Genomic DNA, 57,671 nt, shown 5'->3' with positions numbered 1-57,671 from the left:
TTGAACAAGTAGTGTGGGCATCGGGAGCATCCCAAATGTGTAAATTGTTTTTTGTAGTGCTGGCTCTCTAGCCCGTTTCCTGGAGATTAGGAAGCTTTCCGGCTCCCACTACAAATTTTATTTTTGCAAAATTGGGATGCTCCCTGGACATCTTGCCCACCTTTGGGAAATAGCAAGCGAGACGCTTGCACTACTTATTTTTACATGATTCCTAAATTGATCTTTCCAATTTTTTTACTCGTATTTAAGTAGGAAGGTGCAATTAAATATAAAACCTCTGTAGGATGGGTTAGCCCAGCGTAACCCATGCAGAATAATACTTTGATGCGTTACGGCTACGCCTAACACATCCTAACTTTGATTAAACCTGGCTACTTATATTGCAATACGGTTCAGTTAAGGTTATTAGTCAATCGATTTGCTGAGAACCAAGATTTGGGGGATTCTCCCCCAAACCCCCGATTGGGGGACGGTTGCGTCCCCCAAGCCCCCTCCAAAAAAGTTGATCTGTTTTATTCGCAGTAATTGATTTTATTCTTAACTGAACTGTATTGACTTATATTGCAGATTAATATTGCAGACTTATATTAGTATCGTGTGACGGTAAAGAAAATATTTAGACATCTTCGAAAAATAATTAGTTTGTGGTAAAAGAAATTGCCAAAACTGTAAAATGTAGAACCCTGTACTTAACTCTGCGTTCAGGATATTTAAGTTCAGGATATTTAAATTTATCAAGAATTACACAACGCCAGCCAAAAATGACAAAAGAATTAACACGTCGTGAATTTATTGCAACTGCTACCTTAGCAACTGGTTTTGCTCTCGCAGTACAACCAATTTCCTCTGCAAAATTAATCACTACTAACACCAAAGGAATAGTCGCAGGTACAGTCAAAATTCCCGTTAAAGATGGCGAAATTCCTGCCTATAGAGCGCAACCCCAAAAGGGTAGTAACTTCCCCATTATCCTGGTAATTCAGGAAATTTTTGGTGTACACGAACACATTCAAGATGTTACCCGTCGCTTTGCTAAGTTGGGATATTTAGCGATCGCACCCGAATTATTTATCCGTCAAGGTGATGTTTCCAAGTTAACCAACATTGACGAAATTCGCCCGATTGTAGGGATAGTACCCGATGCTCAGGTATTTTCAGACTTGGATGCGACGGTGGATTGGGCAGTCAAATCATCCCAAGGTAATGCTAATAGAGTGGGAATTACGGGTTTTTGTTGGGGTGGTCGGATTACTTGGTTATATGCAGCACATAATCCGAAATTGAAAGCAGGTGTCGCATGGTATGGGCGTTTAGTAGGTGATTCTAATGACCTTCAGCCCAAGCATCCCATTGATGTTGTTTCTACACTAAAAGTCCCCGTTCTAGGACTGTACGGAGGTCAGGACACAGGTATTCCTCTGAACACAGTGCAACTGGTACGGGAAAAACTCAAATCCAGCCGCAGTCAATCAGAAATTATTGTTTACCCAAAAGCTCCCCACGCCTTTTTTGCTGATTATCGCCCCTCGTACCGTAAAGCAGATGCTCAAGATGGTTGGAAACGCCTTCAGAAATGGTTTAAACAGCATGGATTGTAGAAGCTAGAGAAAATTATTTTCTGTCAATTTTAGCTGATCAAACCACTAGATTTTTCCGTGCGATCGCCAAATAAGAAGCTACATTAATACAGTTTGAGCAAAAATCTGTACCTTTAAGTGCATCTACTTAGTCATCAATCTATGAAAAAGCGGAGAAAATCACTTTTCACCTTACTGTTTGCAGCAATTTTGGCAATCAGCATCATTACGAGTCAAAATCATCAGATACTTGCATCATCGATTGGTAAAGATACCTTAACGATGATTACTTCCCCTGATTATCCACCGTTCGAGTATTACGAAAATCAGGGAAGCACTCGCAAAATAGTTGGTTTTGATATTGATATTGCTAACTATATTGCCAAGGAATTGGGATTCAAGCTGGAAATCATGGAGACGGATTTTGGGGGTTTGATTCCTGCATTGCAAGCAAATCGGGCTGACTTTGCGATGGCAAGTATGAACCCTACCCCTGAAAGAAAGCAAAATGTTGATTTTTCCCTCATTTACTACCAAGGCAGAGATACAATTATTGCTGACAAAAACAGTAAAATTACCAAACTAGAGGATTTAGCAGGTAAACGCCTAGGGGTGCAATTAGGGACAACTCAAGAGCAAAGTGCTAAAAAAATGGCGGCGAAGTTACCAGGATTGGAAATTAAGCTGTTGAGTAAAGCTCCAGAAATGATTCAAGAGATAAAATCGGGGCGGATTGATGCTGTGATTTTAGGGGAAATTGTCGCCCAAGGTTTTACTCAATCAAACCCAGAATTAGGATTTTATGCGTTACCACCAGAGAACGAAGAGGCAGGAGGAAGCGCGATCGCATTTCCCAAAAATTCACCTTTGGTTGTACCCTTTAATAAGGTCTTGCAGAAAATGATTGATAATGGCGATTTAGATAAGTTGAAGAAACAGCGAATTGCCACTATCAAAGATACACTGACTCAGACTCCAGTGGTGACAAAAAAAGGTCTGAATGTTGATTTGAGGCGAATTATTCCTGATATTCCCTTTATTCTTCAGGGAATACCCATAAGCTTAATGTTTACTGTGTTATCGTTATTTTTTGGCTTAATTTGGGGTACGTTACTTTCCCTCTTCAAAATTACAGGCATTAAAGCATTAACTTGGTTTGCAAATGCTTACACTTCAGTGTTTCGTGGTACACCTATGCTTTTACAATTGGCGTTGGTTTATTATGCGACACCACAACTGACAGGTTACAATATTCCGGCATTGCAAGCTGGGGTGTTAACTTTTACCCTAAATTCTGGGGCTTATATGTCGGAAACGATTCGGGGAGGTATTCAATCGGTGGATAAAGGACAAACCGAAGCTGCTTTGTCAATGGGCGTTCCTTACCATTTGATGATGTGGGATATCATTATTCCCCAAGCGTTGAAGAATATTCTCCCGGCTTTGGTGAATGAGACAATTGGACTGTTAAAAGATTCAGCCTTAGTATCGACTTTGGGAATGGTAGAAATATTGCGGAGTGCCCAAATTGTCGGTGCTAATAAGTATATTTACTTTGAGCCGCTATTGTTTGCCGGATTAATCTACTACATTTTAGTAATGAGTTTGACTTTTAGTGCCTCAGCTTTAGAAAGGAGATTGCGGTTAAGTGAGTAAAACAGTCATTCGCACAGAACATCTGTGTAAGTCCTTCGGCAAGTTGAATGTACTCAAAGATATTTCCACGGAAATCTATCCAGGGGAAGTAGTTGGTATACTGGGACCAAGTGGTTCGGGAAAATCAACATTTCTGCGCTGCATGAACCTGCTCGAACATCCCACTAGTGGTAAAGTTTATTTTCGAGAAGCCGAAATTACCAACCCGAAGATGAATATCAGCAAAATTCGCCAAGAATTGGTGATGGTATTTCAGCACTTTAACTTGTTTCCCCACATGACAGTATTAGAAAATGTCACCTATGCACCAATTAAAGTCAAAGGTTTGAATAAAGAAGATGCAATCAACAAAGGATTGGAATTATTGGGCAAAGTCGGTTTAGCCGAAAAAGCCCATGTTTACCCTGCGAAGTTATCAGGAGGACAAAAGCAACGTGTGGCGATCGCGCGGGCTTTGGCAATGGAACCGGAGATGATATTATTTGATGAACCCACTTCAGCTTTAGACCCAGAAATGGTGAAAGATGTGTTGGAAGTGATGAAGGTTTTAGCCAAAATTGGTATGACGATGGCAATTGTTACCCATGAAATGGGATTTGCTAGGGAAGTTGCTAGTCGGATTATGTTTCTTGACCAAGGGAGTTTAGCAGAGGATACCACACCCGGAGATTTTTTTAATCAACCCAAGTGCGATCGGGCTAAACAATTTTTAGAAAAAATGCTATGAAATAGCCTGTTGTCTGTGTCTAGTAGTTTGCCAAGCGAAAATTCACGGGTGGAGACTTGGAGAATTGTATCCCTGCAAAGCTGCTTGGGCGGACTACTAGAGCTAATTTCAGAACAAGGATTATTTAGTGGGAAATTAAAGTTCTTATATCATGTTCGGAAATCACTTACATTTCTCCGCGTCCCCGCGTCTCTAAGTCTCCGTGTCGCTCTGAATGATAAGTATTCAACCGGACGTGATATTAGTTGTGAATTTAGGCACTTATTTTCCCCTTAACTCACTATGCGATCGCTGTTAACTCAAATTTATTAATAATATTATTGAGAGTATTTACTCAATAATTTTGCTAACAATCATTTATGTAGTCTGGAATTCTCAATAAAAAGAAATTTTGAGCAATAATTAGCAAAAGTTGATAAATTTACTCCTCACCCTTGAGTCCTTGAGAGGGTATTTATCAAATGGCTTCAAGCTGATGAGTAAATATGTTGAGTAATGCATAGGTATAAGTAGACAAGAACTTGAATAATCACAACTCGTAACTTTGATTAACTTAATTATTTTTCTAATTGTTCAAAATAAACTGCAACAAATCTAATTATTTTGTTACATATTTGTTAAGAATAGTTACATGTTTCTTAACAAAGGAAATATTATTTATGGTAGCTTCACTTGATAATCATCAACGACATCAGGTTGTAATCATTGGTGGTGGCTTTGGTGGACTTTATACAGCGAAAGCGCTGGCGAAAGCAAATGTGGATGTTACTCTCATTGATAAACGTAACTTTCACTTATTTCAACCGCTTTTATATCAAGTTGCCACAGGTACGCTATCACCTGGTGATATTTCCTCGCCATTGCGCTCCATACTTAGCAAAAGCAAGAACACAAAAGTATTGCTTGGAGAGGTAAGTGATATTGATCCCAAAACCCAAGAAGTGATCCTGAACGATCGCATAGTTCGGTATGATACATTAATTGTTGCCACAGGTGCGAATCACTCTTATTTTGGGAATGATGCTTGGAAAGAAGTTGCTCCTGGTTTAAAAACTGTTGAAGATGCGATCGAAATCCGTCGTCGGATATTTAGCGCCTTTGAGGCAGCAGAAAAAGAAACCGATCCCGTCAAACGTCGGGCTTTATTAACCTTTGTGATTGTCGGTGGTGGTCCAACTGGTGTAGAATTAGCAGGTGCGATCGCAGAGTTGGCTTACAAAACTCTCAAAGAGGATTTCCGCGACATCGACACCTCCGAAACGAAAGTTGTACTATTACAAGGTGCCGATCGTATCCTTCCGTCCCTCGCACCGCAGTTATCGAAAGCAGCAGCAGAATCATTAGAAAAGTTGGGTGCAAGCGTACAGACAAAAACCAGGGTGACAAATATTGAAAACAACGTAGTCACCTACAAGCAAGGCGATGAATTCCACGAAATTACGTCCAAGACGATATTATGGGCAGCAGGTATTCAAGCTTCACCAATGGCGAAAATTCTCGCATTACGTACAGGTGTAGAATGCGATCGCGCCGGACGAGTTATTGTCGAACCCAACTTGAGTATTAAGGGATACGAAAATATTTTCGCAGTCGGAGACTTAGCTAACTTCTCTCACCAAAAAGATCAACCCCTCCCAGGTGTTGCACCAGTGGCAATTCAAGAGGGTGAATATGTGGCTAAATTAATTCAAAAACGCTTGCGGGGTAAAACTATGCAAGCATTTAAATATAACGATTATGGCGCTCTAGCTATGATTGGACAAAATGCCGCCGTTGTAGATTTAGGTTCAATCAAGTTACAAGGGTTCTTTGCATGGATATTCTGGTTATTAATCCACATCTATTTCTTAATTGAGTTCGACAACAAATTATTAGTAATGATTCAGTGGGCATGGAACTACCTCACCCGCAAACGTGGTTCAAGATTGATTACTGGACAAGAATCTTTAGCATTGGCTAAAGTCATTACACACCAACCAACAATAGATAAGCCTGTAAACGTCTAGTCAACATTCCGCAGGTATTATAAATTGTTGGAATTTCACTACCACAAATATGATAGAGAGGTTATATGTAATACGAATTCTCCAAAAAAAGTAACATATGCAGACGGGATGACATGGAGATTTGTGTGTTGCCAGATTTTGGAGAAACGGTATAGCCTCTCTATCAATATCCAGTTGAACTAATAAATTGTCGTTAAAAGATTATAAACAAATTGCTAGTTCTGATTTAGAAGGTGCAGATTTAGCTTCAACAATTTCCACTGGATGATTTTGTGCATAAGCTAATAGCTCATAAGTCCATTCGGAGAAAATATTGAATATCTGTTCGATTACATGTAAAGCTTTTTGTCGCTGAGAATCAGTTAATTCAATTTCGGCAATGAGCTTTTCAGAATGGGAGTTTCCCATAGTATGTTCAGTTTCTTCATGTAAATGTAAATCACCAAAAAATAAATACTCCAAATTAGTATTTTTTCGCAGTTCTGAAGTTATTTTCAGAGATTGGCAAAAAAATACATCTGCTGTTGCTTCTAATACTTGAATTATCAGAATTTTTATTTCTGGTTCCGCCTCTAATGCATACCCAGCAACTCGATATGCAATCTGACGAGTAATTTTTGTCTCTTCTCCCCAAATAAATTTTAACGCATCAGTAAAACTTAATAGGTGATTAAAACCTAATTGTTCAATATCAGAAATAAACCAGGGCCAATGATTATCATCTTCGTATGTATATTGGTTCACTATTTTTTGAATGCTATGAGACGATTGAGGTGTCCTCAACACATACTTATTAATATCACTAAAGCTCATGATAAAATGAGCCATACAAGGAGCAAAAGCTAGTCTTTGAAGAGGATGAATATGCAGATTGTGCATGTAATGAAATAGGGGAAGACTAGCAAAATCTTGCTTTTTATTTTCAATTAATGACAATATATCTTTCATTATTTTGCGCTATCTATGATCAAGTTTAATTACAGTTTCATTACTTTTGATAGAGTCAAAAATTATTACCGTAAATGTTGTAATCGGTTAGATAGTGCAACCTGATAATTTAGCAGTATCCAATGTGAAATAAGTCTCACTTCAATACATACTGGGGAATTTAGGATATCTATTGAAAAGCCAGATGATTGTATTTTTGCGAAAATGCTGATTTTGTGTTTAGTCAAACAATAAATATAATTTAAAACATATAATTAATTTTGGCACTAGTAAAAACCCAGAATATTTAATTTTGATGGATGGGCTATATTTTGTTGGTGCAATTAAGTGTTCTCATTGAGAAAATGGGGAAAATAAATATCCAATTGTAAGAAATTTAAATTTCCGATAAGAAGATATTATAAAGACAAGTAGCATCAGAGACAATTTATAAAGTAAATATTAAGGATAGTCGCGCAGGGAGAAACCGGGTTTCTCATCAAAAAGTCAGATGATGCTCAATACTTAAATCCCAAAAACTGGGTTTCTTTGGTCTTAAGGTTTAATTTATACATAAGCTCTCAGCTATAGCTTTGCCTGCAATGTGAATCAATTTAAAAATATTGTAAACAACATTATATTTCGATAAATCTAAACCAAACTCTTGCCCAGCTAGGGAAGGGCTAAACATGAATTCAGTATCACTAAGTATCACCAAGCTGAGACATAGGAATTTCGATCGCAAACTCTGTCCCTTCACCTAACTGACTATGACAATGTAGTTCGCCACCATGTCTATCAACTACTATTTGATAACTAATGGAAAGTCCTAAACCGGTACCAACTCCCACAGGTTTTGTCGTAAAAAATGGGTCAAATAAGCGTTTTTGAACCTCTGGTTCTATTCCCATGCCATTATCGGCAATCCGAATGATAATACGATTATTATCCAAAATTTCCGTGGTGATTTTAATCAGAGGGGATGAAATCTTACCTTCTTCTATTCCCTCTTCTAAGGCATCAATCGCATTAGTCAGTAAATTCATAAATACTTGATTGAGTTGTCCGGCATAACAGACAACTTTAGGTAAGTTTGTGTAGTTCCGAATGATTTCAATGGCTGGCTCATCTTGTTTTGGTTTGAGGCGGTGCTGTAAAATCATTAGGGTGCTTTCAATCCCTTCATGAATATCAACTTTTTTCATCTCCGCTTCATCTAGTCGGGAGAAGGTTCGTAATGACTGGACGATGTCTCGAATTCTGTCGGAACCTATTTTCATTGAAGATAGAATTTTTGGTAAATCCGCAAAAATAAAATCTAAATCAATCGCATTTATTTCTGCTTGAATTTTGTCCGTTGGCTGCGGATACTCTTGCTGATAAAGATTGAGGAGATTAAGTAAATCCTCAGTGTATTGGCTGGCATAGGCTAAATTCCCATAGATAAAGTTGACGGGATTATTGATTTCGTGAGCAACTCCAGCTACAAGTTGCCCTAAACTGGACATTTTTTCACTTTGTACTAGTTGGGTTTGGGCACGCTTGAGTTCTGTCAGGGTATTTTCAATTTGTTGTGCTTGCTGAGTCGCAGTCATTACAGCTTGCTGACTTTGAGCATAAAGTTCTGCTTGGTTGATTGCGATCGCTAATTGATCTATAACTGCTTGGAGTAATTCCACTTCATCTGGAGTCCAAGGACGAGTTTCTGTCCAATGTCCACAGACGATAACACCAATTTGACCCGAACGAGTTTTAATTGGTAACACTATTTCTGATTTAATTCCTAAACGTTCCAAAAAACTTTTATGTATTGGTTCGTGAAACTCTGTGACATCATCTATTTTGAGAATTTCTTGCTTTACAAACATTTGGGTAACTGGCCCAATTTTATCAGCCCGATGACAACCCAATAAACTGGGAAAATTTTCCTCTTTTGCTTCTTTGAGAGTTTCCCAAACAGGTGGTTCACTATCGGGTTTGAACCAAGAAAAACTGCAACGTTCTATTTGTAATAAATCTCGAATTTCCACTATTGCAGTTTCTAATACTTGATCGAGATCAAGTGATTCGCGGATTTGGCTCGCTAAAACATTGATTAGTTGCTCTCGACGTGCAAATTCACGATATTTTGCTTCCGACTGACGTAAAGCTTCTTCGGCTTGTTTGCGTTCTCTAATATCTCGCGTAACCGTTGCTAGGTTTGTTGGTTGACCAGTTTTTTGGTCTTTGAGGACAAAAATATTGTACTCTATGGGAATAAGTTCTCCAGTCCTAAAATGACGAAAGCTGAGTTCTCCTTGCCAACATCCTTTTGACATAATCGTTGGCACAGCGACTTCTTGAATATATTTGTTATCCTCATCTGTATGATAATCAGATATTGTTGTTTGTAGAAATTCTTCTGTATCTCTAAAACCCACTAATTCTAAACCAGCTTGATTTATATACCAACCTTTACCATCCAAGGTTGCCATAGCAATAAAATCAGAGCTATTTTCTACTAAAGAAACGAAGTGCTGTCGTTCTTCCTCAGTTTTTTTCCGATCTGTAATATTACGAGAGATAGTCGCTAAAGCAATTGGCTGACCAGTTTTTTGGTCTTTAATTGTAAAAATATTGTATTCAATCGGTATACTTGCCCCAGTTTGAAAATGTCGAAAGTTAAGTTCTTCCTGCCATCTACCTGTTTCTATAACTGTTGGTAAAACTTCTGTTTGCAAATATGCCCAATCTTCTGGTGTATGACAGTCACATATATGTATATTTTCGAGTTTATCTAGCTTATCCAACCCTAAAAGCTTTTTCCCAGCTTCATTAATAAAACTGATTTTACCTTCAAGGCTGGCGATCGCAATAAAATCTGAAGTGTTTTCAATCAGCGAAACAAGCTTCTGTCTTTCTTCTTCAGCAATTTTACACGCTACTATTTCTGCTTGTAGTTGGGCGATCGCTACTTGCAATTCATGGGTACGTTTTGATACTAGTTCTTCGAGTTGTTCTTCATAAAACTTCAACTGAGCTTCTGTATGTTTTTGTTCAGTAATGTTCTCTGTAAACAAGAATGTTCCGCCAACTTCGCCATTTTTGTCATACCAAGGATGACATTCCCATTTCCACCAATCAACTGTGCCATCCAGTTTAACTATCTTCTGTGCTTCGCATTTCTCAATTTCACCCGTCAAGCAATGATCATGAATCTTTTTCCACTCTAAACAAACATTTGCTAATACTGAGGAGTGGCAGGAATCTATCGAACCGAACAAATTTGATTCATAATCACCATACTCTGTCAACCACTTACGACTGGTGGCAATGTAGCGCATTTCTCGATCAAACATGGCAACAGATGCAGGTGTATGCTCTAAAAAAAGTTGGAGCAAGTCGGGAATATTTTGCGTAAGCATAGCACGGATGGTAGAATCCTGATTTTAAATTACTAGTAACAAAATTTACTTAAATAAAAATCCTAGCTGGTTAGTTTTAGGGATATTATTCATCAATATAGCTGTATCGTTGCTGGTTCCGCTTCCGAGTTTTCTGGTAAATGGGAATCTTTACATGAATTTAAAAGTAATCAAATCAAACAAACCCCAAATCATTGAGATTCGGGGTGAGAAATCCGGCTTAAGCTTGATTTGTCCTTCTATCTACTCGATGATCTTTTTTTAGCTCTTTCCCAGGAAGCCCAATTCAGCGTGAGTGAGAAACTTTCCAACTATCTCTAAAATTCTTGCGGCTGCATGTCCATCACCAAATGGGTTAATAGCATTTGCCATGGCATCATATGCACTTTTATTTGCTAGTAATTCTGCGGCATTCGCCACGATATCTGTACTTTTTGTACCTATGAGTTTTGCCGTACCCGCAGTTACAGCTTCAGGACGTTCAGTAGTTTCACGTAGAACAAGGACTGGTTTACCGAGACTTGGTGCTTCTTCTTGTAAGCCACCAGAGTCAGTCAAAAGCAGGTGCGATCGCATGATTGCACCAACTAATTCGGCGTAATCTAAGGGTTCAGTCAAGAATACGCGGGGATGATTTCCTAGTATCGCTCGTAAAGGTTCTCGTACCGTAGGATTACGGTGTAGTGGTAATAACAAGGCGGTATCAGGAAACTTTTCTAAGATTTGTAAAAACCCTTCACCAATATCTTGTAATGGTTCTCCCCAGTTTTCCCGTCTATGTACTGTAGCTAATATTGTTCGATATTTTCCCCATTCTAAACCAGGAATATTGCAGCTAGGTTCTTTTGTCGCCATATCCAGCAATGCATCGATAACTGTGTTCCCCGTTAAATGAATTTCTCCCAACACACCGGAACGCTGCAAGTTCTCCACAGCTAAACTAGTTGGTGCAAAATGTAATTGGGTAATTTGGGAAATTAATCTGCGGTTGGCTTCTTCGGGGTAAGGATTGTACAAGTTATCGGTTCGCAAACCAGCTTCTACATGCCCGACGGGAATTTGATGATAAAAGGCAGCTAATGTAGCCGCAAATGCGGTAGTTGTGTCTCCTTGAACTATAACCAAATCCGGCTTATTCTCTGCAAATAGCTTCTCCAAACCTTGCAAACTGCGACAGGTAATATCATTGAGCGATTGCTTGGGCTGCATAATCTCCAAGTCATAATCAGCTTTCAAGTCAAATAGTTGCATCACTTGTTCTACCATTTCGCGATGCTGCCCAGTGAGAATCACTTTCGACGTAAAACCTGGAGCATTTTCAAAAACCTGAATAACTGGTGCTAATTTAATTGCTTCTGGACGAGTTCCTAAAATAATGTAAACTTGCTTATCGTTGCTCATTAGTCGGTCGTTAATGGTTAAAGGTTAAAGATTAATAGTGCTGTACTGTGGGTTCCCCTCAGGGTAACTGTAAGCTTACGTCAAATGCCCGTCTACTGTAACAGCCCAGTGTCGCGCGACTAAAATTAATATCTTTAGTGAGAAATTATTTCTAAATTGTCTGATTTTACGATTTTTATCTCCAAAATCTGTACTTTTTGGCTGTTTTGTAGATTTTAGTTCCATTTTCGAGTCTCATTTTGTTTTTGAACAAGATTAATTTTGATTAGCAATTTCTTCAGAATATTTAAATTCAGCTAACACAGATGGGAATACTAGCTTGTAGGATTATATATTTAGGCTTCATTACAAATGCAAGTATCTCTAAGTGCGATTGTTAAAATTCCTGGTTACTACATTCTTGAGCGAGTCTATGTAGGTTCAAAAACACTGGTTTATCGAGGACTAAGAGAAAGTGACCAAATTCCAGTGATTATTAAGGTTCTCAGAAACGAGTATCCAACCTTCAATGAAGTTGCCCAATTTCGTCATCAATATACAATTATTAAAGATATTAACCTGCCTGGGGTTGTCAAAGCTTACAGTTTGGAAAATTACCGTAATGCTTACGCCTTAATTATGGAAGATTTTGGCGGCATTTCACTTAATCAAGAAGTGGGTAAGTTACTATGTCCCGGAAAAGTACCTAAACGAAGATATTTCAAGAATTTAATTCAACAGAAAAATAACTTTGAGAGTCAGTTAGAAAGCCACGAATCACCTCAAAAAGAGGCTAAATATGACTTCATGGGGACTTTTTTACATATCGGTATTCAGATATGTACTGCACTTGATGTAATACATCGCAATCACATAATTCATAAGGATATTAAACCTGCAAATATTCTGATTAATCCCAAAACCTACGAAGTCAAAATCATTGACTTTAGTATTGCCTCTCTAGTACCTAAGGAAACAAATGTAATTCCCATTTCCAATGTTGTAGAAGGAACCCTTGCTTATCTTGCGCCAGAACAAACAGGGCGTGTTGATAGAGTGATTGATTACCGTACAGATTTTTATTCCTTGGGAGTCACTTTCTTTGAACTTCTCACTGGGGAAGTTCCCTTTCATACAAATGATCCCACTGAATTAGTTTACTGTCACTTAGCCAAACAAATCCCTCTTGTCACCTCTATTGATCATACTATTCCTCCTATCCTTGCCAAAATAGTTAGCAAACTGATGGCAAAAAATCCTGATAAGCGCTATCAAAGTGCAATTGGGTTGAAACATGACTTAGAAATTTGCCGACAACAGTGGCAAGAAGCAGGAAAAATTGAATATTTTGAATTAGCTCAAGAAGATATTTCCAGTCATTTTGTCATTCCCGAAAAATTATATGGTCGAGAGAAAAATGTTGAAATATTGCTAGGGACTTTTGAGCGAGTACGTCAGGGAAATATTGAAGTAGTTTTTATAGATGGTGATTCTGGGGTTGGCAAAACTTCACTTGTCAACAGTATCCATAAAAATATTGTTATCAATAATAGTTATTTAATTACAGGTAAATATGAAGAATCTCCGATTCAGACACCTTTGGCAGGATTTATAGAAGCTATTCGCAATTTAATTGAACAAATCGAAGATGAAACTGATCTTCAAATTAGAACTTGGAGAGAGAAAATTTTATCAGTATTAGGTAATGAAGGGCGAATACTGACAGATATAATCCCGGAATTAGAAAATATTATTGGTAAACAACTAGAAGTACCGACACTTGCAGATAGTGAATTCCAAGCTCGTTTTCATTTCCTCTTACAAAAACTTATTTATGTTTTAGCAACAGAAGAACATCCAGTAGTTTTGTTTATAGATAACTTACATTGGGCAGATGATGAATCGTTGAAATTCATGCGATCGCTCATAATTAATCATCTCACACTCAATAAAACTCCTTCTCTTGCCCATTCATTTATAGAAAAAGAAGAAGATAGGGAACCTGTAAAAAGTTTGTTATTAATTGCTGCATATTCTCAGCAAAAATGTGAAGCATATATTAGCCAAGAAATTGAATTAATCATCGATGAATTTAAAAAGATAAATGCACCAGCTATCTTTAATTCTATCACTTTGGATGCTTTTTCATTAAGCGAATTAAATACTCTCATTGCCCAAACAATTCGTCATGAGCCATCTACCACTGGTTTTCTCAGCCAAATGGTTTTTGCTAAAACTCAAGGCAATCCCTTCTTATCAGTAAAATTTTTGCGATCGCTACATGAGCAAAGAACAATTAATTTTAATTTTGAGAAGTTGGAATGGGAATATGACATAACTCGCATTAAAGAGTTATGTATAACTGATGATGTCCTCGAAGCAATGGCAAAACAGTTATATTTATTGGGTTATCCATTTAGAAGAATATTAGTATTAGCTGCTTGTTTGAGTGGTAAATTTAATCTGAAAACTCTATGCATTATTAGTGAAGAACCGCTTTTTGTTGTCAAAACTAGACTATGGGAAGGATTAATTAAAGGGTTAGTAATATCAGAATTAGATAAAAGTGCAATTGTTTTAGATGGGAATGCAAATGAGAGTATCAATATAAATGTTGCAGCTTTAGATTTGTATGCAGATGCAGAAAATGATGTTTTAGATGCTAGGGATAATACCTCAATTAGCTATTACTTTATCCATGAAAAAATCAAGAAAGAAGCCTATAACTTAATCCCAGAGAGTGAAAGAAAAGCTACTCATTTGAAAATTGGCTATTTACTTTTACATCATACTCCCAAAGCTGAAAGAGAAGACAATATTTTTGAGTTAGTCAACCAATTTAATAGCGCTTTTGATTTAATCACAGACAGAGTAGAACTTGACGGACTCGCAGAAATGAATCTGTGTGCCGGACGTAAAGCTTTAGGATTAGGACAATATCTAGCAGCATACAATTATCTGACTTTTGGATTAAAGTCTCTTTCTCTCGATTGCTGGGAAAGTAACTACGATATCTCTCTCAGTTTGTATGAAACAGCAGCAGAAGCAGCATATTTAAGTGGTCATTTTGAAGAGTGTGAGCAATATGTTGAAGTAGTTATAACTAATGCGAATACGCTGTTGGAAAAGATTAAGGTTTATGAAGTGAAAATTCAAGCTTATGGAGCGCAAAATAAAGCTTTAGAAGCAGTAAAAATAGGTCTAGGAACTTTAAAACATTTAGGAATTGATTTCCCTGAAAATACTACACAAGCTGATATTAGTATAGAATTAGAAAAAATTCAGATTAATTTGAGAGATAGACAAAGTAAGGAGATAGTCAATTTAGCAGAAATGCTAGATGCAAAATATTTAGCAGTTATGCGTCTCCTATCTAATACTATTACATTTGTTTACCAAGCTAATCCTGAATTACTGCCATTACTTTGCTGTAAAAAAATTGATTTATCTTTAAAATACGGGAATGCCCCTTTGTCTAGTTTTGCATATGGAGTTTATGGACTGATACTTTGCGGAATATTAGGAGAAATTGATTCTGGGTATGAATTTGGCAAAATATCTGTAGATGTATCGAACAAATTTCAAACTCAACAAATAAGAGTTAAAGTTGTTTCTACATTTAATCATCTTGTTAGACATTGGAAAGAACATTTAAGAGAAACATTAAAACCACTCCTAGAAGTCTACTCTCTAGGTTTAGAAATTGGAGATATGGAATTTGGGGCTTATGGTCTCTATGGCTATTCCCATAATATTTATTTTCTAGGTCAAGAGTTAGTAAGTATTGAACAGCAAATTTCAATATTTAGTAATACTCTTTCTCACATGAATCAAAAAAGAATATTTCACTGGAATGAAATTTATCGGCAAACAATTCAAAATTTATTAGGTAAGGTCAAAAACCCCTGTATTTTAGCTGGTGAAGCTTATAATGAAGAGCAAATGCTTCCAGTCCATCTGAATGCTAATGATGGAATTGCTCTCTTTATTTTACATCTTTGTAAACTTCAGCTTTGTTATTTATTGGCAGATCACAATCAAGCATTATCTAATTCTGTAGAAGCGAAAAGATATATAGGTAGCGTAACTGGCTATTTTGCTATTACTATATTGAATTTTTATGATTCGCTGGTAATGCTTAGTGCATACTCTGATGTTCAAGAATCCCAGCAGCAAAAGTTTTTAATTGAAATTCATAACAACCAGAAAAATATGTGTAAATGGGCTAACCATGCTCCCATGAATTTTTTACACAAATATTATTTAGTTGAAGCTGAGAAATATCGAGTTCTTAGCAATCGTACAGAGGCAATGGAATATTACGATCGCGCCATTGCTCTTGCTAAAGAAAATGAGTATTTAAATGAAGAAGCCTTAGCGAATGAACTAGCAGCTAAATTTTATTTAGACTGGGGCAAGGAAAAAATAGCTCAACTCTACATGGCGGAAGCTTATTATTGTTACGTTCGCTGGGGTGCAAAAGCAAAAATTTGGGATTTAGCAAAGCGCTATCCTCAGTTACTGGGGCATATTGCTCAGGAAGAAAATACTGAAGTGGCAGAAAAACAAAATATTAATCCAGATTTTAACCAAGATACTACCAATCAAAATATCAATGTTTCTACTCATACTTCGTTCTCGAATCAGAATAATTCTCAAAGCTCATTTGGCTCACTAGGCTCGAATTCAAGTTTTGGACAGTCTTTAGATATGGCTGCAATTATCAAAACATCTCAATTACTCTCAGAAACAATTGAGATGGAGAAATTACTTGCTAGTCTGATGCAAGTGACAATGGAAAATGCTGGAGCTTCTAAATGTGTACTACTTTTAAGACAAGATGAAAGTTTAGATTTAATCGTAGCTGCAATTAGTCATAATTCAGATTCGGAGTTTATCGAAACTACTTTTCCCTTAGTTCGTCTTAGCGAGTGTGAAGATATTCCTATTAGCATTATTAATAATGTGAAGCGGAAAGGAGAAATATTTGTTGCCGACGATGCCAGAGAAATTGCAACTTTAGCCGCCGATCGCTATATTATGCGTGAGCAACCACAAAGCTTGCTATGTATGCCAATCATGCATCAAGCGAAGATGGTGGGAATTTTTTACTTTGAAAATAATCTTGTTACTGCTGTATTTACACGCGAGCGTTTGGCAATTCTGAAACTTCTCATTACTCAAGCTGGTATTGCCATTGAAAATGCTCGACTTTATAAAAATCTCGCAGAGGCGAATCAGTCTTTAGAAGATGCTAATCATAATCTGGAAGAAAAAGTCGAGACAAGAACACAAGAATTAAACGAAAAAAATCAAATTTTAAAGCAAGCTTTTGAAGATTTGCAAAATACCCAAACACAACTGATTCAAAGTGAGAAAATGTCAAGCTTGGGGCAAATGGTAGCAGGAGTTGCCCACGAAATTAATAACCCAATTAATTTTATCCATGGAAATATTACCCATGCAAGTGGTTACGTACAGGATTTAATAGATTTAGTCTCTTTGTATCAAGAAAAAGGTTCTGTAACACCTGAGATTCAACAGAAGATAGAGGAAATTGATTTAGATTTCTTACTCGTAGATTTACCAAAACTACTTGAATCTATGAAGATTGGAAGTTCGCGTATTCGCAATATTGTCCTCAGTTTGCGAAATTTCTCTCGCTTAGATGAATCGGATATGAAACCTGTAGATATTCATGAAGGAATTGATAATACCTTAATGATATTACAGCACCGTCTCAAGGCAAAAAGCGATCGCCCCGAAATCGAAATTATTAAAGAATATCAATCTTTACCAGAAATTAATTGCTACGCAGGTCAATTAAATCAGGTGTTCATGAATATCTTTAGTAATGCGATCGATGCATTAGACGATGCCATAGTGAGCGGTAAATGGTCGCAGGTAACACCACAAATTTGTATTTCCACAGAAGTAGTCGATTCCCGCGACTCTAATCATTTAGTTATTAAAATAGTAGATAATGCTTCCGGAATACCAGAAGAAATAAGAAGGAAAATTTTTGACCCGTTCTTTACAACTAAGCCCGTGGGAAGTGGTACAGGTTTAGGTTTATCGATTAGCTACCAAATTATAGTAGATAAACATAAGGGTCAATTAATTTGTAATTCAAAATTGGGTCAAGGTACTGAATTTTTAATTAAGATACCCTTGTCTCATCTTCACTAAGATTTTGGCATTGCTTCTATTGCGTAAATTGAAACTGCTCCTATCGGGAAAATGTTCTTCACCTGAAAATTAGCTGCTTCTATCAAGTGAATAATTCACCTAGAGTTAGGCAATTCTTACCCCAGATGAATTATATCAAAAAGAATTATTGTTCTATAATTGCTGTTATTTACGCAAATGTAGCAGCTAATTCACTCTGTGATACATGGCTTCTGCTAAATGGTTGTTCAATCGTATGGGATTCAGCATATAGCATCAATTCATCCATACACTCTGAAAAACCTTTAAATACAATTTCAACACACTTCAAGCATTTTTCAGTTTGCTCTTCAGTTAATTGAATTGTATGTAAAAAATCATCAGTTTCATTATAAGACAAACCACCTTGAACATGACCTGTCTCTACGCCTAAATGATAAGCGCTGAGATAGCGAAAACGTCTTTGCGTCACAGCTTCTAAGTCTTTACCTAGCTTACAAAGTGCAGCTAGTGCAACTGTTCCTGTTACTTCAATACACTCGATGACAGCAAGTTTTACAATTGGGTCTTGTTCCAGTTTACATAAAGCATATAAATCTTGGCACAAACCACGTGTTTTTTCTGTTTCTTTTCCCCAAAGAAATCTCAATACATCGGTAAAACGCATTGGCATATCGATTGATAATGCTTCAACGTCACTTAAATACCATGCCCAATGCCGACCATCTTCATAAGTATGTTTATTAATCATTTCTTGGATCGGATTAGTCGTAGGCTCTTGTCTAAGTGCCATTGCATTTAAATCTTTAAAATGCATTGCAAAAGGAGCAAGACATGGTGCCCAAGCAACCCTTTGTAAAGGGTTAATACTATCATCTTGCATATAGGCAAATAGCTTTAACTTGGCAAAATCCTGCTTCTTCTGTTGAATAACATCAAGAACTTCTTTCATGGTAATAACCTTGATAGTTAATAATCAATATTTAAACACCAACAGCCAATTTTGAGTGTGAAATTTGTTGGGTAAAAAATGCTAGTAGTGGTTGAACATGTACATCCTCTAACCATTCACTAGCAATGTCTTCAATAATATGGTGTTCCGCAATTAATTTGCCTCCTGAAAAACGGCGAATAATTGGATGAATACTTGGACTTTGTGCTGCATTATTAACATCATCTTTATGCACACGTTCAATTGCAAAAGGGTCAGGACTTACATTAAGGATATCAAACCCGAATTCTAACGAGATGGTATAGTAATCCCGATTTTGACCTAGATGACTATTGTGAATATAATCAGTAGGGAGTGCTTCATAATATTCTGCATTAATTCCATCCTGATTAAGAATGATTAAATCACATAAAAAGCCTGTTTGCTGCCATAAGGCAGAACTGACATTAATCCTTTGAATTACCGCTTCTGTCAAACTTTCAGATGTTGCATCAATCGGTGTAAAAGGTAATTTTTTGTTTTCATATTTGAATTCTAAAATAGAATTCAATGCTCTAACATTATAGCGAAAACCATGAATAAATCCTGATTGCTTCTTCTTATAATCACGCATATGTGAAAGAGTTCCAATAAAGTATAAATCTTTCACATTAACTGATTCCCATTCACTATTTTGAGCCGGGAAACGATTATTAATAACAAGTTTTGGTTTACATGACTCTTCAAATATTGAGTCATCAAATCTAAAACCCGTACATACAATGATGCGATCGTATTTTAATTCTTCTTCTTCTCCATTGGCATGAGTATAAGTTATGGAAACGACAAATTTATTGCCATCTTTTTCAATTTTATTAATGAATCCATTTAGGAGGATATTTTGAGATTTCAGTTGATATGTATCCAAAAAGTTATTGTTGACAGCACGCAAATTACCAACATATCTCGTTTTCCATGCCATATTGACAGGATTAGGACTGGCTAAGTGAATAAGTGATGTTGTAGCAACAAGATTATCTGCGGTTTCAAAAGCAGAATTTCCTTTACCAAGAATCAACACTTTCTGATTAGCAAAATCTTCTGGATTAATGGAAACATCAACGTAATTTTCTGCTAACTCAATTCCTGGTATTGGTGGTAAGTATGGTTTTGTAAAGCCTGTGGCAATTATTAGACGTGAGGCAGAATAACAATTCTCATTACTATCTGTAACTATAAATCTATCTTTTTTATCGATTTTAGTCACCTGAGAGTTGTATTTAATTTTCAATTGAAAGTGATTGGCAAAATCATTCAGGTATTTTACAAGGTCATTTGTATGTGGAAAATACTCTCTACTGTAATTTTTGAAGAGTATTCCTTCATCATTCAGTAAAGAATTCCAATCCCAACGCAGGTTAATTTCGGGATTGTCATAACCTGTATAAACTTTATTGATGGAAATAAGTTTCTTATGCCTAGGAAAATTTTTAAAAAAAGTACCTGCTGAGTTACCAGCTTCTAGAATTATGTAATTGCGTTTGGCTTTTTCTAGAAAATATCCTAATTGTAAACCTGCGGGACCAGCACCAATAATTAAGTAATCAACTTTCGTTGGAATTGTCATAAATAATGAATCCTAGAACTGCACGTCCATTTGTACTATTAGTTAGATTTATGATGCATCCAAGCATTTTTAGATGCCACGACAATAAAAAACATTGTCATCTGCTTAATACCATGACAGATGAAACAATAGGTTTATCAAAGTTGATGTTTGGGTAATTATCATGACTTCTCAAAACATTCAAATCTTAGTTGATTATTTAATTTTTAATCAGTCATTAATAACTGTAAATATATGGAAGTCTTGTGATGTTTTATTTCACAAAGTAACTCATACAATAAAAAATACATACTCTTAATTGGGTATTTATATCCCAATGTTGAGATATTTGGAATGACTGAAATTACTGTATATCAACGATGTATAAACCTAAAGAATTAAATCTCAGTATTTGAAGTCATCTAAAGTTATATTTTTTTGCTTTTGATTGTATGCACTGAATATTTATTTTCCTAAAGTGATTTATCATACTAATTCGTGAATGTATATTTTTATGTATTTGCTAAGTATTTTTATATAACTGTCAGAGAATCTTGATATTTAAAATTCCAGCAAAATCATTAAAATTGCCTTTTTAAATAGTTTTTTAGATGCGATCGCCACTCAAATACGACTAAAAGCCTATATAAATAGCTAGATTTAGGCAGATGTAGCAAATATATCATTTAACTATGAAAATACGGATTAGTAGCAAATATCATCCTATTTGCAGATAGACAAGTAATAGTATCGAAAAATACTTGACTTTTGCTGAAAGCAGTTTTTTTAACAAAAAAATAGGGGCGTAATGACTATACCCCTATGTGAAGTTATTTAGTTAAAAAACGTTAAAACACCGTAAACAGAAACTAAGGAAAGCAGCGAAGAGCTTAAGCTGGACTTAAATCTTTCGCCGCTAAATCTGTATGGGGATGCTCTCAATCAACACAACCTATAATTGCGGTGCTTGAGTGGTTATAGCTGCGCTCACTTCAGCTTTAACAGCAGTCGCGGCTTGCAACATTGGGGTGTGGGTGACTGAGTTATTTGCCAATGTGAAGATAGGATTCGATAAAATACCTGCCAGGGAAGTAACAATCAAAGTCAAAACTAGACCAACTTGCAAAGGTCTAAAGCCAGGTAAATTCCAACTTATCTCTGGATAATTCTTAACTACATCGGACATTTCCTGAGGTTCTTTAACAACCATCATCTTGACGACACGGATGTAGTAGTAAATGGAAACAACACTGGTGACAAGCCCCAACAATACCAGCCAGTAAAGTCCAGCTTGCCAACCTGCCCAAAATAGGTAAATTTTACCGAAGAAGCCTGCAAGGGGCGGAATCCCACCTAATGAAAGTAGTGAGATACTCAAACCAAGGGTGAGCAATGGGTCTTTTTGATATAAACCCGAATATTCGGCGATTTGATCTGTACCTGTCCGCAGCGAGAAGAGAATTACGCAGATAAAACCACACAAGTTCATAAATAGATACACAAGCATGTAGAACACCATGCTGGCGTATCCGGCTTCTGTCCCGGCAATTAAACCAATCATCACAAACCCAGCTTGGGCAATTGATGAGTAAGCCAGCATTCGCTTCATGCTAGTTTGGGCGAGGGCAACAACGTTACCCAACATCATACTCAGAACCGCCAGGGCTGTGAACACAAATTTCCATTCCTCAGCCACCAGAGGAAAGACGGTTGTCAGCAGGCGGATAGCCAGGGCAAAACCTGCGGCTTTGGAACCAACCGACAAAAAGGCGATAACTGGAGTGGGTGCGCCTTCGTAAACATCGGGTGTCCATTGGTGGAAAGGTGCTGCGGATATTTTGAAGCCGATACCTGCGATCGCAAATACTAGGGCAATAACTAAACCTAATGACTGGTTTAAGTTACCTGCGGCGATACCTTCGGCAATCGCACTGAGTTGAGTTTTGCCGCCCGACAAACCATATAACAAAGATACGCCATACAAAAATACTGCGGTACTGGAAGCACCAATGAGTAAGTATTTTAAGGCTGCTTCGTTAGAGCGAGGGTCTCTTTTGGTATAACCTGTGAGCAAATATGAAGAAATACTCAGGGTTTCCAGCGAAATGAAAATCATGACTAACTCATTCGCTCCAGAGACAAACATCCCTCCCAGGGTTGCAGTCAGTAATATGGCGATGAATTCTGCTAAAGCGGTTCCACTTTGTTCGATGTAACGAATCGACATCAATATGGTAAAGACACTGGAGAGAGCAACGATGCCACGAAAGATAATACTGATGTCATCAGCGTTAAAGGCACCAACAAAACCGATGGGATGGGTGCTATCCCATTGGAATACCAGCGCTGCTATCGAAGCTGTCAAACCAGCGATCGCAAAATATCCAATCCAGCGCGACGAGATACGCCCTGAGACTAAATCTATAATCAAAACTCCCATGAGGGTGATAATCAAAATTCCCTCTGGCAGTATAGTTCCAGCATTTAACTGGGAAGCAAGATTAGCAAAATCCATGATTTGTATTGGGTTTTAGCTATGAAACATCAAGGAACCAACTGTAGTTAATTCTATTGTTTTTTCATAAAGATGCATGAACTTAATTGGCGCTCGCGCCAATTAACATCAAAATTTACTCTTGAATATTTGCTAAATAACATAAATAATTATCAAAAATAATCAAAATCACTGTGGGCAGAATCAATAACTACAAAAACTAATTTTCATCATCGGATAAAATTATTGTTTTCAATCTTACGAACGACTTCCTAATGCACCCTTAGAAAGGAGATACGGTGAGGGGGAAACGCGGGGATGCGGCAAATTTCAAATTCATCCCACAATAATTATGGACAGCCAAAAACTGAATCTGAGCGCTAATTAGCTGACACGTCTACTAGTCTCTGGGTATATCTGGGGGTTTTTATCTCTTTTAAGTGCTACTGTGAAACATATTTACACAAAACTCATCTAAACTTTTAGGTGAGCAAGAATAAATTGACATTACAACCTTAATTACAACAAAAATTCAAGTGGTAGGAGTGAAACATTTATGCGCGTATTGCTTGTCTATCCGGTATTCCCGAAAACATTTTGGTCATACGAAAAAATCCTAGACTTAGTAAACCGCAAAGTTTTACTACCACCCTTAGGTTTAGTCACCGTTGCGGCAATTTTACCCCAAGAATGGGAATTTAAATTGTGCGATCGCAATATTCGTGCTGTGACTGAGGCAGAATGGGAATGGGCTGATATTGTGATTTTCTCAGCCATGATTGTCCAGAAGCAGGATTTACTCGACCAAATCAAAGAAGCCAAGCGGCGTGGTAAATTAGTTGCAGTCGGTGGACCTTATCCAACTTCTGTCCCCCATGAAGTCCAAAATGTTGGTGCCGATTTCTTAATTTTGGATGAAGGGGAAATTACCCTGCCAATGTTTGTCGAAGCAATCGCCAAGGGTGAAAAATCAGGAGTTTTCCGCGCTACAGAAAAACCTGATGTCACCACAACCCCAATCCCTCGCTTTGACTTGCTGGAATTCGACGCTTACGATTCCATGTCGGTGCAATTTTCGCGAGGTTGTCCGTTCCAATGCGAATTTTGCGATATTATTGTCCTTTACGGACGCAAACCCCGCACCAAAACCCCAGCCCAATTACTTGCAGAACTAGATTATTTGTATGAATTGGGTTGGCGACGTAGCGTTTTTATGGTGGATGATAATTTTATTGGCAACAAACGCAATGGAAAATTGTTGCTCAAAGAATTGAAAGTATGGATGGCAGAACATCAGTATCCATTTAGCTTTGATACGGAAGCATCGATTGATTTAGCGCAAGATGCGGAAATGATGGAATTGATGGTGGAATCTGGTTTCAAAGCAGTGTTTTTGGGAATTGAAACCCCTGATGAAGATAGTTTACAACTAACCAAGAAATTTCAAAACACCCGCAGTTCCTTAGCTGAGTCAGTGGAAACCATCATCAAAGCTGGTTTACGCCCAATGGCTGGATTTATTATTGGCTTTGATGGTGAAAAGGCTGGCGCAGGTTCGCGAATTGCGCGTTTTGCAGAATTAGCTGCCATCCCCTCAACGACATTTGCGATGTTACAAGCGCTACCGAATACTGCACTGTGGCATCGTCTGACTAAAGAAGGACGTTTACGGGAAAATAAAGATGGGAATATCAATCAAACTACATTGATGAACTTTATTCCTACCCGTCCCCTGGAAGATATTGCGAGGGAATACGTAGAAGCTTTTTGCGAATTATACGACCCTGTGAAATATTTAGACCGTACCTATCGTTGCTTTTTGATGATGGGTAGTCCGAGTTGGACAGCCCCCGCAAAATTTCCAGAATTAGTCGTGTTGAAAGCCTTTTTAATTGTCATTTGGAGACAGGGAATCAAACGGGAGACTCGCTGGAAATTCTGGCATCATCTATTTAGCATTCTCAAGCGTAATCCGAAAGTTTTCGACCATTATCTAGCAACTTGCGCTCACATTGAGCATTTTTATGAATATCGGCAAATTGTTCGCAATGAAATCGAAGCACAATTAGCAGAGTATCTTGCCCAAGGTGCAGAAAAACCCTATGTACCAGTTGTGAAGGCAGAAACTAAGACGGAAGAGAAGACAGAAGAAAAGACAGAAGCGATCGCATCTTAAAGTTTCTTAACTTTATGAATGGAGAATTGTGGATGTTGAATTACTTCCAGTCGCTTTTTGTCAGTTTTAGTTTGGAAAATTTTTTTCATTGATAAGATTTTTAGCCCCTTCCTTTGGAAGGGGTTTCTTTTGTCGAATTCAGGTTAATCATCTATGCGCTAAAAGCTAAAAGCTAATAGCCACTTTTGCGGAACCGAACCCTATTGACTTAACTTTGACTTTGGGGTGGTGCTGGTATCGTCACATCAATGGCAGTCACCTGATTTGCGAGTTGTGATAATGGTGGCTCAATTGCTTTTTGATTACCAACAACCAGCGTAATTAAACTATCAGGTTTGAGATATTTCTGGGCAGCTTTTTGCACATCCGCAGCAGTAGTGGCTTCCACTTGCTTACGGTAGGTAAACAGAAAATCGGCTGGATAACCGTAATATTCGTAGCGCATTAACCGAGATAATACCTGATAGGTGTCTTCAAAATTGAACACAAACGAATTCAGGGTAGAATCTTTAGCAAAAGCTAGTTCCTTTGCGGTTACAGGTTCGGCTTGCAATTTTTTAATTTCCGTTTTAATTGATTTAATAAACTGTACCGTGGCATCCGAGCGTGTTTGTCCCCCAGCCATGAACATACCCGGATAATCGTACTTGGGATTCCAGTACCCATATACAGAATATGCTAAACCTTGACGCGATCGCACTTCGTTGAATAGTCTACCGCCAAAACCATTTAATACCCCATTCAGGACATCCAAGGCTGCGTAGTCAGGGCTATTAAACTGCCCTCCCAAATGTCCAATCAAAATATTACTCTGCGTCAACTGGGGCTGGTTAACGAAATATACACCACTGGGATTTGCTTGTGTCACCTTCGGCAATTCTGGTTTAATTGGGGTTGGGCTAGCTTGCCAATTACCAAACTTGGCTTGAATGAGAGATTTCATTTTCTGCGAATCAAAATCCCCAACTATCCCCAAAATCATATTATTCGGGTAAAAATACTGCTGGTAAAATTTCACCAAATCAGCACGTGTAATCTTGGCTAATGTCGAATATTCTGTAGTCCGTGCATAGGGACTCGTCTTCCCATAAATTACCTTTTTAAACTCGCGTTGGGCAATATTATTCGGGTCATCATTACGACGGGATATTTTACCACCTTCCTGGGTTTTTGCCAATTCCAACTTATCCGCAGCAAAAGCAGGTTCCCGCAAAACTTCTGCATATAAACCAAACACAGTTTCCAAATCTTCACTCAGGGTTTGGAAACTAGCAGTCCCCATACTTTCGCCAATTTCAGTTTCCACCGCCGCCGCACGCTGTTCCAGCATTTCATTTACTTGGTCTGGTGTCCGCTTTAAAGTACCCCCAGTTCGCATCACAGTCCCAACTAACTGCGCCAGTCCAACTTTATCACCAGCTTCCCAGCGATCGCCAGTGCGAATTACGGCTCTACCATTAACTAATGGTAATTCATGGTCTTCCATTAAATATACGACCATGCCGTTATTCAAGGTAAAGCGATCGTATTTTGGTAATTTCACATCTGGCAAGGGTGGTAAACGCAACTCAGTATAATGTTTGGCTTCCGTGGTTGTTGCCGCAAAGGAGAAATTCACAGTCAAGAGTAGAAACGCCAAAGCTAAAACCAGTGTATAAATAAAACTATTTTTCCTGCGCTTAAACATTGTAAATATTCCTTGAACTTGGAGTAAGAGTCGGGATTGGGAGTTGGGAATGTTGATTTATACCAATTTCCTCAAAGGAGGGGATGGATGTCGCCAGGTTGGGGAGAAGCGGGATGAGAAATGTTGAGTGACAAATTTTCCCCCTCTTCCTTAGCCTTACTGCGACAACAATTTCCCAATTGTGCGATTTTCCGGCGTAAATGTAGCTTTAGCGACTCGCTGCACATCCGCAGCCTTCACCATCGCTAATCGATCCAATTGTTTAAATAAATTTCGCCAAGAACCTGTTTTGACTTCATATTCCAACAACTGCTCTGCCATTCCCATATTCGAGTCGAGTTGTTGCACCAATTCGGCACGGGCTTGGGTTTTCACCCGATCTAATTCCGCAGCTGTCACAGGTTCGGTTTTCAATCTGTCGATTTCCGTCCGTAATGCGGCTGCTACTTGGTCAACCGATCGCCCTGGAGCAGTTAGTGCGTAAAATAACATTAAGTTAGGGTATTTATCACCAGGAAAACCACTAAAACCCTGTGCTGCCAATGCTAAACGCTGCTTTTCTACCAGCGATTTATACAACCGAGATGTGCGCCCATTACTGAGTAATCTCCCCATAATGTCATAAACAGCTTCATCGGGATGGGTGATTGCGGGACGGTGATAGCCCTCCAAATACCAGGGTTGGGAAGCTAGTTGTACGGTTACTTCTCGTGTTTGTGTTTGTTTTGGCTCAACGGGAATATTTGACTTAGCTTTTTGTCTTGATTTATACCGACCAAAGTAAATTTGTGCGAGTCGCTGGACTTCTTTGGGGTTAACATCACCAACTACAGCGATCGTGATATTACTAGGTACGTAATAGTTAGCAAAAAAGTTTCTAATATCCGCAGGTGTGAGGTTACGAATATCTTCGTCGTAACCAATGACTGGACGACGGTAAGGATGGACTTTGTAGGCTGCGTCGATAAATTTTTCAATCATCAAACCAATGGGGGAATTTTCCACCCGCAGGCGACGCTCTTCCAAAATTACATCTTTTTCTTTAAAAAATTCCCGACTGAGTACAGGTTCCAAAAATCTTTCGGACTCCAGCGACATCCACAACTCTAATTTATTCGCGGGGAAGCTATAAAGATAACGAGTTGCTTCGGTGGAGGTATTGGCATTTAAACCTACTCCTCCCGCTTGTTCGACTATTTGTCCCAGTTCATTTTGTTTTACCAGCTTTGTCGCTTGCTTTTCAACTTCTTGAAACTGAGCTTGTAATTTTGTTACTTCCTCGGTTTTTTTCGCAGCTTTGGCAGCAGTAATTTGTTTATCAAGTTGTTCTAAAGTATCGAGAAGCGGTTTTTCCGCCTTAAAGTCAGTTGTACCGATGCGTGGTGTCCCTTTAAATGCCAAATGTTCGAGGAAATGCGCTACACCCGTTTTGCCATCAGGTTCATCCACTCCACCAACATCAGCATAGGTAAGAAAGGAAACGACAGGGGCTTGGTGACGCTCCAAGACAAGAAATTTCATTCCATTCGCCAGCTTAAATTCAGTTAAATTTTTAATTACTTGGTCAAGATATGGTTGAATTGAAGATTGCTTTACAGGTGGTTTAACTAGTTCTTTTTCAGCTTGAATAACTGGTGCTGCTTGACTTTGGGCGAGTGCAACTTCTGGTAGAAAGCCCCATCCCAAGAAAACAACCGTTAGAAAAATTAACATTAATTGACGCATTGACTCTAATAATTGGTTTATCCTGGCGATTATTAAGTCTAATCGTCGAGTACATCTCAAATGCATATTCATTTGGGAGCTAATAAATCTGTTCATACGTAAAAAGTAACCATTAATTACACTCTTCCGAGATATGGATAAATTGCGATCGCGAATTGGAATTAATTGGAATTAATTGGAATTAATTGAAAACTCCAACTCCAATCCCGATTCTGAATTTAAAACTATTTCTCACCTAACCTAACTAGGTTAAAAAGAAAGGTTTCAAATACTCATACAACAAGGATTGTAATTTTAAAAATTTCTCCCTCTCTCTGCCCTTTTGGCAAATCGTATTCAGGTTTCAATACTCACGGCTCCAGACGATAGACAATAATGTTACAAAACCAGTTCCGAAAATCTTACGATACACGATAACTGTTATGCGCGTGTTTAATTCTCCCCCCCCTTCTGAGGCACAAACTCGCAGCCGCATTTTACAAGCTGCACAACGTTTATTTGCAGCCCAAGGATTTGACGGCACTACCACCCGTGATTTAGCCCAAGCAGCGAGCGTGGCGGAAGGAACTTTATTTCGTCATTTTCCCAATAAAAAGGCAATTTTGGTTGAGGTGGCAACCCAGGGTTGGGTAGAAATTCTCACCGACTTGCTCACAGAATTAAGCGAAATGGGCAGCTACAAAGCGGTAGCTCAAGTCATGCGTCGTCGGATGTGGAATATGAAGAAAAACGCGGAGATGATGCGTGTGTGCTTCATGGAAGCCCAATTTCACCCCGATTTACGTGAAAGAATTCAAATCGAAGTCATCGAAAAAATGACCAATGTTGCTGAAGCCTTTTTCCAAGAAGCAATGGACAAAGGAATCTATCGACAGATGGATGCGAAATTAGTTGCCAAGATTTTCCTGGGAATGTTTGCGATCGCAGGTTTCTCTAATGAGACTATCACATCTCCTGATGCTTCACCCCAAGAACTTCAAGCCATGGCAGAAGGATTAGCTGATATTTTTCTAAATGGTGTGTTGGTAAAAAGTTAAGAAATTGGATATTTCGATAATTGGGAATTAATTATTCACTACTAATAATTGGCAACTATCTTCGCTTGCTGAGTCCACTGTTGCACAATATCAACAGCAGGACATAAATCCCGTCGTTGCATGGTTGCGACTTGCAAGCGTAGTACCTGCTGATGTAAACGATGTGTGGGAATCTGCGCCAACTGTATCACAGAACCAATTCCAGCATGAAGCAATAACCCACAATATTGCGTTCCCACGCTGGGGACTCTCGCTAAATCTGCTAGCGCTACCCATTTATTCACATACTTCAGATTAATTTGTAATTGATTGGCTAGTTCAACTCTCGATTGCGGTGTTTTCCCCTTAATAATCAGTTGTCTTGTTGTGGAAATTCCGCAATTTTGCAGTCGTAATTGTTCTTCTGCGTTTAAACCAGGTAACTCTTCTATCAACCAATCGCAGGATGAAATACGGTTCACCCTCGCTTGTTTTTGGGGAGACATTATAAAAACTCATCAAATGTAGGCTCTTTTGACTATTGTGACAAGTAAATAGTAAATTGCGGTTTGATAATTCTGATAGTCAGAATAAGTTTAAACATATTGTTCTCAATAATCAGATGCAGACAGAATTTAACTTTTTCCAACACTGGTATCCTGTAATACCCATTGAAGATTTAGACTCACAACGTCCCACTCCCATCACAATTTTAGGTATGCGGCTGGTAATATGGAAACCCAAATCATCAGATACATATCAAGTATTTTTAGACCAATGTCCGCATCGTTTAGCACCATTAAGTGAAGGGCGCATCGATGACAGAACAGGCAACTTAATGTGTAGCTATCACGGCTGGCAATTTGATTCCCAAGGCATTTGTACCCATATTCCCCAAGCGGAAAACCCGGAGATTGTTAGTAAAAATAAAGACAATTTCTGCGTTACTTGTTTACCAATTAGACAAGCAAATGATTTATTGTGGGTATGGCTTGATACTAATTCCAGAGAAATTGCAGAAAATACATCATTACCTTTATCATCCAAAATTGGTGCTAGTACAGGCTTTGTTTGGTCTTCAATGGTGCGCGATTTAGAATATGATTGGCAAACACTAGTAGAAAATGTTGCCGATCCCAGTCACGTACCTTTTGCACACCATGGAGTACAGGGAAATCGTGAGAAAGCTACACCTATCCCGATACAAATTTCCCAATCTACAGCAAATTTAATTGAGGCGACAATTGAAAAAGGTTTGAAAAGCACAATTACCTTTCAACCCCCTTGTCGTTTAGAGTATTCAATTACGTTTGGAAATTCTGGGAAACAGGTGGGACTTGTAACTTACTGCATTCCCGTCAGTCCCGGTAAATCTCGAATTATTGCTCAGTTTCCTCGTAATTTTGCCAAAACACTACATCACTTCACCCCTCGCTGGTGGAATCACATCACAGAACGCAATTTGGTGCTTGATGGGGATATGGTACTTCTTCAACAGCAAGAGTATTTGTTACAACAAAGACAAACTTTGGGAAGTTGGAAAACAGCCTATAAAATGCCAACGAGTGCAGACCGCTTGGTGATTGAATTTCGGCAATGGTTCGATAAATATGCTCAGGGTAAATTACCTTGGGATAAAGTGGGAATTAATGCTTTGGGATACGCAAAAATAAATCAAAACCGCGAAGAAGTATTAAATAGGTATAAACAACATACTCAACATTGCAGTAGCTGTCGTGGTGCATTAAAAAATATTCAAAGTTTGCAACTATTCCTTTTGGCATATTTTGTAATCATAGTGACAATTGTTGCATTAATGCCCGATGCATCAAGAGTAAAAATCGGCATTCCATTAAGTATCTCTGCTCTTTTAGGTTTGGGAATTTACGCAATTTTGAAGCTATGGTTAGAGCCAAAATTTTACTTTATTGATTATATTCACGCAGAAAAATAGAGATTTTTCGTGTTGGTAATTTGAGTTTTTCGCTTTCATCTTTTCTCTTGTGCCTCTACCCTATAAAAAGTCATTTCACCTTTTTTCATTTACACTTTAGTAGAGCAGTATAGAAAGCCAATGTTACACCAAAAATTGCAAATTTCCCGATTAACGGGAAAACTGCTTGCAGCTTTCGTATTTGGAAGCATTTCGATAATTATCGCCAGCTGTACATCCACTCCAGAAGTCCCCAAAACAGAAGCTCAAGAGCAATCACAACCCAACAGCTACAAAAATCAATCGGAACAGGAAGCAGTTAGAACCAACCAAGATAAGGATGATGACAAAGACGATGATGATAAAGATGGCGATCGCAATCAAAACTATAATAAAAACAAAGATGATGATAAAGATTAATTAGCTACTTAATTCGTCATACATTGCAATAGACGTAGAGACGTTCCATCGGAGCGTCTCTTTGTTTACCATTTCTTTGTTTTCCAAATGTCCCACACCCGAAAATATAAATAAAACTCTATATTATTTGTATTAGAGGTTATGTATAAAGTAAACCTTAAGACCAAAGAAACCCGGTTTCTTGGATTTTAGTTTCGAGCATCATCTGACTTTTTGATGAGAAACCGGGTTTCTCCCTGCGCGACTATCATTTTTATTACCCTCATCCCCATGCCTGTATCCCTCATCGACACCCTGCATCAACGTCGCCAAAATCTCGCAAACTTGATTAATTTTCCGGCAATTCTCTGGGCAGGAAATTCCAGCCCCCGCAATTTCCCGGCAAATGTCTTTCCTTTCCGCGCTAGCAGCCATTTCCTATATTTTGCTGGATTACCTTTGGCAAACGCTGCTATTCGTATGGAAGCAGGTAAACTCGAACTTTTCATTGACGAAGCCACACCCAGCAGTGCATTGTGGCATGGAGAAACACCCAAACGGGACGAAATTGCCACCCAAATTGGTGCAGATGCAGCTTACCCGATGACAGAATTAGCATCCACAATCGAGGGTGCTGCCACAATTGCCGTTCAAGATGCATCGACATGGACACAACAAACACAGCTATTCAACCGGATGGTGTTACCACAACTTCCACCCCAAGGTATAGATTTAGAATTAGCCAAGGCAATAGTCAAATTACGTCTCATTCACGACGAAGGTGCATTAACCGAGTTGCGAAAAGCCTCTGCTGTCAGTGTTGCCGCACATCAAGCCGGGATGAGAGCAGTGAAAAAATGCAAAACTGAAGCTGAAGTACGGGCAGCAATGGAAAGTGTAATTATTGCCCATGAGATGCAGACTTCCTACAACAGTATTGTCACCGTTCATGGTGAAGTTCTGCATAACGAACATTATCATCATCCAATTCAAGTTGGTGATTTACTGCTTGCTGATGTGGGTGCGGAAACCTCCACTGGTTGGGCAGGTGATATTACTCGTACCTTTCCTACATCTGGAAAATTTTCATCTACCCAAAGAGATATTTATGATGTAGTTTTAGCGGCACATGATGCCTGTATTGCCGCAATGCATCCAGGTGTTGAGTATGCAGATATTCACCTTTTAGCTTGTAAAGTCATTGCTGAGGGGTTGGTAGATTTGGGTATTTTACAAGGAAATCCAGAAGAATTAGTGGAAAAAGACGTTCATGCGCTATTTTTTCCCCACGGTATTGGGCATTTACTCGGTTTAGACGTGCATGATATGGAGGATTTGGGGGATTTAGCGGGGTATGAAGAAGGAAGGGATAGAAGTCAAAGATTTGGTTTGGGTTATTTACGATTAAATCGAACTTTGCGTCCGGGAATGTTAGTGACTATTGAACCAGGATTTTATCAAGTTCCGGCAATTTTACAGTCAGCCCGATCGCATTACCAGTATCTAATTAACTGGGAACGTTTGCAACAATTTGCCGATGTTCGCGGTATCCGAATTGAAGATGATGTATTAGTTACGAATACGGGTACAGAAGTCCTGACAAATGCATTGCCTACAGCAGCAAAGGAAATTGAAGAATTGGTCTGTAGTGGTGAGAAGATTTAAAAGTCAGAAAGAATGCGATGTTTACAGTGTTTTAACTGATAAAAAGAAAGTAAATTAATACATCAGGAAATATTATGAATTCGATTGGAGAATAATTGTGATTTGAGGGAAAACTAGATAGAGCATATTCCTCTGTATCTACCATTGAAAGCGATCGCCTGCCATCATGATCCCCAAATTTCTACATAATCCGTATCAAAAAATCACATCCTTGATTAGTAAGGGTGAATTATTTGCAAATCAGCATCGAATGTCGATGTTTGTGCTGGGTGGCACGGTGATTGCCAGTCTGGCTTTATATTCACAATATCTGATTGTGCGGAATTGGGTATCAGATAATTTGCAGCAGGAAGCTTTGAATCAGGTAGAACAGGAAGGAAAAAATATTGATAGTTGGCTGGCAGTGTTAAAGGCACGAGTAGAAGTGCTAGCAAGTGAGAATATGATTTTTTCCTTGGACTATCAAGAGATAAAACCTCGCTTTCAAGATAAATTGCAGCGTTTTCAGGAATTTTCAGCTTTTGGAGTCGCAAAAGCCGATGGCTTGTTGTATGCGACAGACGGAAATTTAGTCAATATCTCCGACAGAAAATATTTCCAGAAAGCGATACAAGGGGAAGTCAATATTAGTGATCCCCTGATTTCCCGTAGAAATAACATTCCATCGATGGTAGTTGCTGCGCCAATTTGGGCAAATTCTCGCTTCCAGCAATTGCCATCTAATAGTTTTCCCCTAGGGGTAGTGACTGGGGCTGTGAGACTGGAACGTTTGCAGGAAGTAATTACCCAGTTAAAATATGGTGATAATAGCTACGGATTGGCGTTGAATTACCGAGGAGAGATAATTGCTCATCCCAATCCCAACTTAATTTCCAATCTTGAAAAACCATTAGCGAATTCAGGAAATGAAACTGACAAAAACTTGGCGAATCTGGCAAAGCAAATTATTGCCAAGAAGGAAGGAATTGACCTAGTTTTTCTCGATTCTGGTTGGAAGTATGTAGCTTATGTACCTTTAAAACAAACTCAATGGTCGATTGCTTTAGTGATTCCTCAGGAAAATATTGCCGCCAAGCTCTATGCTTTAGATGGGATAGCGATCGCATTGATTAGTTTAGCGGGCACAATTGTTTTGATATTATGGCGATCGCATATTTTCAAACAAAAGCAGTTAACAAAATTAAGCCAGAAATTAGAACAAGAAGTTAGCACAACAACCAGTGATTTACGTGAAATTGTCCAGCAATTAGAACAAGAAATAATTCATCGTCAACAGGTAGAAAATACACTTGTCGAAAGTGAAAATAAATTCCGTCAATTAATTGAAAATGCTCACGATATTGTTTATTCCTTGACTTTAGAAGATGCAACATTTTCCTATTTATCACCCAAATTTACAGACATCCTCGGGTACGAAGTTGGTGAATGTATTGGCAAAGATATTGCTGAGATTACCCATCCCGATGACATGCCAATATGTTTGAGAAACATCCAACAATTAATCACAACAGGTAGTAACTCTGCCACAGAATTTCGAGCTAGGCACAAGGATGGTAGTTGGCGTTGGTTGATTACCAGAGATTCTCTCATCAAGGATAATTCTGGTAATATAATTGGTATTCAAGGAATTGCACGAGATATTAGCGATCGCAAAACCGTAGAAGAAACACTAAAACGTAACCAAGAATTTTTACAAAGTATTTTTGATGGTGTCGATTACACGCTTTTTGTGATAGATGTCTGTGGTGATGGAGAACTTCGCTATTCCGCTTGGAATCTCGCAGCTACGAGAATCACTGGATTAAAATTAGAAGATGTTTACGGTAAAACCCCAGAGGATTTATTCCCTAAGGAAATTGCTACTAATTTTCTGGAAAAATGTCATATATGTATAGCAACAGGTAATTCGATTACCTATGAGAGTGAAGTCACAGCCCTAAATTCTGAAATGTGGCATTTAACCACAATTACACCGTTAAAAGATGCAAATAGTCATCAAGTTTATCGCTTGGTTGGCAGTATATTTGATATTACTCAACGCAAACAAATAGAAAAAGAGCAAGCAAGATTATTAGATATTTTAGAAACAACATCAGATTTAGTTGGCACAGCAAGTCCTGAAGGAAAAAGTCTCTATCTCAATAAAGCTTGGCGTGAATTATTAGGCATTGCTAAAGAAGAAAGTTTAAATATGGAAATTTCACCAAGTTTCCATCCCCATTGGGCTTTGGAAAAAATTATTAATCAACTTATTCCCGAAGCAATAGAGAATGGAGTATCGATGGGAGAAACAGCAATTATCGATCAATCTGGTCAAGAAATCCCAGTTTCTCAAGTTGTCATTTCCCATCAAACAACAAAAGGTGAATTAGAATATATCTCTACTGTCATTAGAGATATTAGCGATCAAAAACAAGTACAAACAAAATTAGAAGAACAAGCACACTTTCTGACAAAAACTCTCCAGGAACTACAGGAAACCCAAACTCAACTAATAGAGAGTGAAAAAATGTCCTCTTTAGGTCAATTAGTTGCTGGTATTGCCCATGAAATCAATAACCCTGTCAGTTTTATATTTGGAAATCTTAATCATGCTGAGGAATATTTTCATGATTTAGTCGAACTCATTCATCTCTATCAGCAACATTACCCGGAAAATCCTACAAATATTCAAGAAAAAATTGAAGATATCGACCTAGATTTTTTGATTACTGATGCCGAACATTTATTCACTTCGATGCGATCGGGTGCTAAACGCATCCGAGATATTATCCTATCTTTAAGAACATTTTCCCGTCTGGATGAAGCTGAAATTAAACAAGTAGATATCCATGAAAATATAGATAGTACCTTATTAATTTTACAGCATAGATTTCAACAAACAAAACCGGCAATTCAATTAGTTAAAAGCTATGGGAAATTACCACTGATAGAATGCTATGCAGGACAAATAAATCAAGTATTTATGAGTATTATTGCTAATGCTATTGATGCTATTCAAGAAGCAAATAAAATCATCATTTCGCCAGAAGGAAAAATATTAGAATCCTCTAATCAAATTACAATTAGCACCCAGCAAGAAGAATCAAATCAAATCATTATTTGTATTGCAGATAGTGGGATTGGTATAGAACCAGAAAAAATCACAAAAATCTTTGACCCCTTTTATACTACAAAAGCGATCGGTCAAGGGGCTGGCTTAGGACTAGCTGTCAGCTATAAAATTATTACTTCTCAGCACAAAGGTAAAATCTGGTGTGAATCAGAACCAGGAAAAGGTTCTAAATTCTGGATTCAAATTCCTAAACTATTGAAGTAGTTAAATACTGTAATTAACCCTTTTCTAACCAAGTTTAAAAGGAAAATCTGATGCGATCGCTTGCTGAAATCAATGAAAAAATTATTCAAAAAAAAGCAACTGTCCTCACAGTCGATGAAGTCAAAGCCCAAGTTGTCGAACTTGGTGTGACTGAGGTGGCAAAAAAGGTTGATGTCATTACTACTGGCACATTCGAGCCAATGGAATCAAGCGGCGCAATTATTAATTTAGGACATACAGACCCACCAATCAAAATTCGTCGTGCCTGGCTTGATGGAGTACCCGTATACTCTGGATTTGGTGCTGTCGATTTATACTTGGGTGCTAGCTGCACCGTGGAAACAAAAGATGGCGAAGAAGCCCGTTCCCGCAAAGCAACACCGAAAATATTACGCGGCGGAGGTCATGTAATCGAAGACTTGGTTGCTGGTAAAGCAGTACATCTCCGCGCTGAAGGACAAGTCACTGATTGCTACCCACGAGCCACATTTGAAACGACAATTTCCCGCGAGACAATTAATCAGTTTTATTTATTTAATCCTAGAAATCTTTATCAAAACTTTATAGTTGGTGTAAATGGGGGTGACAGAACTCTGTTCACATATCTTGGTCCCCTGCAACCTCGTTTGGGAAATGCCGTTTATTCAAACCCCGGTGCAATTTCGCCGCTTCTCAATGATCCAGATTTACAGCTAGTTGGTATTGGTACAAGAATTTTTTTAGGAGGTGGTATTGGTTACGTTTCTTGGGAAGGAACCCAGCATTTTCCACTACAAAAACGTTTACCCAATCGGACACCAATTGGTCCAGCAGCCACTTTAGCATTAATTGGCGATGCTAAACAAATGGATCCTCGTTGGATACGTGGTTGTTATTTTAAAAACTACGGACCATCAATGATGTTAGGTGTTGGCATCCCCTACCCAGTATTAAACGAAGAAGTAGTAGCCCGTTGTGCAGTTCAAGACAAAGAAGTAGTTGCACCAATTGTAGATTTTTCCATCCCCCGGCGCGTGCGTCCGACATTTGGGTTAGTGAGCTACGCCCAATTAAAATCGGGACGTATCACTATAGAAGGAAAAAGCGTCCGAAGCGCCCCACTGGCAAGTATGTTTCTCTCCAGACAAGTAGCCATAGAATTGAAACAATGGATTGAAGCAGGTACTTTTACCCTGACTGAACCTGTTTCCCCAATTCCAATGGAGCGATCGTTTTTACCACAAGACCGTTGGACGGAGTTTTAGAGAGGTTGAAAAGAAGATCAGGTACGTGGGATGGGGAGAGTGGAAAAGGGGAAAATTTACCTATTTCCTCGCGTCCCCCCCCTCTTGTCACCTTTACTTGCTTACTCTCCTTCCGCTTTCGGTTTTTTAATTGGTTTAGGAGTTGGACGGCTGGGATTGGGCAAGGGTTTAGGAGTCATGCTGGGGTCAGCGCTACCTTTTTTAATTGGACGTGGAGTTTCGCCCCCAGGAGGTCTGCGGAAAGGCTTTCTACTACCAACAGCACCACCTGCCTTAAAGGGTCTTCTACCGCCGCCACCACCACCCGGTTTAAACGGAGGTCGGCGTTTCTTCGGTAAGTCAGCAATGGCTTCGCCTTTTTCGATGGTAAGTGAATCACCCTCGCGTTTAACTTGCAAATCCCAAAACTTGCCAACGGCTCGGGCTTCGAGCTTGCCTTTGATTTTGAGTTTAAAATATTTGGGTTTATCGTCCTTTTTGCGGGGAGCCTGCTTAATTTTGATGACTAAGCTGTTGCAATCTTGGGTTTGATAAACAACCTCACCACGGACAGAAAAGCCCCCATCAGGAATTTCGGATGAAGGTGTCAGGACTTCTGGTTCTGAAGTTTCTGTTGATACGGAGTCTTCTGATTCTGTAGAATCTTCTTCCTCTTCAGATGTTGAGGCTTTGGCGAGCTTTTCTGGCTCCCAAACGCCAACGATTTGTAAGTGTAATTCGTCGTTTTCTTGGCGAGTACGTGGATAAACAACCCACAAATGCTCCTGTTCCAAATCGAGATGATTTTTAACCAAACTCATAATCCTTCCCAGAAGGACAGAACTCAGTTCGATTCCATCGACGGTAATCAGCGAGCCTTGGGTAAATTGTTCAGCACTGGCTACATAACGACCTCTAACTAAGCCAATGGCTCGGTACTGCATCGGTTCGCTCGGTGGCGGAATCGGCTGCTGTCGATTCACGAGATGTTCATCTTCAGCATTGTCGCTGTCGATGTCGAGCGAATGTTCTTCCTCAGAAGTTAGGTCTTCGGTAAGAACTTCTTCCTTGGGAGCTTCAATGCTAGTTTGGTCTTTAATTTTATCTTTGTTCGGTCTACTTGGTTTAGAAGGTTCGGACGACGGCATCAGGTCGGAATTCATAACAACTCCTTGCGGCGGAGACACATCCCATTGTGGGATTTAATAAAGGAAACTGGAAAGAGCGTTTGTGCGATTGGTGAAAGTATAATTCTTTCCCAAGCACCATTCCAGCGTACCCCATGTGATACTGAAGACGCGATATGAGTATCTTAAATGGGGTTAAACCCACATGCGATACTAGCTTAGATTTGGCGCACTTACACTAAAATGTGTAATTTAACGCCATGAGACTGGTTTCGGAAGCATACCACAGTTACAATTCTGACGGTTCCTCCTAAAGTTGTCATTCATTTTTACAGGGTATGTTTGTATTTGTTATACAGTTCACGGGGATTTTGTAGCATTCCGCAAAGTTTGTCAAATTTTTAATTTTTTCGATTGTTTGTCAACATAGTCTCATTAACTCGTTAATACTAAAGGAAGGTCTTGTGTCTGAATCGGGAAATCGCTGGATTGTAAGAGTCATATTAGTGCTGGCGGCGCTTTTACTTGTAGGAGTTTCTGCTGCTCCCATTATTATGCAAGCATTAAGTAATAATTCTGGTCGTTCTGTCACCAATAACGCCAACAGTCCTGGTGGACGCGATTCGGCGAATCCTAATGAAATCAAGGCGAAACTGGAGGATGAAGTACGAGGTTACGAACAAGTTTTACAGAAGGACTCTGATAATCAAAACATACTTAAAGGTTTAGTAAAAGCAAGACTAAATTTATTGGCTTTAAAACGAAACGAAACCAAACTTGTCGCTGATGATTTTAAACCTGTACTCGAGCCACTCGAACGTCTGGTTAAACTAAATCCTCAAGATACAGAACAAGCCGTTTTACTGGCACAGTTAAAAGAATCAGTCGGCGATCGCGAAGGTGCAGCACAGCATTTGCGTACTGTTTTAGAAACTCGACCTGGGGATACAAAGGCTATACAAGCAATGGTATCACTATTAATGAACCAGAAACGCCCAGAAGCTGCGATCGGTTTACTCGAAGAAACCCTAGCGAAAGCACCCCAGGCAAATAAAATTGAACCTGGTAGTGTCGATACTATTGATGTTCAGGTTTTATTGGGTAATATCCATGCTAACCAAAAACGCTATGGAAAGGCTTTTGAATTATACGAAAAAGCCAGTAAAACCGACCCAAAAGACTTTCGCCCAATTTTGGCAAAAGCACTAGTTCTGAAAGAACAAGGTAAAATCGACGAAGCCAAACCTCTATTTGCAAATGCTGCGGCTCTTGCTCCCGCACGCTACAAGGACGAAATTAACAAAGCTGCTACCGAAACAGTGACAACGCCTACACCTACACCTACACCTACGCCTACAGTGACAAATTCTCCGTAGAAGAAATGTCAAAATCTTAACTCCCTTAGCGGTTCTGACTCAACTTACTCAACACTCTCTAAATGTCAACTTACGAGAACATCTACGCCATTGTGCGTCAAATACCTGCTGGTACAGTTGCAACTTACGGACAAGTTGCGATACAAGCAAATCTGAGTGGAAAAGCACGTTTAGTTGGTTATGCTTTGTATCGTGTAGATATCAGTTCTGATGTGCCTTGGCATAGAGTCATTAATGCCAAAGGTGAGATTTCCTATTCCCCTTTACGTCAGGGAGGTGACTATACGCAAAAAGTTCTGCTTGAGCAAGAGGGTATAGAATTCAATACAGAAGGTAAAGTCAATCTGCGTAAATATTTGTGGCATCCAAAGATTGATTAAATTTTGACGTTATCCATCGGAATGAAAATTTAATAGCCTGTTTCCGATTTAATTGGGAATGGTGCGTTACGCTAATATCACTCTACTTTTGCACCTTATTTCACCCATAATCCATATAAAAAATATCCCCAACTTCTAAAGATAAATTAGGGATAGGAATCATAACAATCAGCACTTACGCACGTGAAGCCAGAAACTCGGTTTCTTCATCGATATCTGATCTTCGAAACAAAGGTTTTGCATAAAAACCCGGTTTCTTTGCGTAAGTCATAACAATAAATATTGAAGTAAAGTTAATTTTTATTGATTAATTTGATGATTAACTTGTGGTAAAGTGCTTTCTGGTGTAGACGATGTTGACAAGGTGGCTTGTTGATGAGTGGAGAACGAAGAATCTAATTGCACTTGTTCGGGTATAGTATCGCGAATCACATCCCGAATCAGATTAGATGAATCATGGAGGTAGGAGCCAACCAATTTATCATAATTAGATACAACTGCTAGAAATGCACCACCCAAAATATATATCGGTAAAGGCAAAGTAAAATCTTTTACCCAATCGAATAATTCTGCCAGCACAAATAGTAATAAAAAACAAGCAAACCAAATTCTCATATTTTTATTTCCCAAACGCGGACAATTCTATATATAGTAGCTTGCATAGGAAAAGTGAGAAGTGCTAGGTGCTGCCCTGCCACGTCTCTGTTAGTAATGATGAATTTCCTCTGTTCTCTACCTAATTTTTCTCAAGCCACTCAGTAACTTCGGGTTGCGTATGAGTTAATAGTTTCCCTTGAGCAATTACATAACGGGGTTTGCGACGTAGACGGATGGCATCATAACAACTCTTTTCCTCTAATACCAACATCGAGGCTGTATTTCCTACTTCCACACCGTAATCATGAAGATGCAGCGTTTTCGCCGCATTAATTGTCACCATCTCATAACAAGCATTTATTTCTGGTAATCCTGTCATCTGGCAAACATGTACTCCCATATGGGCGACATCGAGCATGTTGCCACTACCTAAACTATACCAAGGGTCTTGGACACAATCGTGACCAAAACTCACATTCAAGCCGTTTTGCCACAGTTCTTTCACTCGCGTTACACCCCGACGTTTGGGATAGGTATCGTTTCGTCCTTGCAGGGTAATATTAATTAAGGGATTAGCAATAAAGTTGATTTGGGCGCGTTGCAAGAATCCCATTAATTTAAAAGCATAGGCATTGTTGTAGGAAGCAAAGGCTGTTGTATGACTAGCTGTGGTTTTCGCACCCATTCCTGTCGCGATTGCACAAGCGGCGACAACTTCGAGGAATCGGGATTGTTCGTCGTCAATTTCGTCACAGTGAATATCAATCAACTTGTGATATTGTGTCGCTAATTCAAAGATGCGCTCAACTGAATTTACGCCATGTTCGCGGGTAAGTTCGTAGTGGGGGATACCTCCAACTGCATCCGCACCCATTTCTAACGCTCGTTCTAGAAGTTCTAAATTTCCCGGTTGCGAGTAAATTCCATCTTGGGGAAAGGCAACAACTTGCAGTGTCATCCAATTTTTGACTTCTTCGCGCACTTCCAGGAGAGCTTGTAGTGCGATTAACTGTGATTCGCTAACATCGGCATGGGAACGCACAAATAATATCCCTTGTTCCGCTTGCTGTTTGAGAGTTGCGATCGCTCGCTTTTTCACATCTCCTATAGAAATATTTTGCTTGCGATCGCGCCAAATTTCAATCCCCTCAAATAATGTCCCACTTTGGTTCCAACGTGGTTCTCCGGCAGTTAAGGCTGAATCTAAATGTATGTGGGATTCGACAAATGGTGGTGAAACTAATCTACCTTCTGCATCTAGTTCCACATCCGCATTATCGGCGATTTCATCGGCTATTTTCGTAATGCGTCTATTTTTGATGCCAATATCTACTAACTTGCCATCAGTCTGTCCCAGTAATTTGCCACGACGCACCAATAAATCGTACTCACGATTCGACATCATAAAAAGTAAAATTGTCTCAGAAAATAATATCAGCTAACAATACTGAAAGTAAGTCAGTGCCAATAAACAAAGCAATCGTAAACCTAATTGTTAACTTTATTTTTCGTTACATAATTGCCAGATGATTCCCCAATCATGAATTTAAGTTAAATGCATAAACACGATTTTAAGTAAATCTGCTTGGGTAAATGGTTTAGTTAGATACCCCGAAGCCCCAACCAACCTAGCTTTTACTTTGTCGATTAAGCCTTTATTCCCCGTCACCATGATGATAGGTGTCTTCTTAAACATGGAATTATTACGGATGATTTTACACAAATCATAACCATCGATACCATCCATATTTAAATCCAGTAAAATTAAGTCGGGTTTGTTACGAATTATTGACATTACCGCTTTGACTGGATCATTAATTGCTACAACTGCGAAATTTTCCTGTTCTAAGAAACGACTAATTTCCTTAAGTACAGTAGGACTATCATCCACTGAGACTACTTTATAGGTTTTGCGATCGCTTACTATGTTTGATATCGGGGCAGGCGGATTGATTACAGTTTCAGTGCGGGTTTGAGAAGTGGCTTGTAAATCCCTTTCGGCTGGACGATGGGCGACTGGGGTTGGTGTGGGATTGCTACGACTGCCAACAAACTCTTCGACTACTCCGATGCCAGTGTTACTACGTGCAACAGCGAAATTTTCAGTGGCATTTGACGTAACTGCTGTGACTAATGGGCGAGCAAATTGACTCTCTGCGTAGTTGATTACACTATTGGCATTCTCAGTAAATTCTTTAGCAGTTTTAGGTAATTGATCGAATGGTGGGTCGGGTTCATGGAGGACAATTTCTCCATTTAAAATATACTGACAGAGACTACGGGCTATTTTTACTTCATCTCGATTCACAATTGCGGCTAGATGGCGGATACTAAAACCTTTCATCCATCCTGTGAAATTTGGGTGGATTTCTGCAAGTCCCTGCTGATTTGCTTTGGTTTGTACTCGTAGATACGGGCGTTGGTAAGGAGAAGAAATATGTGGCGCTAGTGATTGCCAACTCCGTAATTGCTCGACACTCATTTCTAATATTTTTTCTGTATCAATCCTACAGATAACTGGCAATTTATTTACAATATTTATTAATTCGTAACTTCCTGTATTAATTAAGAGAAATGATTCCAATACTTCCTTAACCATTTCTTGAATTAATATTGCTGCTTGAGTGGGATTGATGTGGCGTTGACTCACTAACCAGCAAATTGCTTGATATTCTGGTGGTTGTTCGGGAACAGTCGATAAATTGGGAGCATCAGTTTCAAACATTAAGCGCAACTGAACACGTGTGTCGGTGCTTAAAGGGGGTAATTGATGGCTGCGACAACGCAAATGTCTCTCTAATCTGTCAAATGCCTCTACTGAATGGGTAGCGTAGATAATTTTTCCCTGTTCTAAGTATATTAGCCAAGAGACTGAGTTATTTGAGACATGCAAGCATGTGCGATCGCTACAGCTAGATAAGTGTCGTAATAAACTCAGGGGACGCAATCTGGTAAATGTGCCAAAAATATTCATTTCTTTAGAGTTTTTCCCGTGAACTAAGCCGAATCTCAGTAATTTCCATCTATTAGGGATATGGCATAATTACTATTTTTGACATCATTCCCCAAGGCATCTCAGAGAATGATATGCATATTATGTTACAGGCAATAAAAACTACATGGTGGATTTGTTGCTACATTTTACGCAGCAGCATTTTATTTACTCAGACAATATTCAAGATATCAATTTTCAATATTTACGACCGCAGAATATAATAATTGAGAAGGGCAAGCTGAATTTTGTCCTTTCATAAAAGATATAAGTCTTCTACATGAAAAATTTAAAAAGTAAGAGCGGCAAATGCTTAGATATTATTGTATTGTAGATTTGCTATTCGTACTTTTGCCAAGTAGATTACAACAAATAATGCAAATCTCTGATAAATTCCTTTTTACTAAATACCCTATTGGTTGAGATTTTATTCAAAATGTAGGTATTAATGCATAAATAAATAATCTACAGCAAAACATCATCTTTAAGAGTCTCGTCGCTGCTTTGAAATATATACTTTTAGAGAAAGGAAAAGAGAACTTTGGACGTTAATATAACACAACAAGTTATGCCCGATACATTAAGACTTGATGAAGTTGTGGAGTTTGCGGAGAACCCAGAACCCCGTTGTCCTTGCGTACTATTACTTGATACTTCTGGTTCAATGCAAGGTATGCCAATCAATGCTCTCAATGAGGGGTTGCTGAGTTTCAAAGAAGAATTAGTGAAAAATACACTGGCAGCGAGACGAGTTGAAGTTGCGATTGTTACTTTTGATAGTAGCATAAATGTAGTGCAAGATTTTGTGACGGCAGACCAATTTAATCCACCAGTATTATCAGCCCAAGGCTTGACAAATATGGGTGCGGGTATTCACAAAGCACTGGATTTAATCGCCGATCGCAAGACACAATATCGCACGAATGGGATTGCTTACTACCGTCCTTGGGTTTTTATGATTACCGATGGTGAACCCCAAGGAGAATTTGAAGATGTTGTCGAACAGGCATCATCGCGGTTACAAACAGATGAAGCCAACAAACGTGTTGCTTTTTTTACAGTCGGCGTGGAAAATGCTAATATGACTCGGTTGAGTCAAATAGCGGTGCGTACACCTCTAAAGCTTCAGGGTTTAAATTTTGTCGAGATGTTTGTGTGGTTATCCGCGAGTATGTCAGCCGTTTCACATTCCAAGGTTGACGAACAAGTAGCACTACCCCCCATTGGTTGGGGAACTGTTTGAACCTAAATATTGGATGGAATGTGATCGCTTGTAGTGGGGATTCTGTCGCAGTCGTCATTTCCCAGAGAGCGGTTTTATGCTTACACAGCAGTGAGTGAATAGTTGTATGAATACAAAACAATTGCTTCATTGGCGGGTTGTCGCTGCTTCCGTATGTGGTACCAGCCATGTCAAAACCGAGCAACTGTGTCAAGATGCCCATCACTGGCAGGTATTGCCGGATAATGTATTAGTTGCTGCGGTTGCAGATGGTGCAGGTTCCGCAAGTTTAGGAAAAGTGGGGGCAATGATAGCCACAGAAACTGCGATCGAAAATATCTCGATGCAGGATGTGACTAAACACGGGCTAGCGGATGATGAATTTGTGCGATCGCTTTTAACAGCAGCAATGGTAGCTGCCAAAAAAGCGGTTGAGGAGGAAGCCGTTGCTTGCGGTAGACAACTGACCGATTTAGCAACCACTTTAATTATTATGGTAGCAACACCAGAAGGTGCAGCAGTGGCGCAGATTGGCGATGGAGTGGCAGTCGCCAAGGATTTTCAGGGGAATTTAATAGCACTTACCATGCCCGATAGTGGCGAATACATTAACGAAACCACATTTCTCACTTCCGACGACGCGATTGATACAGCGCAGTTACGGCTATGGCGACAACCAATAGTTAATATTGGCTTGCTAACAGATGGGTTACAAATGTTGGCGATAAATATGGCAGTTGGCGCTCCTCACAAACCGTTCTTTCTACCCCTATTTGATTTTGTTGCCGATGCCGAAGACAAATCAGTAGCCAAAGAACAGTTAGTGAAATTTTTAAAATCCGAGCGAATTACCCAACGAACCGATGATGACTTAACCCTCGTCTTAGCTGTACTGCATGACTAGTTGCCAATATTCACCGCAGTTGAATTTTGACAAAACTACCAAAAGATAACCAATTTTATTTTTCTTAAAGATAACCTTTACATGCAGGTACTACGTTGTCTTCCCAACCAGCAAAATCTCACAGTCAGCCTCACCGTCAGCTTAGGGCGCGGTGGTGAAGCCTGTGTTTATACAGTTCCCACGGATACAAATTTGGTAGCAAAAATCTATCATAAACCAACAGAGGAACAAGCCCGGAAACTCAAAGTCATGCTGGCACATCCGCCAGAAAACCCCACCGCCGCCTTAGGTCATATTTCCATTGCTTGGCCCCAGGAAATATTACGGGCTAGCGATGGTAGCGATCGCGCCGTTGGTTTTTTGATGCCCCGGATTCGGGGAATGCGTCCCATCATTGATTTTTACAATCCGAGAACTCGCCGCCAACACTGTCCCCTATTCAGCTATCAATACTTACTACGTACAGCCCGCAACCTCGCAGCTGCTTTTGCAGCCTTACATGCACGGGGTTACTGCGTTGGTGATGTCAACGAATCAAACATTTTAGTCAGTGACACCGCCCTAGTGACATTGGTAGACACCGACTCATTCCAAGTTCGTGATCCAGAAATGGGTTTTGTTTATCGTTGTCCCGTTGGCAAGCCAGAATTTACACCCCCCGAACTCCAAAATAAAACATTTGCGGAATGCGATCGCGCCGTCGCCCATGATTTATTTGGGATGTCAGTCTTGATTTTCCAACTATTAATGGAAGGTACTCATCCCTTTTCTGGCATCTATCAAGGGGCAGGAGAACCGCCACCCTATGAAGCCCGTATCGCTGCCGGACACTTTACCTACAGTAAAAAACATCGCGTACCCTATATTCCCACCCCCATTGCTCCACCTTGGGAAGCATTACACCCAGGTTTGCAGGAATTATTTTTACGCTGTTTTGAGGAAGGTAATACTAACCCCTTGATGCGTCCCAGTGCAGCCACTTGGCTCCTGACACTGACGGAAGCAGAAGAATCCTTAATCACCTGTACAGCAAATCCCCAACACCGCCATAGCAATCACCTTCACAGCTGCCCTTGGTGCGAGCGGAAATTGCGTTTGGGTGGACGGGATCCGTTTCCTTCCCAACAAGCGATCGCAGCCAAGGAACATCTTTACACACAAATACCCCAGCGCCGACGGCAGAATCACAGCCCTCGCATACCCCAACCGAACCTACCCTTCAACCGCATTAATTACCGACGAGCCAGCAGTCCGTTAAATATTCCCTATTACAAACCTCCCCGCGTCAACAAAACCAAATATCTCCCAGTTTTATTTTGCTTGCTAGGCTTTGGGATTTTGGGCTATATGGATTTCATGATTAAGTTTACCAGTCGTACTTTTACGATTCAAAATACTTATTCGCAAACTTTGATTAATTCCCAGCAAGATGACGAAAAGCTCAGTTTTGAAGAATATTACAAACAAGGACACGCATCTTACAAAATTAAGAATTACGAACAGGCGATCGAGAAGTTTAGCCAAGCAATCCGGAAATTACCTACCTATGCTAAGGCTTATGTGAATCGAGGCAACGCCCACTACAACCTCAAACAGTATGATGCCGCCCTATCCGACTACAACCAAGCCGTAAAAATCAACCCGAACGAAACCAAAGCTTATGTGAGTCGCGGCAATACTCGCCTCATCCTAGCCGAATATAGCAGTGATCCCGATAAAGATTACAAACAAGCAATTGAAGATTTTAACAGTGCAGTTCGCCTCAATCCGGGCGAAGTCGAAGCATTGATTCGGCGAGGAGTTGTTCGCGCCCAAATGGCTAAATATAGTGGCGAATCCCAAGGTGATTACCAAAAAGCAATTCAAGACTTTAATCAAGCCCTGAATCTTAGCCCATCACGAGCTGAGGCTTACTTTCAACGCGGACAGGTGTGGTATCAAATTGCCCAATATAGCAGCGAATTTGAACAAGAATATCGACGGGCAATTAATGATTTTAACCAAGCTTTGCGAATCAATTCGCAACTAGCTAAAGTCTATCTGAGACGAGGAATTGTCCGTTACGAGTTAGCACAATATGGGGGCAAACAATCCCGCCATTACCATATGCAAGCTGTTGCTGACTTACAACGGGCTGCTAAAATCTCCCTCGAACAAGAAGATATGGAAAATTATCAACAAGCATTGAGTAGTATTTGTGTTGTTATCGAAAATAAATGTGATTCATTTTTCCAAAATAGTAATTTTGTCAATAAAACTCATTAGTAAGTTTGCGCCTCGAATGATTCACAATATTCTTCATCTTGTAGAGATGTAAAACTACTCCATCTCTACAAGCCCGGTTTTCCATCATGACGTAAAAATAGCCAACTGCTTGCAAATCCCTACCTGTAGTTGGGTATACATAACTTCTGACAGTTATTCCGTACACAAATTATTAATTTATACTAGATAATATTTAAATTACTCAGGGTAAAATCAGCTTAATTATTTGTTAACTATTAAGTAATTATTTGATATCTGATAAGCAATAAAGCTTTTCAATTTTTTCATAGATAAAACAATTTTATTTACCTTGCCTTTACACATAGGTGTAGAAATACGGTTAGATTATATACTGAGAAATTCAATATTGTAGCCGTTATCAATAGCAAATAACGGTGATATATTTCCATCCCAAAAGTTGCCAGAGTTAAGCTTAACCACTCAAAACTCAATTGTTCTCTATTGAGATGGCATTTTTTATTGTGCGGGCGGAATATTAAGATTCATCTACCTAGAAATTCAGAGGCATTCTCATGAAAGTAGTGATTTTGGCTGGGGGACTTGGTACACGTCTGAGTGAAGAAACTAGCGTGAAGCCAAAGCCAATGGTGGAAATAGGAGGTAAGCCAATTTTATGGCATATTATGAAAACCTATTCTGCCCATGGCATTAATGACTTTATTATTTGTTGTGGCTACAAAGGTTATGTAATCAAGGAATATTTTGCTAACTACTTCTTGCACATGTCAGATGTTACCTTTGATATGCGATTTAACCAGATGAATGTACATGCTGGGAATGCAGAACCTTGGCGTGTCACCTTAGTAAATACTGGTGACAATACCATGACAGGCGGAAGACTGAAGCGAGTGCGCGAACATATTGGAAATGAAACCTTCTGTTTTACCTATGGTGATGGTGTTTGTAATGTTAACATCACAGAGTTAATTCAATTCCACAAAGAACAAAAAACCCTAGGAACATTAACAGCCGTTCAACCACCAGGGCGTTTTGGTGCAATTATTTTGGGGCAAGAACAAACCAAAATTTCTAGCTTCCGCGAGAAACCCGAAGGAGATGGAGCTTGGATTAATGGTGGTTACTTTGTTTTAGAACCCGAAGTTATTGATTTAATTGATAATGATTCCACAGTTTGGGAACAGGAACCATTAGAAAAATTAGCCGAAAAAGAACAGTTATCGGCATTTAAGCATCATGGTTTTTGGCAACCAATGGATACTTTACGCGATAAGAATTATCTTGATAACTTGTGGCAAAAAGATAAAGCACCTTGGAAAGTTTGGTAATTAGCAGAGATGTAATTCGTGAGTCAGAATTGAGAAATTCAAAATATTGATTTTCTGGGACTAATTTGTTAAGCCTTATGGAAATTGGTTCTGTGCAGAGTAGCGGAATCTCAGAGTGTAGGATTTTTGAGATATCTGTATTAATTTTATACTTAAAATTCCGTAATGTTCCTATTCTGGATTTTTGTAGAAATTCTCTCTAAAGAGAATTTGTCCATCAAGTTTTGGTAATTGTCCAAGAAAACGTTGGGTTTCCATCAAATACGTTTAAATTCAACGTTTTACTTCTAATTTATAGATTCAGTCATAATTTCAGGGAGCTAGCAAGCCAATGTATGATTTTGCCATAATAGGTGGTGGTATTGTCGGTCTTTCCACGGGCATGGCATTAGGAAAACGCTATCCCAATGCTCGAATTTTGGTACTGGAAAAAGAGAGTAATTGGGCATTTCATCAAACCGGAAATAATAGTGGTGTTATCCACTCCGGGATTTATTACAAACCAGGAAGTTTCAAAGCGAAATTTTGCCGTGATGGTGCAACTTCAATGGTTCAGTTTTGCGAGGAGCATAATATCAGCCATGAAGTTTGTGGTAAAGTGATTATTGCCACCAATGCAGAAGAAATTCCCCGCCTAGAAAACCTCTACAATCGAGGTTTAGAAAATGGGATTGAAGTCAAACGTATATCTCCCGAAGAAGTCAAAGAAATAGAACCGCATGTGAGTTGCGTTGCCGGCATCCGCGTTTACTCAACAGGTATAGCCAACTATAAACAAGTATGTTTCAAATATGCCGAACTCATCCAAAAACAAGGTGGTGATTTGCGTCTGAACACCAAAGTTTTGCGGATAGTTCCGAGTGGTGACAAGCAAGTGCTAGAAACCAACAATGGTACTTTTGAGACTCGCTATCTCATTAATTGTGCCGGATTACATAGCGATCGCATCGCCAAAAAAAGTGGAGTTGACCCGAAAGCAAAAATTGTCCCATTCCGTGGTGAATATTACGAACTAACACCAGAAAAGCGTTACCTTGTCAAAACCCTGATATATCCCGTTCCCAATCCAGATTTTCCTTTTCTGGGTGTACACTTTACACGTATGATTGATAACAGTGTCCACGCAGGACCAAATGCTGTACTGAGCCTAAAACGGGAGGGCTATAAGAAAACCGACTTTGATTTACGGGATTTTGCAGAGGTAATGACATACCCAGGATTCTGGAAACTAGCAGCAAAACACGCCGATGAAGGTATCCAAGAAATCATTCGTTCCTTCAGTAAAGCCGCCTTTGTCCGCAGTTTGCAAAAACTTATTCCCGAAGTTCAAGCAGAAGACTTAGTACCCTGTCATGCGGGAGTTCGCGCTCAAGCATTGATGGAGGACGGGAAATTAGTAGACGACTTTTTGATTATTCATGGTCAAAATTGCGTCCATGTATGCAATGCCCCATCCCCAGCAGCCACATCATCTATCGAAATTGGTAAAGCGATTGTGGCAGCAATCCCCGAACAATCACATTTAGCCACTGCTATTGGCGCATAGAAATTAATAAATTAAGGAATTAACACAAAATGAAAGTTATCGTCACTGGCACTGAAGGTTATTTAGGTTCCCTACTCCCCACTCTGTTAATTGAACGCGGACATGAAGTTATTGGTGTGGATACCGGTTTCTACAAAGTCGGTTGGTTGTACAACGGCACTGACATTACCGCAAAAACATTAAATAAAGATATTCGCCATATTACCAGCGAGGACTTAGCAGGGGTAGAAGCGATCGTACACATGGCAGAGCTATCAAACGATCCCACAGGTCAACTTTCACCTAACATTACATACGATATTAACCATAAAGGTTCTGTACGTCTTGCCAAACTGGCAAAAGAATCAGGAGTACGCCGCTTCGTATATATGTCTTCCTGTAGTGTCTACGGTGTTGCCACAGAAGGCGATGTCACCGAAGCATCTCCAGTCAATCCCCAAACTGCCTATGCAGAATGTAAGACTTTAGTGGAACGTGATGTCCAACCCCTTGCTGATGACGACTTTTCTCCTACTTTCATGCGAAATGCCACAGCCTTCGGTGCTTCACCTCGGATGCGGTTTGATATCGTCTTAAATAACTTGGCAGGATTGGCATGGACAACCAAAGAAATTAAAATGACTAGCGATGGTACACCTTGGCGACCTTTGGTTCATGCTTTGGATATCTGCAAAGCGATTGTTTGCGCTTTAGAAGCACCTCGTGATATCGTTCACAATCAAATATTTAATGTTGGTGACACCTCCAATAATTACCGCGTTAAGGAAATTGCCGAAACTGTCGCTGATATTTTCACAGGTTGCCAACTCAGCTTTGGCGAAAATGGCGCAGATAACCGTAGCTATCGAGTGTCTTTTGAGAAAATCAACACCGTTTTACCAGGTTTCAAATGCGATTGGAATGCTCAACGTGGCGCACAACAGCTATATGATGTCTTCAAGCAAATTGACATGACTGAAGAAACCTTTACTTCCAGAGGTTTTACTCGCTTGAAGCAACTTGAATACCTAATTCGTACCCAACAAATTGATAAAGACTTCTTCTGGGTGAAATAGTGATTTTGTAGTCAGTGCTGAAGTTGCTATCAACAAGTGCTGGCTACAAATTTACATCTCCGTCTGAGCAACATATTTATCAGGAACGAAAATTACACTAATTAAACCAAGGATTGCAATAAATCTTTTCTTTGAGACAAGATGTTCCCAAATTTTGAAAAGATAATTTATCTGTCATATTCTATTGACAAATTTATCTTGTTTTTCCTTTATTCGATCCAAAAAATATAAGTTTGCATAGAGAAAGCCTAACTTGTTTGTATTTTTATATTATCTAAGATAAAGCATTCTATCCTAATAAAAGAGCCGCATTTATCTTGAATATAAGCGTGTTTTAGCATTTAATATTCATTACTGTTGAGGTTTATTCCCATGATTTTTGCAGAAATAGAACTCAAAGGTGCATTTACTATTGACCTGGAAGAAAAACACGATCACCGTGGTTTTTTTGCTCGGACATTTTGTGCCAAGGAATTTGAACAACATGGCTTAAAACCAGTTGTTGCCCAATGTAATTTATCCTTTAACTACAAAAAAGGAACATTACGGGGAATGCATTACCAAATTCCCCCAGCAGGAGAAACAAAACTAGTACGCTGCACCAAGGGCGCAATCTACGACGTAATCATCGATATGCGTCCTGATTCCCCCACATTTTTACAACACTTTGGTGTCGAACTCACAGCCGATAATCACCGCGCATTGTACATCCCCGAAATGTTTGCCCATGGTTATCAAGCACTTACAGATGAAGCCGAAGTAGTCTATCAAGTCGGCGAATTTTATACTCCTGGTTATGAGCGTGGCTTGCGTTACGATGACCCATTTTTTAATATCCAATGGCCCCTCGAAGTCACAGAAATTTCTGAGAAGGATACAAATTGGCCCCTATTACGGATGATGTCAGTAGGTGGTGAACTATCCCAGATCAGTTAATCATATTTCCAGACAAGTCAATGGCTCATCGACTTGTTTTGGAAAAATTCTGCACACCGCCAAGTAATTTAATTTGCACAAATCGATCGCAATAGATTAAAAAAGATAATTGCGGAGGCAAAATCTCAACCAGTCATTATTTCCCGGATGTTGGTAAGCGGTTATCTTGAAAGACCCTATACGAAAGTAATTTTTATGGAGCGACAAACTCATGATTATTGTTGATAACGCCTTAAAAGCTCGCCAAGAAGCTGGGAAGCCCGTGCGCGTTGGGATGATTGGTGCTGGATTTATGGGACGAGGAATTGCCAATCAAATTGCTAATTCAGTTCCCGGCATGGAGTTGGTTGCCATCTCCAATCGTAATCTTGATGCTGCCAAGCGAGCTTATACAGAAGCAGGGATTACAGAATTTCAAACTGTCACCACAGTCAGCGATTTAGAAAATGCGATCGCCCAACAACAGTATGTAGTTACGGAAGACGCAATGCTGCTCTGCCGTGCCGCAGGAATCGATGCTCTCATTGAAGTTACAGGTGCAGTCGAATTTGGTACCCATGTAGTCATGGAAGCGATCGCTCACCACAAACATGTGGTCATGATGAATGCAGAACTCGATGGTACTATTGGAGCCATCCTCAAGGTCTATGCTGACAAAGCTGGAGTTATTCTCACCGGCTGTGATGGCGATCAACCCGGAGTCCAACTCAATTTATATCGTTTTGTCAAAAGCATTGGCTTAACCCCATTACTATGTGGCAACATCAAAGGCTTACAAGACCCATATCGTAACCCCACAACTCAAGCAGGTTTTGCCAAACAGTGGGGACAAAAACCGAGTATGGTGACAAGCTTTGCCGATGGCACCAAAATATCTTTTGAGCAGGCGATCGTTGCTAACGCCACAGGCATGACAGTGGCAAAACGAGGAATGCTGGGATATGACTTTAGAGGTCATGTGGATGAAATGACCAGCATGTATGATGTTGAGCAACTCAAAAAATTAGGTGGCATCGTTGATTATGTTGTCGGGGCAAAACCTGGTCCCGGTGTATTTGTGTTTGCGACTCATGATGATCCCAAACAACAACATTATTTGAATCTCTATAAGCTTGGTGAAGGACCACTTTACAGCTTCTACACACCCTACCATCTCTGTCACTTTGAAGTTCCCCTCTCGGTTGCCCGTGTTGTCCTCTTCCAAGACTACATTTTGGCACCTTTAGGAAAACCATTAGTTGATGTTGTCACCACCGCCAAAATTGATCTCAAAGCTGGGGAGACCTTAGATGGTATCGGTTACTACATGACTTACGGACAGTGTGAAACTTCCGCAATTACACTCCAGCAAAAATTGCTGCCCATGGGATTAGCTGAAGGATGCCGTCTCAAACGCGATATTCCCAAAGACCAAGTTCTGACCTATGATGACGTAGAATTACCACAGGGTAGGCTTTGTGACAAACTACGGGCAGAGCAAGATGCCTACTTTGCCACTCAAAAAACAATGGTAGCAGTTGGCTAGCGAGCGATCGCGTGTGATGCAGTAGTCGCGAATTATTTATATTTGACTATGGAAGTTTGAAATCTCTGTAAAAATCGGGCATTGTTCCGCTTCAAATACTGCAAGTGACCATATGATGTATAGGATGCTGACTACTGCAAGTCTACACGCTTGATTTAGATAGCTGCATGAATATGCTATTTCCCTATAAGTGCTGATTTATATTTAAAAACTATTATTGATTTTCCATGTACATACAAACTTTGACAATCAATAGCAAAAGGTATATTGCAGCACTTTCCCACTGAGATGAAAACAACATTTAGACAAATTGATTAGGGAAGTTTTATGAAAATTGCTCTCGTCCATGATTATTTAACCCAGCGTGGTGGGGCAGAGCGCGTATTTGAGTTACTATGTAAGCGCTATCCTGAAGCCGATATATTTACATCCGTTTACGATGCCGAGCAAACAATTGACCTGGGAGACAGAATTGTCAACACTACTTTTTTACAAAAAGTACCAGGGGCAGCTAAATATTTTCGCTTAATGGCACCTTTATATTTTCCGGCATTTCGTGCCCTAAATTTACAAGATTACGATTTAATTATTAGCAGTAGCACTAGTTTTGCAAAAGCAGTACGCAAAAAACCAACAGCCCGACATATTTGCTTTTGCCACAATGTCACTCGGTTTTTGTGGGATACAGAAACCTATTTACGGGAATACGGAGACTATCGCTACTTTGCTCCTCTAATCGAACAGGTATTTCAGATGATGCGTAATGTTGACATGACATACGCACAAGAGCCAGACCTTTATATTGCTAATTCCAGCGTAGTCGCTCGAAGAATTAAAGATATTTACAAAAAAGAAGCCATAGTCATTAACTACCCCATAGATACCAGCAAGTTTCTATTTTCAGACAGCAAAGAAGAATACTATCTGGCTTCGGCGCGGATGATTAGCTACAAACGCCTTGATATAATAGTCGAAGCTTTTAACTGGCTGGGATGGCGGCTGTTGATATCAGGGAATGGGCCGGAGCGCGATCGCTTGCAGGCGAAAGCATTAAAAAATATCGAATTTGTCGGGCATGTAACTGATGCACAGCGCACTCAGCTATTTGCTAACGCCAAATCGGTAATTGTGGCAGCATTGGAGGATTATGGATTAGTTCCAGTCGAAGCAAATGCTAGTGGAACACCCGTGATTGCATTTGGAGCGGGTGGAGTGTTAGACACTCAAATACCCGGAAAAACAGGTGTATTTTTTAAGCGGCAAACCCCAGAATCCTTACAAACAGCCTTACTTGAATCCAGGGAAATCTATTGGGACTACGAAAATATCCGTAATCATGCGGTAATGAATTTTTCGGAGCAGGCATTTTTTAGCAAGGTCGAACAAGTTATCGACCAAGCTTGTAAATCTTATCAATTATTAAATTGACTTTGTTCGCTGAGGGATAGCAAACGTGATTCAAACCACAGTCAATCCAGCCTTACATTCATCTGCTGACAACGACCCTGGATATGGGCAGTTGTTAGCAGTTTTAATACGCAGATTTCCTTGGTTCTTAGCAGTTTTCCTGTCATCGATCGCGATCGCAGGCATACTTAGCAAAAGAACGCCACCAACCTACAAAAGCTCAATGCAGCTGTTAGTTGAACCCAACTATCAAGGTAAAGCTCAGGGCGATGCTAATCAAAACCAAGCAAACCAAGCGATCGACCCCAGTTTTCAGGTAGATACGGCAACTCAACTCAACCTGATGCGGAATAGCGAACATATCGAAAAAGCCGTTGATGTACTCAAGGGTGAATATCCAGACTTGACGGTAGCTGGAGTTAAACGTTCGTTAGTGCTATCCCAAATCAAGGAAAAAGAAGATAACCTCGCCACAAAAATTTTCCTAGCAGAGATTACTGGAAACGACCCAATCAAAACTCAGCGCCTGCTCGAAGTCCTGCAAAAAGTTTATCTGGACTATAACAAAGAACAGCAGAATGAGCGCCTCAGAAGGGGTTTGAAAGTCATTAACGAGCAGCTAGATAAAGTTCGCAAAGAATTAACTGACTCCGAATCCCGACTATTACGGTTCCGTAAAACCCAAAATTTAACTGATCCGGAAGCCGAAGCCAAAACCTTAGAACAATCCTTAACAGGGGTTGAGCAAGACCAACGCAACGTCAGCGCTCAATACCAAGAAGCGATCGCTCGTTATGATTCGTTACAAAGTCAACTCAAACGAACCCCGCAAAATGCCCTTGTCTCGGCACGTTTAAGCCAATCCACCCGCTATCAATCCTTACTCAACGAAATTCAGAAAACTGACTTAGAACTGGAAAAAGAACGCCTCCGCTTTACCGAAGAAGCCCCCAGCGTTAGAAAGCTAGTTGAACAAAGACAAAGACAGCAATTACTCTTGCAACAGGAAGCTG

The 57,671-nt window shown here is 39.4% G+C and carries 38 protein-coding genes (1 of these 38 cut by a window edge); 24 read left to right on the top strand and 14 right to left on the bottom strand.

What is annotated here, in order from left to right; all coding sequences use genetic code 11:
- Positions 1-761: 761 nt before the first annotated feature.
- From VB733_RS11260 to VB733_RS11245, 4 genes are all read left to right on the top strand, one after another.
- A complete protein-coding gene (locus VB733_RS11260) occupies positions 762-1,598 on the top strand; it encodes a dienelactone hydrolase family protein (RefSeq protein ID WP_323340174.1) in 837 nt (278 codons plus the stop codon).
- Between the two features lie 141 nt (positions 1,599-1,739).
- On the top strand, positions 1,740-3,233 hold the full coding sequence (locus VB733_RS11255; protein WP_323340173.1) for an ABC transporter substrate-binding protein/permease: 1,494 nt from the start codon (positions 1,740-1,742) through the stop codon (positions 3,231-3,233).
- On the top strand, positions 3,226-3,960 hold the full coding sequence (locus tag VB733_RS11250; RefSeq protein ID WP_323340172.1) for an amino acid ABC transporter ATP-binding protein: 735 nt from the start codon (positions 3,226-3,228) through the stop codon (positions 3,958-3,960). Before VB733_RS11255 ends, VB733_RS11250 begins: the two co-directional genes overlap by 8 nt.
- Positions 3,961-4,619: 659 nt before the next feature.
- Positions 4,620-5,966 carry an NAD(P)/FAD-dependent oxidoreductase gene (locus VB733_RS11245; RefSeq protein WP_323340171.1) on the top strand — a complete coding sequence of 449 codons (1,347 nt, stop codon included), beginning with the start codon at positions 4,620-4,622 and terminating at the stop codon, positions 5,964-5,966.
- Positions 5,967-6,167: 201 nt separating this feature from the next.
- Here the strand turns inward: VB733_RS11245 and VB733_RS11240 are convergent, their stop codons facing one another.
- From VB733_RS11240 to VB733_RS11225, 4 genes are all read right to left on the bottom strand, one after another.
- Positions 6,168-6,914: a hypothetical protein gene (locus VB733_RS11240; protein WP_323340170.1), complete on the bottom strand. Its 747-nt coding sequence runs from the start codon at positions 6,912-6,914 to the stop codon at positions 6,168-6,170.
- A gap of 683 nt (positions 6,915-7,597) precedes the next feature.
- Positions 7,598-10,297 carry a PAS domain S-box protein gene (locus tag VB733_RS11235; RefSeq protein WP_323340169.1) on the bottom strand — a complete coding sequence of 900 codons (2,700 nt, stop codon included), beginning with the start codon at positions 10,295-10,297 and terminating at the stop codon, positions 7,598-7,600.
- A 261-nt stretch (positions 10,298-10,558) separates the two neighbouring features.
- Positions 10,559-11,698, bottom strand: coding sequence for a non-hydrolyzing UDP-N-acetylglucosamine 2-epimerase (wecB, locus tag VB733_RS11230; protein WP_323340168.1), 1,140 nt, complete (start codon positions 11,696-11,698; stop codon positions 10,559-10,561).
- 75 nt (positions 11,699-11,773) lie between these two features.
- Positions 11,774-11,923: a hypothetical protein gene (locus VB733_RS11225; RefSeq protein WP_323340167.1), complete on the bottom strand. Its 150-nt coding sequence runs from the start codon at positions 11,921-11,923 to the stop codon at positions 11,774-11,776.
- A gap of 126 nt (positions 11,924-12,049) precedes the next feature.
- Here VB733_RS11225 and VB733_RS11220 point away from each other — a divergent pair, with 126 nt between their 5' ends.
- On the top strand, positions 12,050-17,866 hold the full coding sequence (locus VB733_RS11220; RefSeq protein WP_323340166.1) for a protein kinase domain-containing protein: 5,817 nt from the start codon (positions 12,050-12,052) through the stop codon (positions 17,864-17,866).
- A 169-nt stretch (positions 17,867-18,035) separates the two neighbouring features.
- Here VB733_RS11220 and VB733_RS11215 read toward each other — a convergent pair whose 3' ends face one another.
- From VB733_RS11215 to VB733_RS11205, 3 genes are all read right to left on the bottom strand, one after another.
- Positions 18,036-18,797, bottom strand: coding sequence for a hypothetical protein (locus VB733_RS11215; protein ID WP_323340165.1), 762 nt, complete (start codon positions 18,795-18,797; stop codon positions 18,036-18,038).
- A gap of 31 nt (positions 18,798-18,828) precedes the next feature.
- On the bottom strand, positions 18,829-20,403 hold the full coding sequence (locus VB733_RS11210) for an NAD(P)-binding domain-containing protein (RefSeq protein WP_323340164.1): 1,575 nt from the start codon (positions 20,401-20,403) through the stop codon (positions 18,829-18,831).
- Positions 20,404-21,334: 931 nt separating this feature from the next.
- Entirely contained in the window at positions 21,335-22,897 is a 1,563-nt protein-coding gene (locus VB733_RS11205; RefSeq protein WP_323340163.1) for an NAD(P)H-quinone oxidoreductase subunit N, read from the bottom strand.
- A gap of 535 nt (positions 22,898-23,432) precedes the next feature.
- On the opposite strand from VB733_RS11205, the gene VB733_RS11200 reads away from it, so the two are divergent.
- Positions 23,433-25,052, top strand: coding sequence for a B12-binding domain-containing radical SAM protein (locus VB733_RS11200; protein ID WP_323340162.1), 1,620 nt, complete (start codon positions 23,433-23,435; stop codon positions 25,050-25,052).
- A gap of 208 nt (positions 25,053-25,260) precedes the next feature.
- On the opposite strand, the gene VB733_RS11195 is transcribed toward VB733_RS11200, so the two are convergent.
- Together VB733_RS11195 and VB733_RS11190 are read right to left on the bottom strand one after the other, a co-directional pair.
- On the bottom strand, positions 25,261-26,739 hold the full coding sequence (locus VB733_RS11195) for a pitrilysin family protein (RefSeq protein WP_323340161.1): 1,479 nt from the start codon (positions 26,737-26,739) through the stop codon (positions 25,261-25,263).
- A gap of 156 nt (positions 26,740-26,895) precedes the next feature.
- A complete protein-coding gene (locus tag VB733_RS11190) occupies positions 26,896-28,464 on the bottom strand; it encodes a pitrilysin family protein (protein WP_323340160.1) in 1,569 nt (522 codons plus the stop codon).
- A gap of 422 nt (positions 28,465-28,886) precedes the next feature.
- Here VB733_RS11190 and VB733_RS11185 point away from each other — a divergent pair, with 422 nt between their 5' ends.
- A complete protein-coding gene (locus tag VB733_RS11185) occupies positions 28,887-29,501 on the top strand; it encodes a TetR/AcrR family transcriptional regulator (RefSeq protein WP_323340159.1) in 615 nt (204 codons plus the stop codon).
- Between the two features lie 41 nt (positions 29,502-29,542).
- On the opposite strand, the gene VB733_RS11180 is transcribed toward VB733_RS11185, so the two are convergent.
- Positions 29,543-29,986, bottom strand: a complete 444-nt coding sequence (locus tag VB733_RS11180; protein WP_323340158.1) for a DUF4332 domain-containing protein — start codon at positions 29,984-29,986, stop codon at positions 29,543-29,545.
- Positions 29,987-30,102: 116 nt separating this feature from the next.
- On the opposite strand from VB733_RS11180, the gene VB733_RS11175 reads away from it, so the two are divergent.
- From VB733_RS11175 to VB733_RS11155, 5 genes are all read left to right on the top strand, one after another.
- Complete coding sequence (locus VB733_RS11175; RefSeq protein ID WP_323340157.1) at positions 30,103-31,434, top strand: Rieske 2Fe-2S domain-containing protein; 1,332 nt, start codon at positions 30,103-30,105, stop codon at positions 31,432-31,434.
- Positions 31,435-31,554: 120 nt separating this feature from the next.
- Positions 31,555-31,833 carry a hypothetical protein gene (locus tag VB733_RS11170; protein WP_323340156.1) on the top strand — a complete coding sequence of 93 codons (279 nt, stop codon included), beginning with the start codon at positions 31,555-31,557 and terminating at the stop codon, positions 31,831-31,833.
- A 270-nt stretch (positions 31,834-32,103) separates the two neighbouring features.
- Positions 32,104-33,477, top strand: coding sequence for an aminopeptidase P family protein (locus VB733_RS11165; protein ID WP_323340189.1), 1,374 nt, complete (start codon positions 32,104-32,106; stop codon positions 33,475-33,477).
- Between the two features lie 166 nt (positions 33,478-33,643).
- Positions 33,644-36,796, top strand: coding sequence for a PAS domain S-box protein (locus tag VB733_RS11160; RefSeq protein WP_323340155.1), 3,153 nt, complete (start codon positions 33,644-33,646; stop codon positions 36,794-36,796).
- A gap of 50 nt (positions 36,797-36,846) precedes the next feature.
- The gene (locus tag VB733_RS11155; RefSeq protein ID WP_323340154.1) at positions 36,847-38,040 is read left to right on the top strand and encodes a homocysteine biosynthesis protein; all 1,194 of its coding nucleotides are present in this window, start codon (positions 36,847-36,849) and stop codon (positions 38,038-38,040) included.
- 101 nt (positions 38,041-38,141) lie between these two features.
- Here the strand turns inward: VB733_RS11155 and VB733_RS11150 are convergent, their stop codons facing one another.
- Positions 38,142-39,182 carry a hypothetical protein gene (locus VB733_RS11150; protein ID WP_323340153.1) on the bottom strand — a complete coding sequence of 347 codons (1,041 nt, stop codon included), beginning with the start codon at positions 39,180-39,182 and terminating at the stop codon, positions 38,142-38,144.
- A gap of 428 nt (positions 39,183-39,610) precedes the next feature.
- On the opposite strand from VB733_RS11150, the gene VB733_RS11145 reads away from it, so the two are divergent.
- On the top strand, positions 39,611-40,522 hold the full coding sequence (locus VB733_RS11145) for a tetratricopeptide repeat protein (RefSeq protein WP_323340152.1): 912 nt from the start codon (positions 39,611-39,613) through the stop codon (positions 40,520-40,522).
- Positions 40,523-40,584: 62 nt separating this feature from the next.
- Positions 40,585-40,902: an MGMT family protein gene (locus VB733_RS11140; protein ID WP_323340151.1), complete on the top strand. Its 318-nt coding sequence runs from the start codon at positions 40,585-40,587 to the stop codon at positions 40,900-40,902.
- Positions 40,903-41,202: 300 nt separating this feature from the next.
- Here VB733_RS11140 and VB733_RS11135 read toward each other — a convergent pair whose 3' ends face one another.
- The 3 genes from VB733_RS11135 to VB733_RS11125 all read right to left on the bottom strand — a co-directional run bounded on the left by VB733_RS11135 (position 41,203) and on the right by VB733_RS11125 (position 44,473).
- On the bottom strand, positions 41,203-41,517 hold the full coding sequence (locus VB733_RS11135) for a hypothetical protein (RefSeq protein ID WP_323340150.1): 315 nt from the start codon (positions 41,515-41,517) through the stop codon (positions 41,203-41,205).
- A 121-nt stretch (positions 41,518-41,638) separates the two neighbouring features.
- Entirely contained in the window at positions 41,639-42,904 is a 1,266-nt protein-coding gene (gene codA / locus VB733_RS11130; RefSeq protein WP_323340149.1) for a cytosine deaminase, read from the bottom strand.
- A 141-nt stretch (positions 42,905-43,045) separates the two neighbouring features.
- Positions 43,046-44,473, bottom strand: coding sequence for a response regulator (locus VB733_RS11125; RefSeq protein WP_323340148.1), 1,428 nt, complete (start codon positions 44,471-44,473; stop codon positions 43,046-43,048).
- 586 nt (positions 44,474-45,059) lie between these two features.
- On the opposite strand from VB733_RS11125, the gene VB733_RS11120 reads away from it, so the two are divergent.
- The 10 genes from VB733_RS11120 to VB733_RS11075 form a co-directional block, all read left to right on the top strand.
- Entirely contained in the window at positions 45,060-45,734 is a 675-nt protein-coding gene (locus VB733_RS11120; RefSeq protein ID WP_096612169.1) for a vWA domain-containing protein, read from the top strand.
- Between the two features lie 106 nt (positions 45,735-45,840).
- A complete protein-coding gene (locus VB733_RS11115; protein ID WP_323340147.1) occupies positions 45,841-46,617 on the top strand; it encodes a PP2C family serine/threonine-protein phosphatase in 777 nt (258 codons plus the stop codon).
- Positions 46,618-46,698: 81 nt separating this feature from the next.
- Complete coding sequence (locus VB733_RS11110) at positions 46,699-48,882, top strand: tetratricopeptide repeat protein (RefSeq protein ID WP_323340146.1); 2,184 nt, start codon at positions 46,699-46,701, stop codon at positions 48,880-48,882.
- A gap of 533 nt (positions 48,883-49,415) precedes the next feature.
- Positions 49,416-50,189 carry a glucose-1-phosphate cytidylyltransferase gene (rfbF, locus tag VB733_RS11105; RefSeq protein ID WP_323340145.1) on the top strand — a complete coding sequence of 258 codons (774 nt, stop codon included), beginning with the start codon at positions 49,416-49,418 and terminating at the stop codon, positions 50,187-50,189.
- A 331-nt stretch (positions 50,190-50,520) separates the two neighbouring features.
- Complete coding sequence (lhgO, locus tag VB733_RS11100; RefSeq protein ID WP_323340144.1) at positions 50,521-51,735, top strand: L-2-hydroxyglutarate oxidase; 1,215 nt, start codon at positions 50,521-50,523, stop codon at positions 51,733-51,735.
- A 29-nt stretch (positions 51,736-51,764) separates the two neighbouring features.
- Positions 51,765-52,790: an SDR family oxidoreductase gene (locus VB733_RS11095; RefSeq protein ID WP_323340143.1), complete on the top strand. Its 1,026-nt coding sequence runs from the start codon at positions 51,765-51,767 to the stop codon at positions 52,788-52,790.
- A gap of 372 nt (positions 52,791-53,162) precedes the next feature.
- Positions 53,163-53,726 carry a dTDP-4-dehydrorhamnose 3,5-epimerase gene (gene rfbC, locus VB733_RS11090; protein ID WP_096612181.1) on the top strand — a complete coding sequence of 188 codons (564 nt, stop codon included), beginning with the start codon at positions 53,163-53,165 and terminating at the stop codon, positions 53,724-53,726.
- A 211-nt stretch (positions 53,727-53,937) separates the two neighbouring features.
- Positions 53,938-55,251 (top strand): NAD(P)H-dependent oxidoreductase, encoded by a 1,314-nt coding sequence (locus VB733_RS11085; protein ID WP_323340142.1) that lies wholly within the window; start codon positions 53,938-53,940, stop codon positions 55,249-55,251.
- A 327-nt stretch (positions 55,252-55,578) separates the two neighbouring features.
- Positions 55,579-56,679: a glycosyltransferase gene (locus VB733_RS11080; RefSeq protein WP_323340141.1), complete on the top strand. Its 1,101-nt coding sequence runs from the start codon at positions 55,579-55,581 to the stop codon at positions 56,677-56,679.
- Between the two features lie 25 nt (positions 56,680-56,704).
- Positions 56,705-57,671, top strand: the 5' end (the start) of a protein-coding gene (locus VB733_RS11075) for a polysaccharide biosynthesis tyrosine autokinase (protein WP_323340140.1). Its footprint extends 1,271 nt past the window's final position; 967 of the gene's 2,238 nt are visible here — the first part of the coding sequence; the start codon lies at positions 56,705-56,707; its stop codon lies off the right edge, out of view.

This window comes from Calothrix sp. UHCC 0171, from assembly GCF_034931845.1.
GTDB lineage: Bacteria > Cyanobacteriota > Cyanobacteriia > Cyanobacteriales > Nostocaceae > Brunnivagina.
Note: the sequence above shows the minus strand (reverse complement) of the source record. Positions and strands in the feature narration are given on the sequence as shown.

What these genes read in the sequence shown, in the direction of transcription:
- VB733_RS11135 (WP_323340150.1), bottom strand. Translation starts at nt 41,517, where the DNA reads ATGAGAATTTGGTTTGCTTGTTTTTTATTACTATTTGTGCTGGCAGAA.
- VB733_RS11140 (WP_323340151.1), top strand. Translation starts at nt 40,585, where the DNA reads ATGTCAACTTACGAGAACATCTACGCCATTGTGCGTCAAATACCTGCT.
- VB733_RS11205 (WP_323340163.1), bottom strand. Translation starts at nt 22,897, where the DNA reads ATGGATTTTGCTAATCTTGCTTCCCAGTTAAATGCTGGAACTATACTG.
- lhgO (WP_323340144.1), top strand. Translation starts at nt 50,521, where the DNA reads ATGTATGATTTTGCCATAATAGGTGGTGGTATTGTCGGTCTTTCCACG.
- VB733_RS11180 (WP_323340158.1), bottom strand. Translation starts at nt 29,986, where the DNA reads ATGTCTCCCCAAAAACAAGCGAGGGTGAACCGTATTTCATCCTGCGAT.
- VB733_RS11235 (WP_323340169.1), bottom strand. Translation starts at nt 10,297, where the DNA reads ATGCTTACGCAAAATATTCCCGACTTGCTCCAACTTTTTTTAGAGCAT.
- rfbF (WP_323340145.1), top strand. Translation starts at nt 49,416, where the DNA reads ATGAAAGTAGTGATTTTGGCTGGGGGACTTGGTACACGTCTGAGTGAA.
- codA (WP_323340149.1), bottom strand. Translation starts at nt 42,904, where the DNA reads ATGATGTCGAATCGTGAGTACGATTTATTGGTGCGTCGTGGCAAATTA.
- VB733_RS11195 (WP_323340161.1), bottom strand. Translation starts at nt 26,739, where the DNA reads ATGTTTAAGCGCAGGAAAAATAGTTTTATTTATACACTGGTTTTAGCT.
- VB733_RS11215 (WP_323340165.1), bottom strand. Translation starts at nt 18,797, where the DNA reads ATGAAAGAAGTTCTTGATGTTATTCAACAGAAGAAGCAGGATTTTGCC.
- wecB (WP_323340168.1), bottom strand. Translation starts at nt 11,698, where the DNA reads ATGAGCAACGATAAGCAAGTTTACATTATTTTAGGAACTCGTCCAGAA.
- VB733_RS11110 (WP_323340146.1), top strand. Translation starts at nt 46,699, where the DNA reads ATGCAGGTACTACGTTGTCTTCCCAACCAGCAAAATCTCACAGTCAGC.
- VB733_RS11155 (WP_323340154.1), top strand. Translation starts at nt 36,847, where the DNA reads ATGCGATCGCTTGCTGAAATCAATGAAAAAATTATTCAAAAAAAAGCA.
- VB733_RS11175 (WP_323340157.1), top strand. Translation starts at nt 30,103, where the DNA reads ATGCAGACAGAATTTAACTTTTTCCAACACTGGTATCCTGTAATACCC.
- VB733_RS11125 (WP_323340148.1), bottom strand. Translation starts at nt 44,473, where the DNA reads ATGAATATTTTTGGCACATTTACCAGATTGCGTCCCCTGAGTTTATTA.
- VB733_RS11080 (WP_323340141.1), top strand. Translation starts at nt 55,579, where the DNA reads ATGAAAATTGCTCTCGTCCATGATTATTTAACCCAGCGTGGTGGGGCA.
- VB733_RS11200 (WP_323340162.1), top strand. Translation starts at nt 23,433, where the DNA reads ATGCGCGTATTGCTTGTCTATCCGGTATTCCCGAAAACATTTTGGTCA.
- VB733_RS11120 (WP_096612169.1), top strand. Translation starts at nt 45,060, where the DNA reads ATGCCCGATACATTAAGACTTGATGAAGTTGTGGAGTTTGCGGAGAAC.
- VB733_RS11170 (WP_323340156.1), top strand. Translation starts at nt 31,555, where the DNA reads ATGTTACACCAAAAATTGCAAATTTCCCGATTAACGGGAAAACTGCTT.
- VB733_RS11260 (WP_323340174.1), top strand. Translation starts at nt 762, where the DNA reads ATGACAAAAGAATTAACACGTCGTGAATTTATTGCAACTGCTACCTTA.
- VB733_RS11225 (WP_323340167.1), bottom strand. Translation starts at nt 11,923, where the DNA reads ATGGAACTAAAATCTACAAAACAGCCAAAAAGTACAGATTTTGGAGAT.
- VB733_RS11210 (WP_323340164.1), bottom strand. Translation starts at nt 20,403, where the DNA reads ATGACAATTCCAACGAAAGTTGATTACTTAATTATTGGTGCTGGTCCC.
- VB733_RS11190 (WP_323340160.1), bottom strand. Translation starts at nt 28,464, where the DNA reads ATGCGTCAATTAATGTTAATTTTTCTAACGGTTGTTTTCTTGGGATGG.
- VB733_RS11240 (WP_323340170.1), bottom strand. Translation starts at nt 6,914, where the DNA reads ATGAAAGATATATTGTCATTAATTGAAAATAAAAAGCAAGATTTTGCT.
- VB733_RS11085 (WP_323340142.1), top strand. Translation starts at nt 53,938, where the DNA reads ATGATTATTGTTGATAACGCCTTAAAAGCTCGCCAAGAAGCTGGGAAG.
- VB733_RS11150 (WP_323340153.1), bottom strand. Translation starts at nt 39,182, where the DNA reads ATGAATTCCGACCTGATGCCGTCGTCCGAACCTTCTAAACCAAGTAGA.
- VB733_RS11255 (WP_323340173.1), top strand. Translation starts at nt 1,740, where the DNA reads ATGAAAAAGCGGAGAAAATCACTTTTCACCTTACTGTTTGCAGCAATT.
- VB733_RS11095 (WP_323340143.1), top strand. Translation starts at nt 51,765, where the DNA reads ATGAAAGTTATCGTCACTGGCACTGAAGGTTATTTAGGTTCCCTACTC.
- VB733_RS11220 (WP_323340166.1), top strand. Translation starts at nt 12,050, where the DNA reads ATGCAAGTATCTCTAAGTGCGATTGTTAAAATTCCTGGTTACTACATT.
- VB733_RS11115 (WP_323340147.1), top strand. Translation starts at nt 45,841, where the DNA reads ATGAATACAAAACAATTGCTTCATTGGCGGGTTGTCGCTGCTTCCGTA.
- VB733_RS11185 (WP_323340159.1), top strand. Translation starts at nt 28,887, where the DNA reads ATGCGCGTGTTTAATTCTCCCCCCCCTTCTGAGGCACAAACTCGCAGC.
- VB733_RS11165 (WP_323340189.1), top strand. Translation starts at nt 32,104, where the DNA reads ATGCCTGTATCCCTCATCGACACCCTGCATCAACGTCGCCAAAATCTC.
- VB733_RS11245 (WP_323340171.1), top strand. Translation starts at nt 4,620, where the DNA reads ATGGTAGCTTCACTTGATAATCATCAACGACATCAGGTTGTAATCATT.
- rfbC (WP_096612181.1), top strand. Translation starts at nt 53,163, where the DNA reads ATGATTTTTGCAGAAATAGAACTCAAAGGTGCATTTACTATTGACCTG.
- VB733_RS11160 (WP_323340155.1), top strand. Translation starts at nt 33,644, where the DNA reads ATGATCCCCAAATTTCTACATAATCCGTATCAAAAAATCACATCCTTG.